Raw genomic sequence first — 53,227 nt, forward strand, 5'->3', positions numbered from 1 at the left:
ATTTGTTCTTAAGGTAGGGTGAATGTGCTTACGTGAGCGTAAAACAGCCCTTAGAGTGTCTGCTATGAGTTCGATGCCACCTAGTCAGCCATCCCTTGCGGATGCTTCACAGGACAAGCGCAAGAGTTTCATGACATGGCCCGTTTTCGCTTGGGGCCTGTGGGACTGGGGATCCGCAGCATTCAACGCTGTGATCACCACCTTCGTCTTCACCGTCTACCTCTCCAGCAGTTCGTTCGGAGACACGGCAAAGAACGAATCAGCAATTTCCTTGGGACTCACCATTGCAGGCTTCCTTATCGCAGCCCTCGCACCCGTCACCGGCCAGCGCAGTGACCGCGCCGGCAAAAACGTCTACTGGCTCGGCATCTATTCCCTCGTGGTCACCGCTGTTGCAGGCTCACTGTTTTTCATCAAACCCGACCCGGCATATCTCTGGCCCGGCATCATCCTGCTGGGTATCGGCAACGTCTTCTTCGAACTCGCTAGCGTGAACTACAACGGGCTCCTCTCGCGTCTGACCCCCAAAGATCGCATGGGCGCCGTCAGCGGTTTCGGCTGGGGCATGGGCTACCTCGGCGGCATTGTGCTGCTGGGTCTGCTGTTCGTTGGCTTCATCAACACGGACACCACCTGGTTTGGCACCTCCACAGAAAACGGCATGGGTGTACGCCAAGGCATGCTGGTGGCCGCAGCCTGGTTCGGCCTATCGGCCATCCCCGTCCTGTGGACCCAATCGGTCCGTCGAGCAGACGCCCGCGCCCGCCGCGACGGACTCGACGTTCCCGACCGCAGCGAAGCCCTCGCACAACCCCGCGAATCTCTCCTCGCCTCCTACAAGCGCCTGTGGCGAACCCTGGTAGCGCTGTTCAAAACCCACCCCGAAGTGGTCTGGTTCCTCGCCGCAGCAGCCATCTACCGTGACGGCCTGGCAGGCGTGTTCACCTACGGCGGCATCATCGCTCAAAACACCTTTGGCTTTACCCCCGGTGAAGTCATCATCTTTGCCATCGTCGCCAACGTGGTGGCTGGTGTTGTCACCATTGGCGCCGGTCATCTTGATGACCTTTTTGGTCCTAAGCGCGTGATTGTAGGCAGCCTTGTCATTCTCGTCATCTGCGGCATCCTCACCTTCATTCTTCACTCAGGCGGCAAACCCGTCTTCTGGATACTTGGCTTGCTCCTGAGCGCCTGTGTAGGCCCCGCTCAATCTGCTTCTCGTTCACTGCTGGCGCGTCTGATCCCTTACGGCCGTGAAGGTGAAATCTTCGGCCTTTACGCCACTACCGGTCGCGCTGTTTCTTTCGTTGCTCCTGCCATGTACGGCCTGAGCGTATGGATCGGCAAGCACGTCTCCGGCGCAGACGCCGGATACTGGGGCATCCTCGGCGTGGTTCTTGTCCTGGCAGTGGGCCTTGCTATGGTCGGTAAAATCCAGGACCCCAAGGGGCACATCACTGACCTGGGAGATGAGTCATGACTATTCCACCGCTCCTGCCTCAAGTCGGCATCGGTACCGACGTCCACGCCTTCGCAGACGCTGACACACCCACCCCCCTCTACCTCGCCTGCCTGCACTGGGACGGAGAACAAGGCCTCTCCGGTCACTCAGACGGAGACGCAGTAGCCCACGCCTGCGCTGATGCACTTTTTTCTGCATCTAATCTCGGTGACCTGGGCTCCAACTTTGGGGTGGCAGAACCAGAATGGGCCGGCGCAAGCGGTAGCACCCTCTTGGCTGAAGCGGCACGGCGCGTGCGGGAAGCAGGGTTCGAGATTGGCAATATCGCTGTTCAACTCGTGGCCCAGCGCCCGCGCGTGAGCGCACGCATGGACGAAGCGCGCCAAGCACTCACAGACGCCGCCGGCGCACCCGTCATGTTCAGCGCCACCACCACTGACCACCTCGGATTCGTCGGACGCAGTGAAGGAGTTATGGCCATTGCCACTGCTCTGGTTTACCGAGTCGACCAATAAGTACCTCTCTACTAAGCTGGCAGGTGAGGTGAAGTGCCTCATGCTAAGTGACGTCGGAAAGAAACAGGCTAGGTAATCCCTAGCCGCCCGCGATAGCCTGGGATAGTGAATACCCCTGATGAGCACGTAGCCCAGCCCACGTTACGTTTGTACGACTCTGCCCAGCGCGCCGTAGTGCCCCTGGCTCCCACCGTCACACCTGGAGTAGTCACCATCTACCTGTGTGGTGCCACCGTTCAGGGATCACCCCACATCGGACACATGCGCAGCGCCATCGCCTTCGACGTGCTACGCCGCTGGCTCACCCGTCAAGGCCAGCGCGTTATCATGGCCCGCAATGTTACCGACATTGATGACAAGATCCTTACCAAGTCCGCAGCCACTGAGCCCCCCACCCCGTGGTGGGCACATGCTCAGCACTTCGAGCGTGAATTTGCTGCTGCCTACGAGGCACTTGGCGTCATTCCTCCGACTGTTGAACCTCGCGCTACTGGGCACATCCCTGAGCAGATCGCTCTCATCGAGCGGCTCATGGAACGCGGCCACGCCTACGTCGGCAGCCCCGGAAACGTCTACTTCTCCGTCTCTTCCCTGCCTGACTACGGCTCACTGACCAACCAGCGCGTTAGCGACCTGGCCACCACAGAAGATGAAAGCCAGATCGACGCAGCAGTCGAAGCAGATAAGCGCGACCCCCGCGACTTCGCCCTGTGGAAAGCCGCCAAGCCTACCGAACCGGCAGACGCCGCATGGGAATCTCCCTGGGGGCGTGGCCGGCCAGGTTGGCACCTCGAATGCTCCGCCATGAGCCAGCGCTACCTGGGAGATACCTTCGACATTCACGGCGGCGGAATCGACCTGCGTTTCCCCCATCATGAAAACGAGCAAGCCCAATCCCACGGTGCCGGGTGGGGATTCGCCAACCACTGGGTCCACAACGCTTGGGTCACCATTAAGGGCGAAAAGATGAGTAAGTCCTTGGGCAACTCCCTTGTTGTCAGCGAACTGCTCACCCGATACCCCGCCTATGCATTGCGTGCAGCACTGGGAACCGTCCACCACCGCTCTACCGTGGAATTCTCCGACGAGACTCTCACTGAAGCGGCCGCCATGTTCGAGCGCTTCGCTGCCACACTGCTCCGTGCCCACGAAGTCCTTACTGCTTCCCTTGCACCTAACGCCCCTGAAGGCGTTGATGGCGTGGACGCACCTGAAGACTTTGTGCGCACCTACCCCCTGCCCGAGGACTTCTCTCACGCCATGGATGATGACCTTAACCTGGCCGGAGCACTCGCCCAGATCCACCAAACCATCAAGGCACTTAACGCCGAACTTGCCGGAGCCAACCCCGATGCGGGTCGCGTCTGGGACCTGGCACTGAGCGCACGCGCCATGCTTGAGATTCTTGGCCTAGATCCGCTGGCCCAGCCATGGCGAGCAACCGTCATGTCCGGCACGGGAGCAGACGGCCAGAACGGAGCCATGGACGCGCTGGGCAGCCTAGTCCAAGCCATGCTGGATGAACGCGCACAAGCACGACAAGACCGCGATTGGGCCCGTGCAGATGCACTGCGCGACCAGTTGACGCATGCTGGAGTGGTGGTTGAAGACAGCCCCACCGGAGCACGCTGGCACCTGGCTTAATACCGAATTCGAAACACATCACATCAGACTTAGCGCACTTCAGTGCCATTGACGAAAGAACACTATGCCCGGTAACGATAAAGTCCACGGCGCACTCCGCAAGCCTGGAAAAAAGAAGCGTCCCTTGAAGGGATCTGGCGGACAGAAGAAACACGGCTTGGAAGGCAAGGGGCCAACCCCTCGTGCTGAAGACCGCAAAGGACACCCTAAAGCACGAGCCAAGGCACGCGCTGAAGCACGCGCAGCTCAACCTACTCGAGCCAAGCAACTTGAAAAGATTAAAAACCGTTTCCAGGTGCCTCAGGATCATGAAATTGTTGCAGGCCGTAACGCTGTAGCTGAAGCGGCACGTGCAGGCGTGCCTATTCACCGAGTATTTATGGCGGTTTCCTCTGAGAATGACGATCGTCTCGGTGCTGTGGTTCGCCGTGCTGCACTTATGGGGGCACCAATTCTTGACGTATCCAAACTGGACCTCGAAGCACTCACTGATGGTGCTGTTCACCAAGGAGTGGCCATTGAGATTCCTGCCTACGAATACGCAGATGCTCAAGAACTGGCTGCACAGGCCCGCGCTCGCGGATCGCTGCCCCTGCTAGTTGCATTGGATCAGGTCACCGATCCCCACAACCTCGGTGCAGTTCTGCGAAGCGCAGGCGCATTCGACGCACATGGTGTGATTATCCCTGAGCGTCGTAGCGTGGGTGTGAATGCCACCGTCTGGAAGGTTAGTGCCGGAGCTGCGGCACGAGTGCCGGTGGCTCGCGAAACCAATCTGGTTCGTACTCTCGAGGCTCTGAAGAAAGATGGTTTCTTTGTGGTGGGCCTTGATGGTGAAGCAGATGAAAGTATTGATGGCCTCTCTCTTGCCAATGTGCCCTTGGTACTTGTCACTGGCGCCGAAGGTGCAGGTCTGTCTCGCCTGGTTCGCGAAACCTGTGACTTGATTGCTTCTATTGAGATTTCCCGCACCGTGGAATCCCTCAATGCGGCAGTGGCCACTGGCATCGCCCTGTATGAAGTCAGCCGACTTCGCCGTCAAGGAACTAAAGCCTGAGCATATAGTGTCGTGCAGGCCCTCATCACGGGGCCTGCACGGTCCCCCAACTGTCAACGATGACCGGGTGCCACCTTGTTTGCTGGTTGTTGCTAGCGGTGAGCACCGTTTCTTGAGGAAGATTTCATGACCCAGAAAACTCACACCCTGGACCTCAACGGCCGCGTGGCCTACGGCGCCGATTACAACCCTGAGCAATGGGATGAAGCGACCATCGCTCAGGATATTGAGTTAATGAAACAGGCCGGAGTCACCATGGTGACCCTCGGTGTTTTTTCCTGGGCCCTACTTGAACCCGAACGTGGCCACTACGACCTTGACTGGATCGTCAACCTTGTTGATCGACTCTGGGACAACGGCATTGCTGTGGATATGGCCAGCGCCACCGCCTCGCCACCCGCATGGCTTGGTCGTGCAGAACCCACCACCTTGGCAGTGAATGCACACGGTGTACGCATGGCTTGGGGGTCACGCCAGCACTACTGCCCGTCCTCACCGATCATGCGCCAAGCTTTCGCTGATATGGCCAAGGCTCTTGCTACCCGCCTAGCAGGACATCCCGGTGTGGCCATGTGGCACATTAATAATGAATACGGTTGTCACACCGCTGAATGCTTCTGTGAATCGTGTGAAAATAACTTCCGAATCTGGCTACTTGAACGCTACGGCAATCTCGAAACCATCAACCGCGTGTGGGGAACCGCCTTCTGGTCTCAAACACTGCATAGCGTGGAAGACATTATCGCCCCACGCCTGACCTCCACCTTCCCCTCACCTGCACGCGACCTAGACTGGAAGCGCTTCTCCTCGGACTCTCTTCTGGCCTGCTATCAGGCAGAAGAAGACGTGATCCGTGCCGCGCTCGCGGATGCTGGACGTACTCTCCCTGTCACCACCAATTTCATGGGTCTGTTCGAACCTGTGGACTATGTGGCCTGGGCAGAACACTGTGATCTCATCACCAACGACTGTTATCCCGACCCAGCAGACCCACGCGCACCCCAAATGATCGCCTTCACTGGTGACCTCATGCGTGGCCTGGGCAAAGGGCGCCCCTGGCTCCTGATGGAACAGGCCCCCAGTCAGGTTCAATGGCGCCTGCGCAATGCAGTTAAACGTCGCGGAGAATTCCTTCTCGGATCACTGGCCCACATGGCTCACGGAGCTGATGGCATTATGCAATTTCAGTGGCGCCAATCCGTGGCCGGTGCAGAAACTTTCCACTCTGGCATGGTGCCTCACTTCGGTCCTGACAGTGACACCTTCAAAGAAGTCGTTGAAACCGGCGCCGTACTCTCACGCCTTAGCGGAGTGCTCGGCCAACCGTTCAATGCACAGACAGCAGTCCTCGTGGACTGGGACTCTATGTGGCAATCTTCCAGCGCCATCGGCCCAGACAGTGCAGGTGGTGACGTGCTTGCCCCCTCACGTTCTACTGTGGCCCGCTCACTCACCCGTTGGCATGCCACATGCTTTGAAAATCGTTTGCCTGTTGATGTCCTCCCTGCCTCACGAATGGACGAAAGGGAAGGAAATGCAAAATCCGGTCAGTATGAGAGCATTCAGCACCGCGTCGTCGTTGTGCCAGAACTTAGTTATATTCGCCCTGGCGTAATCAACGGCTGTACCTCGGTTCTTGAGCGCGGCGGATGTGTTGTGGTTACCCCGCGTACTGGTGTGTTTACCGTTGACGGTCATGCGGTTCAAGGGGGATACCTCACTGATCGCCCTAACGGCGATAGTGGTTCCATGGCAGACTTGTGCGGTGTTCGTGTCATGGCTCAGGTGCCTGTGCTCGCTGAACCTAGTGAACCTTGGTCAGACCCTTCGCTACCAGACGCTGCATGTCAGCCCATTTGCTCCGAACTGACTCCCACATGGGGAAGTACCGACATTCCTCTCTCCACACAGGGGGCACTGGCTCGGGCTGCAGGTGAATCTGTTCTCATGGGTCACTCATGGACCGAGCAACTTGAGGTCCTCAGTCCTAATGACTTGGCATTTGCAGGGGGAGATGTCGAGGTGCTTGCCTCCTATGCCACCGGTCCTCTGGCTGGTCAGCCAGCCATTACTCACCGTCGCGTGGGAGAGGGACATGTTATCTACGTTGGTGTGGACCTGGGGGAGCAGGGCCGAAGTGCTGTTATGCGCTTGGCAGCGGCTTATGCAGGAGTCGTTTCCACTGGTGCGCAGATGACCGTCCCCGCAGGAGTGGAAGTCACTCAGCGTGGTTCATATCTTTTTGTCCTCAACTATTCAGATTCCATGAAGGAAATCGGTGGGATCGAAGGTTGGGACGCAGTGAGTGACTCGCAAGTTACTGGACACATGATTCTTGCTCCGCGCAGTGGCGCTGTCGTGAAACTTTCGGCGTGACACTACCCACGGAAGAGCAAACCCTGACACAATGGGGTCAGACTGACAAGTAAGGGAGGCCGTCATGGCTCAGGAATCTTCGCAGCGTTGGAATCGCACCGAAGGCGTAGTGATCGCACCTAACAGTGCACCTGAGGACGTGGCGCGTGAATTGGAAGAACGTCGAGTCGTTGCCCGACTTGAGTGGTTCCCCGATTCTCTGCACTTGCTCTCTCTCACTCTCATGACGGACTCGCAGGGCCGCGTAGCTGTTACGCCCCCGCAGCGCGGTGGTGTGGTAGCCGGCATGGATGTGAGTGAATTGACCCAGTCACTTGCCCGCGCCCTTGAGGGGAGTGTCGCCATTGGTCCTGCCTCTTACGATGCCATGCCCTCGCAGTCCGCTGTGACAGACCCTGGTGGGGATGATGCTGCGTTGTCACCAGAGTCCTACACTTCCCGGACTGTCGTGATCTCTCCGTTGAGTGCTTATACGGTTCCGTTGCAGGCCACTTTGCTTGAGCGGCCCCTGGCTGTGATGAATGCTCCTGATGCTGATCGTCGCGTTGTGATGTACACCGGGCCTGGGTATGACGTGGGGTGCTACGGTTGGGATGAAGAGGCTTTACCTGCGCTGATCGTGCGTGTTACCGATAAGGACATGTCCATTCGCGCCGTTCCAGCACCGCGTCATGGTGAGGGTGAAGTATTCGCCGATGGTGAGGATGAAGGCACCTACTCGTGGGGTATGCGCAGCCTTTACGTCTGGGGTGACGTTGATGATCCCGGCCCGGCACTGCGTAACCTTGTCGAGGAGTTTCTTACCGATCGTCAGGACGCGCAAGTTATTGCCTCTTGCATTGAAAATGTCGAATGGGGCGATGTGGCTCAAGCGATGGCCATGCCGGGTTTTGAAGGTTTGCGCGCATGTCTGAAGGTACTGCATTTGCCCGACGTGATTGCTGATGTGCTTAGTGGTGCTACTGCACCTGCTGATGTTCCCGGCATCGTGATCCATGAGCCTCGTGGCTTGTCTAACGCTGTGGGACGTAGTGTGGGCATGCTCCTGCAGGATCCTGATGCTCCCGGCTCGAGTTTCTGGCAGGCTTACATTCGTACTGCCACTGATCTTCCTTGGGTTGTGCGCCTGGCTACTGTTGTGGAGGCGGGTGTAGGTGGCGCCCTCCTTGGCTCTGCTATTCGACGTCGCTCCCGTTTCGGATCCTTGCCTGCAGGTCGCGTAGCGGCGGGCGTTGTGCTGTTGATTGACGCTGTGGCTGAATCGTCACTGGCGTCATGGACCCGTCGCCGCGAGTTGCGTCGCCGTGCAGAAGAAAATCTTGGGGGAGTGGCCGAAGAACTCGGCGCCTGAGGTTCTGAAGCCTTGAAGATAGCCTTTCTTGTTGGACCGTCACTGTCTAGATTGACGTAGTCTTCTTTTTCCTGAGGCTGCACTATTCATTCTCATGGTGGGTTCCTGACGCGAAAGTGTCAGGCACCCACCATTTTTTGTGGCGAATTTCGTATCAGGAATCTTGACGTATCGACGCGGTTTTCCAATGTTTTTGTGGGGTCGTTAGCGTTACTTATGTCAGAGAGTATTAACCTCATTATGTTCTAGTGTGCTATTGCGTTATATTGCGGTGTGGTGGCAGGGAACTCATCTCTATCACCATCCCCCTCCATGAAGGTCGCAACCAATAACTCAAGGAACACTTATGGCTACCCCCGGCTTCCCTGGGCTCGCTGGATCACAGATGAGCAAAGAAGAAAAATCTGCTCGCATCGCCGTGATGATTTTCCCCTTCATCATGCTTAGTGCATTTATTGGAGCATTCTTTTCACCTGCGACATTTGTTCCTCTCGCAGGTTATCTGACTCCTTTGCTTGCTGTGACCATGTTCGGTATGGGCATGACTCTTACCGTTCCTGATTTCACGATGATTGCTCGTCACCCCAAACCCGTCATTGTTGGTGTGGCAGCACAATACCTCGTGATGCCTCTTGTGGGATGGACTGTTGCTCATATCCTTCCCCTGCCTGCACCTGTGGCTGTGGGCATTATCCTCGTGGGATGCGTCCCAGGGGGCACCACCTCCAATGTGGTGACCTTCCTGGCTAAGGGCAATACCGCACTGAGCGTGTCCATGACTGCTTTCTCCACGATGCTCGCCCCCATCGTCACCCCCTTGCTGACCCTTCTTCTGGCAGGCACTTATATGCCTATTAATGCTCAGGCTATGGCCATCCAGATCGTCAAGATCGTCCTCCTGCCTGTCGGCTTGGGCCTGGCCCTCAACGTGTTCTTTAACTCCCTAACCAGCAAGGTCCAGCCCATCATGCCCTGGGTTTCCGTGGTAGCTATCGCTGGTGTTGTTGCCGCAGTGGTGGCCAAAAGCGCACCGCTCATTGAAACCGCAGGCTTCCTCACCTTCTTCGCTATTGCCCTGGAAAATGCCGTGGGCTATTCCCTGGGATACGCTGTGGCACGCGCCGTGGGCCTGACCCGCGCCGATCGCCGGACCCTGTCCATCGAGGTGGGCTTGCAGAACGCAGGCTTGGGCTCAACCCTCGCCATGACTCACTTGGGTGCCGCCGTGGCTATGCCCTGTGCAATCGCTACCTTCTGGCACACCATGACTGGTGCGGGATTGGCTATGTACTGGCGCCTGCGCGGCTACCCCCTTGGTGAAGATCCTTCCCTTGAAGCAGAACTGCTCTCCGTTACCGCTTCGGAATCGGAAGATGCAGTCACTGCATCCGCATCCTGACTGTAAACGGCTGATATGAACCTCACCTCCACACATCAATCCCGACGCCCTCGTATCTTTGCAGCAACCTTCGTCTCCGAAATTGCTGTGGGGGCACACGTCGGCGGTGTGGGCGCACTCATGGTGCTGCTCGCCAATGATTTCAACACTCCGGTGGCTACTTTCGCCATCCTGAGTTCCTTCCTTGGTGTAGGCATGGTGGTTTTTAGCCTTCTCTCTCGCTGGCTACTCCAAGCCACGGCGGGCACCATCCTCCGCCTGGCCGCCTACCTGGTGGTCTTTGGAGCAATCGGCCTGGCCTTCGCCCCATGGATTTGGCTCGTCATTGTGTGCGGTCTTCTCGTGGGATGCGGAACCTCGCTGGTCATCCTCATCGTGCCCGCCGTGCTTGCTGGTCCTCGCCGTGCCCGCGATATCGCTCTGGCCAACGGCGCCTCCTCAGCAGCATCCATCGCAGCACCACTGGTTTATGGCTTCTGCGATTCGCTACCCGGAGTTCCCGGACGCTGGGCCGCACTGATGCTGGCCCTCCCCGCCATGTACGTGCTAGCTACTATTCGTCACATTGATTTCGTCAACACCCCCTCAGCATTCGCCGAACGCTGGGAAGGGCGAAAAGGGCGAGCGCGCCGGAAAGACCTCTCTGACGCCTTTGGCCCCGTGAGCACAGTCCGAGCATTCGGTGGCGCAGAAAACGTTGCCGATGATGAACTCGCACGTGCCACTCTGGCTCATGGTGCTACCTCCGTTCATGTTCCTGATCTGGGTGATTATGACAGTGTCTCCGTGGGCGCGGTGACTGATGCTGCACCGTCAGTAATGGAAGACCACATCCATCCCAGTCACACACCCCAGGAACAGGTACTGACAGGACTAGCCGGGCGGCGTCACCTGCGTATTGCGCTGAATCTTCTGCGAGTTGCGCTTAGCCTTGTCACGGAGTTTTCCCTCTACGCCTGGGGGGTGGCGCGTTTGGTCGAGAACGGCGTGCCTACAGCAACGGCAGCAACTTTGGGGGCTGTATTTCCCCTCGGTATGGCAGCAGGGCGCTTGTCTGCTGGTCTGCTCATCCGCTGGCGTTATGTTTTCGTGGCCAGCATCGCCGCCTCCATTGTCGGTACGCTCATGATTGGCCTGGGCTTGCACTTGCCTCAGATTATTGCCGGTTTAGTAATTGCCGGCATGGGCAACGCCTTGCTCTACCCCATTACCGTGGATGACTTGGTGGCTATTGATGGGCTTTCGCCCAACCGTGCCGCAGCGCTGTGCTCCCTGGGCGGTGGCGTAACTGTATTCGTTATGCCTCTTATCCTTCCCCTCGTGGGGCACTATCTGAGTTTGGCGCACTCCTTGCTGCTACTTTGCCCCATCGCTCTTATCCTCTACTTCATCCCCACCGGTCGAAGTAGTGTTCATGACAATGATGAGTTCGTAGAGGAGATTACAGCCCGAGCATGAACATGCTCGCAAATGCATCAAGATGTTGACTGAAGCGTTGGGGGCGAGCGAATGCTCGGCCCCAACGCTTCATCTCCTATTACGATTTCTTCGTGAGAACATTGTCAGCACTGAATGGAGTGCGTGGCTTATTCCAGCGTTTATCTTCATTCCCCCACCACGGCATATGACCTACATAGCCGTCTGTCGGAGGCTCGTCACTGTCAGGATCAAAGCCCAGTTCACGTGGGGTCTCCTTGATGAAGTCGCACAGGAAGTATTTATCCTTATCGTCGAAGTGCTCGCGAACAATCGTGCGGAACTCGCCCATCTCAAAGTAGAGAGCATTCGTGAGTGGGTTACGACCCGTCGTTTTAATCTTGTACATCCAGTACATGAATAGAGCGATGTTAGAAATTAGTGCTGCCATGGAGCAGGCGATATTCGCTGCAGGGTTCATCGTGGCGAAGTTTGTCATTGATGACGGTGGCACCAAGATCTCGGGGAGCAGGTTATTCGCTGCAATCCAGAACATGAGGGTAAAGCACCGGAACCAAATCCACTGTCCCTTCGCCCAGGTGAATGCAGGGATTGTGCAAGCAAGCAGTAATGCCAGTGTGCAATACCAGGTGTAGTCAGCCAAAGAGTTGTAGAGAAAAGCATGGTTCCACAGGTCGTAGGCAATAACCCAGGGCCACACCATGTCCACCCAAATGAGACCACGAACCTTCTGTTTCCCTGGGGAAGTTACCATGATCTTGCCTAGACCAGTGATCGTGATGATGTTGAGTAGGCCAGCAAGGGCCGAGGCAATATTCCACCAACCGCCAATCGTGCGGAAACCTGTGGCAGGGTCAATACCCACATGGCCAGCAGCGAAGTTTGCTGCAACACCCTCATACCAGGCCTGTGAACCTACCTCGCCGGCTACGCCACGAGCTTCAGGTAGGCCAGCAATCATGTCAATACCGTTGTGGGTTTCATTGATATGGGCTAGGCAAGTCCAATCTGCACCACAGGCGTAATAGGTATCACCTTGGAAGAAAATCGTCAGGTCGCGGATATTGGCTTCCATAATGTTGGCGGTTAATCCAATCCATAAAGCCACGCCAAACCAGATGGCATAACGGTGGGCTTTTCGCGGGTTACGCTTGCCGTACACCAGAAGGAAACCGGTCATTGTTGCCGTGGCTACCATGATGGCGTACTTGCCGAAAGGGAACCAACCAACCATCGGTGTTCCGTGAATGGCGGCATACGGCATCATGAGAATGCCCCCAACAGTCCACAGGGCAAAGATCGTCCAGTTCCACCGTCGGTTGATCTCGGCAATGAGAATCTGGAGGCCAAAAACTAGTAGCCAGATCATATAGACCGTCGGGGTGCCAATCTCCCACAAGAACAGTGAATGCATCAGTGAACTCCTGTAGTGGTAGAGGTGCTAGATAACCAGCGCGGAATCATCACAAAGTCACCGATCAACGACGTTGTTAATCGGCGGAATACCGGCGTTTTCCGGTATCGATATTTTTCATGATTGGGACAAAAGTCGGCTGAATTCAGCCTAGGAGACATCGTAGGCTGGGTGGGTCCGTCGCGCACAGAGAGGTGCGCAGATGTCCTGTGATGAGACAAAGCAATGGTGCTTTTGTTCATCATGACAACGAGAAAGTGAGGAGAAATGACTCTTTCCTTGAAAGGTCTGGCTAAAACTGCTGGTGTGCTCGGAGCAGGGGTGCTGTCTGGCATGGTGGTTTTCTCCCAACTCACCGGAAAAGCTACTCCAGAAGAGCAAGCCTGGCACTACCCCTCAGATGACTTGGTTGACGCTAACTACAAGAATGCCTATTCATCCACCTACGCCGTTGACATTGATGCCCCTGCCTACGCCGTATACCGCATCTTCAAGCAAATCGGGTGCGATAAGTCTGGTTCCTTTTCTTCGGAGTTTCTCGAGCGTGTCTTCGCGCGCTTGCCTTTCTTCAACTCCTACGAGATCCAAGAAGAATTTCAGCAGCCGGACTCCCTTGTCCCTGGTGACGTGGCAGCATTTGATTTCCACGGCATGTCCATGGAATGGGCTGACGTGGTCCCTGGAAAGTACTTGTGTCAGTGGGTGGATACAAAGAACCCGCCTGCTGCTCCAGGCTCATACGCATTCCGTTACCCCACCATGAAACATTACGGTGTGGCCTGGTGCTTCTACATGGTCCCCCTCAAGGGTGGACGGACGCGTTTGATCAATCACTGGCGTATTGGTTTCGAGCCCGATACTGCCCTGCCAAAGGCCATCAACTGGCTCAACATTGAACTTATTGGCGGCTGCATGACGCACATGCAGAATCTCTACGTCAAGCGCGTAGCTGAGTTCAGCAAGAAGCAGCAGCACACCGGCAAGTTTATGCGCGGAGTACTGGGTGGCCGCTTCTTCAACTCCGGAACCCCAGCAGGGCGCTGGGATGGAACACCTCTATTTGAAGAGACTTACACCCAGTGGATGCGTTACGGTCGCCAGAATCCGGCAGTCGCCGAAATACGCCCTCCCGTTACTGACAATCCCGAATGGCCACCCACCGGCCCTGGAACTCCCTGGGCTGACATAGTGGACGATGAGTATTTCGAGGGTTGGAGTGAACCCGAATTCAGTTGGGAGGAGCAGATTCGCCAGAAGATGGAGAAAACTTACCTGCCTAACTGGGGTAAGGAAGGCAAGTAACTAACCAATGAAAGATAGAGGTGGTGGGGCAGGTGATCAAAGATCACCTGCCCCACCACCTCTATCTTTTGGATCCGTGAACTAATGCCTGAGTCAAGCATTTCAGATGTCCCTGGTTCTGCTGTTTGTTAGTACACGGCGTCGTATCCCAAATCATGAGGAGAAGCATTCAGGCGAGCAGCGATACGACGCTTATCATCCTCGCTAGCATGTTCGGCAACCATGCGCGCGTAGGAAGGGGTGTCGGAGTAGACCTCTTGGATGAAAGGATTACGTTTTTTCTTGATGATGCGCCACATGTGGTAACTGAACACTGCGATATTGGCGATTAAGGAGGCGGCAGCGAGAAGTGTCATCGCTGTGGGGTTATGTGCCGAGCGATGTGCGAACATGGAATCCTGCATGAAGTGTGGGAAGGTTAGCACTACAGCAGACCAGCAGGTTAGCGTGTAGGCGCGGTACTGGATCCAGGAACCTTTTCCGAAGGGGAGCAGGGCAGGGATGGTGCAGGCGGCTAGAAGAGCAATGCCCGAGTACCAGGCGCGGTCCGCCAGGCAGTTATAGACGTAGGAAAGGTTCCACAGGTCGTAGGCGATGATCCACCAGATGGTGAGGTCGCCCCAGATAATGGCTTTGGACTTACCTTTGGCTACGAAGATGCCGATCCAGCCTGAGATAGCAAGGAAGTTCAAGATGCCGGCAATGCCATTCATAATGTTCCAAGGTCCACCCCATGTCACCATGCCTTGAGAGGGGTCTACGCCGTGGATGGAGAAGCACTGGAAGTCACGGATGACCGCTTCGATAATGTTGACGGCCAGGATAAACGGTGGAATCAAGAGGTACCACTTGTTGTAGCGTAAGCGCGGAAAGTACTGCAGCGCCACCAAACACAAGGATCCTGCGAGGGCAGAGTATTGCTTAACGATGGGGAACCAGCCGGCAGAGTTCGTCCCTTCAGTGGAGTGTGGCCACCAGAAAACGGTGAGAAGTAATGGGATGACTATGAACACTGCTAGGACTACCCATTTGTTTCGTTGAGCTAGCCAAGCGACGGTAGTGAGCGCAACCGTGACCACAATGAGCATGAGGTAATCCCACCACTGACCCCGCTCGAAGAAGAATAGTGTCGGGTAATCTGGTGGAGTGATTGTCGCCAGTGAAGTGAACATCGTCGTTCCTTTTCAGAGCATCGCCGATTGACTAGCTGCGTGGATGCGTAAGGGGGGCTGCTTGTGGTGTGACAGATTGTGCAGGCCCTAAGTTTTCACGTGAAACGCTAGAAACTATTTTTCCTCGTCTCATCGTAGAGATGAGCTGACCTTGAACCCATTTGCTATGAAGTAAACGCTGTAGTGAACGCACGTGCACAATGGGAGAAGGGGCAAGAGTCATTGTCTTGCCCCTTCTTTGAGATGAGTATTTAGGTGTGGCTAGAAGGGATCAGTCAAGGTGATGTTTCTTCTTGGTGCCTGCCTTCCGTTCTTTCCAAGCGAAGGCTCCTACGCCTACACCGAGACCGACGATGGCCGCAATAATGGCAGGAATCCAGCCGGGACCGGAGATTCCATTGTTGTTTTGTTTGGATTCAGGAATGATTGCGTCGGGGGCATCACAGGGTTCATTGGTGAGTGCAAGTTGATCTCGCATGACGACCATTTGCTTCACCCCATCGGCGCCTTCATTGGCGGTGATGAGCACGTAGTCGCCATTAGTCATGGGGACTTCACCGGTGACAAACTCGCCGTTCTGGCTGTAGACCACACCAGGAAGGTCTTTGAGGATGATGACGTCATCGTCTACTCCGCAGAAGTCTCGGACCCAGCCTTGCATATCGATTGGGTTAGGCATTTTCCCTTCTTCCGCGGGAATGCCTTCCATGCTTGGAGTAGGGGCGATAGTGGCTGTTGGTGTGGGCGCTGGAGTCTCATCGGCAAACGCCGGAGTGCCGACGATGTTGAGAATCGCGCCGATCACTATAAAACCGGGGAGGATGAGTGCGGTGAGGATGCGTCCAATTCGTCTGTGAGAGACGGGTGTCATGATGTGTTCTTTCAACGTTATGTGTAGTGATTACTGTTCAAGATAAGAATAATAGGTATTGAAATTGAATATGAGGCAGGGCGCTTCCGCGAGTATTGCGGAAGCGCCCTGCCATTGACTTCACTGGGTTTCATTAGTGATGAACCTTAGTGAAGTGAGTGCTAATTCAGCTGTGGCGACGACGTGCGGTTAGAGCACCTGCACCGGCAACAGCTGCGACACCGGCAATGCCGAGGAGGGAGAGTGCGTCAGCGCCGGTCTGTGCGAGACCCTTCTTGCTGTCACTCTTCTTTGCTGGCTTCTTGGTGGACTCGGCCTTGGCCTCATCCTTTGCCTTGGAGTCGCCAGGCTTTGCTTCGTCAGCGGGAGCGGGGGCCTCGGTTGCTTCGTCAGCGGGAGCGGGGGCCTCGGTTGCTTCGTCAACGAGAACGGGGGCCTCGGTTGCTTCGTCAGCGGGAGCGGGGGCCTCGGTTGCTTCGTCAACGAGAACGGGGGCCTCGGTTGCTTCGTCAGCGGGAGCGGGGGCCTCGGTTGCTTCGTCAGCGGGAGCCTCAGGGGTGCTGCAGGCGAGTGCAATATCGGAGAGGGGGAACATTGCGGCGCGGGTGCCGTTTGCGAAGTAGAGTTTGTCTCCGTACTTGGGGTTGAGGAGCTTAGCGTTCTCAACGTCGATCACAACACCCATCCATGCATCACCCTCGGGGCGATCTACGGTGACGGGGAGTTCCTTCATTTTTTGAGCATTGGCGTTGATGAGTTTGCCTTCATCATTCAGGGTGCCGATGCCGTAGTGGAGAACGTCGATCATTTCGTCCTGGCGCACGTCCACGCTGATCTTCTCAACGCCGTTTACGCATACGCCTGTGACCTTGTAAGCAGGGTCAACGATGATTGCGTCAGCGGGCATGACATAGGAAGTCTTCACGACGGGAACCTTGACGGTTGCGCCGAGGTTGAGGGAAGCCTCGAGAACTTCGCCACCAACCTTCTCGATCTTTAGCTCGTACTGACCGGGATCGAAGTACTGGGTGTGCGCATCAGAGCCAGCCTTGGCGGTGTAGACGGTAGCAACTTCGCCGGTCGCTTTGTTGATTAAGGTGTAAACAACGTCGAAGTTCTTGGATGATTCGAAAGTGACGGGGTAGCGAACCTCACCCTTTTCGGACACCTTCTTGTCGGCAACCTTCACCATAGCCTTGACCTGAGCTTCGGTGGCTTCATCTGCAAAATCAGCGAAGGTAGGAAGGGCTTCTTCTTTGTAGACAGGCTGCTTAACGGTGCGGTCAACGTTAACGACGAACTCGCTCTGGGATGAAGCCTGACCTTCGCCACGGATCATCTTGACATTGAGGGCGGTGTTGGCGTCGAAGTAGAGAACTTTGTCGGCTGCGCCTGCTTCGAGGACGACGTCAGAGGCAACGCGGTTACCGTTGTTGTCAGTGATGATGTAGGTAACTTTGTGGTTCTGAAGTGCTTTGAAGGTGACAGCAACGCGCTGATCGCCTGAAGGGCCTGTCTGGGTGTTGCCGACGGAGACCATTGCTCCAGCGATGGCAGCTTCGTCGCCGGAGAGGCCTTCGATGACGGGGGCCTTCACGTCTTCTGTTACAGGGGTGACAACCTTCTCAGCCTCGTCACCGTAGGGGTTCTTGAGGTTGGGGTCAACGACAGGCTGAGTGGCGGCGGGGGTTTCTTCGGCGGGTGTTTCGGGGGCGGCAGGAGTTTCAGTTTCAACGGCGGGCTGTGCGCAGGAGAGGCTGACAGATTCAGGGCCGCTCCATTTGCCATCGTTCTGGACGTAAACGTCGACAGACATGTTGGTGGCCTCGCCAATGGTTACACTCTGGCCGCTGAGGCGCTCGCCATCGGGGGTAACAATGCCAAGGTTTTCACTACCGTTAACGGAGAAAACGGCGTTGCCGAGTGAATCACAGGAGTAGGTGTAATCGCCTGCAGCGCTTGCAGTAGGGACTACTGCGCCAGCGCAGAGAAGGGCGGCGGTGACAGCACTGACGCCCAGGCGCTTATTGAACTTGGTCATGAGGGGGCTCCACTTCATGATGAGTAATGGTTGCTTATCGCATCCAGTAGATAATCTGGCGCGAACTCTTAGAGCGTAGCAAAGGCAACTGTCATTAATCAGTGGTTTCAGAGAAATCTTTATCAAATTGTTATAGGGATTTTAGGCTTTAATTGCAGCAAAAGGTGCTGGTCGTGTGTTATTGGGAAACGTCTAGCATGGAATGAAAACTGACGCACCCTTCGGAGGGGGTTAAAAAGTTGTACTAATTCGATACATATATGTATCAATAAGGTTTGGGGGCGAGACGTAGCGAGATGGAGGGAGCAGTAATCTACCTTCGGAGGTGTAACGTCAGGATGAACGGGTTCGAATTGGGACATTCTGGGATTTGATCATCGGAGGTACTCTGTTCTCTCGTTTCGCTCTGGAGTTGCGTATCAGACTCGAACCGATGGCCTGCTGCTCATCACTCAGATCCACTGGGTGGAGGGGTGGAGAATATACGACGATATGGAGGATGGCGAGCATGAATGGTGACTTTGACGGGTCGCGACTCCGTCTCCTACGCAAAGCAATGGGCCTTGACAGCGCATGGGTCGCCGCGCGCTTCGCCGTTAATGAGCGCACAGTGAGGCGCTGGCAGGCGGGAACCAATCCGATTCCGCCAGACGTAGTAACGGGCTTCCAGCAGTTGGTTGAGAAATATAGCGAACTCATCGAGTCCATGATTGACGGCGTAGAAAAAGATGGCGTGCTGCTCGTTTTCTCCGGCTTGGAGGCTTCACAACTCGATGGGGATGCGATTCCCCTATCGATGTTCAATCGAGCAGCTCAGCAGGCAGCGATCTACTGTGAAGAAAACAAGATTCCATACGTCATCAAAGTTCGTACACTTTCTTAGACTGTATTTGAGGCTTGAATCAGCGTCTCACTTTCCTGCGTAATTATGGGGGAGTGCGGCGCTATTTTTGAGCGTCATGCCGATAGATTGTGGAAAAGTAAATGCGGAGTGGCGCGCGAAGCGTGGCGTGAATGATTGTGTCAGGGGCGTCTACGGGGTTTTTCGCTGTAAAACCAGGGTAAAGTTCGTTACCTTTTTTAGTGATCTGCCGGTAAGCAGTGGTGGGGGGGGGATGGGAAACTAATTCCCAATGGGGCTTCACTTTTGAGTCAGAATTTATCGTCGCCAGGTGTTGAGCATTGAGGGAGGGGAGTCGTGGAAGTTTGTTGTGTTTCCCTGAATTCGGGAGGACTTGTTACCTTGCCTTCGTTTGTGGTGGGGGAGGTTGTGAGAACATTTTGGGAACATCGCACGGCGAAACATGGGGTATTTGGGGGTAGTGCAGGGTAGGTAGCGCTCCCCGCCCACCAACCCGCAACATAGAGAAAACCCCTGCAATTCCTTGGAATCACAGGGATTTTATGCTGGAGCCGCGTATCGGACTCGAACCGATGACCTGCTGTTTACAAGACAGCTGCTCTACCAACTGAGCTAACACGGCATGTGCAAGTGCTTGCTGCACCGCACCATAGTGTGCCTTGTAATAAGGGTGCCGCGCAAACTGCGCGGTAGTGACTTACTTCAAGGAGTTGATTTTGTCGGTGATACCGGTAGGTGTATTGATCTCCGCTAAATCCACTTTCTGTCCATTGATGAGGAGGGAAGGGGTGCCAGTCAGTCCTATTTCTTGGAAATGCTTGGTGTTCTCAGTAGTCCAAGGCTGGTATGTGTTGGCTTCGATGGTAGGAGTAAATTCTGTGGATACTTCAGTAGGGACGCCCGCGTTCGTTGCAGCTTCAATAAGAGCTTGAATGGTCAAAGCTTGAGGATTTTGAGTCTTGACGGCATTTTCAAGGATAGCGAAAGCATTCTTGTGGAAATCCATGGCGTGCGCAGGATCTTTAACGAGAACTACGGCCAGTGCGTTATTCACTGCATCGGTCCAAGCGCTACCAAGAATCTTCACTGGGTGAAGAACGATAGTTGCTTGGCCGTTCGTCGCTAATTCAGCTAACTCGGCGCTGTGTAGAGTTTCGAACTCTGCGCAGTGCGGGCAGGCGTAATCAAAGTAGAGGTCAATAACGGGTGCATTTTCATTGACAGAGCCAGCGACAAGGTCCTTTCCGAAAGGGATCGCACCATTTTCTGTGGTATGGGGAGGGATGCCAGCAACTGTCGAAGGACTAACGGATGGAGTTTCTCCGGTAGGAGTAGCGCCATTCGAGGACTTCGAACCGAAGATGACCGCAGCGATGACCAATGCTGTAATAACGGTGGCAGCAACGATAATCAGGATGCTCTTTTTGCGAGCGGCACGAGCCTGTTCTTCGCGCATTGCTTTAGCCTTAGCGCGTGCAGCATCACGATTAGAGGCAGTAGACATACAAATTCTCCGGTTCTATTCTGATGAAACATCAGTTCTATCGGTAATGTCCTTTATTTTATAAGGAATAGGACAAAGGCTGAATCTTCTCCAGTGTGGAAAATGCCGTTGTTACATCGACAAGTCAAAAGGGGCAATACTTGACGATGGCATGTGTCCACTTATCAGCAGGCCCACGATGATTACGGTGCCGATGATGAGGGCTAATCCTTGGATTAGTCTCCAGGACTTTGTTGGGGCGCATAAGCCAATCATGCTTGCACTTGCGCGGCGGGTAGGGGCATTCCATGGAACGAGCCAGGCAACCATAAGGAACAGGGCAATCATCAGTCCACTAACGAAACGAGGTTGTACTCCTGCAGGAACTGCTTGGAGCCAGTTGGCTGATACGGTGATGATTCCACCAGTCAGAATCGACATCTTGCTCATTAGCATGACAATGAGTGCGGGAATGCATCCGGCGATAACAGCGCCTAAGCCAGCTAGGGCGGCTTGGATGAGATACCACGGTGTGGCAACGACCATCGCTGGGTTGTCAGCAAATGATGTGTTGCCTCGACGCAAGCGGCGTTGGCGTTTGGAATCCTGTGCGCGGCCAATGAGGCCAGCCATGACTATCCATATGCTGGCACCGGCAAGAGCCCAGATCGGGCGAATACTGCCAATTGTTACGAGGAGTAATCCCCAGGCAATTGTCATTAAGGGGTGCGGTGTGGGGGGAAGCGCCCACTGGGGAACTTCAGGAACTGTTGGGTGTTCCTGGTTAGTGGTTGAGGCATGTGCGGCATTGAATGTGGGCGGCAATGAATCAGAATCTGCTGGTGCCATATTCTGTGCATCCCACGGAACTGACACAGCAGGAGCCCATTGATTCTGTGCTTCTGATGCAGTTGGAGTTGGTGGCAGTGCTGTGCCGTACGAATTGGGTGTGGACTGTGGATGAGTCCATTCGCGCAATATGGTATGTCTGGGCTGAGTACCTTCGGCCTGTGTGGGGGAAGTATCAGAGTCTGTAGAGTGCTCAGAATTGAAACTGGATCCGTAGCGTGCGGTATAGCCGTATTGTTCGGGGGTTAGTGCAGTGGGCTCCGAGGCTGGGAGGGCAACTTCTAGGGCTTCTTCTCCTGTGCCGCCGCCGGCAATTTCGTCAATGACGGCAACGAGGTCAGTAATAGGGAGGCGGTCTTCAACTTCAGGTGCTAGTGCCAATGTGAAAGCACGAGCAAGATAAGGCCAATTCTCTTCTAAGTCTCCAAGTTCTGGAGTACCGCCATATACGCGGCGGAACACGGACTGCCAGGGGCCTGATCCGAAGGGGGCCTTGCCGGTCAGTGTGAAAAGAAGGACGCCGGCGCACGCATACCAGTCCACACTAGGGCTTGGCGTGCCTCCATCAAGCATTTCCGGTGGAATAAAACCGGGAGTGCCAGTGACCTGGCCGGTTTGGGTAAGACGCGCATCATCAGACACTTGGGCAATGCCGAAGTCAATAAGGACGGGGCCGTCATTGCTGAGCATCACGTTTGATGGCTTGAGATCGCGATGGATAACGTCAGCAGTGTGAACCGCCTTGAGGGCGCCGAGGAGACCATGCGCCAAATCTGCGTACTCAGTGCTTGCTTCGTTTAAGTCGTAAGGGCCGTCATGGTCCACTTCGTGTTGAAGAGTGGGGCCATCAACAAGTTCGGTAATAACGAATGACAGTTCATGCTCACTTGCCTCAATGTCGAGGATGCGAGCGACGCGAGCATCTTTCAAACGGGCAAGCACTCGAGCTTCACGGCGAAGGCGGCGCCGAGCTACAGGATCAGCAGCGATCTGTGGGTGAAGAATTTTCATGGCTACGCGTATGCCTTGAGCGTCGCGGGCTTCCCAGACCACGCCCATACCGCCACTGCCGAGGCGGCGAATTAACTCGTATCCACCCACAACCGTCCCGGCGCGGAGAGTAGAGACGGACTGTGGAGACATGGGTGGCGTTTGCGCCGGTGAGGGGCGTTCGGTCATAGGTTCACAGTACCGGTAACTACCCACATTGATAATTGGGTGACACACCTCACGAGGATCGTGACCACTTCGTGACCCCATGACCCTCATCACAGGGCTCTCGTATGGCAAGATTGGGCATAGCCAACCCTTCCGTTGGCCAGTGTCAATGCGGACACGCAATGACACCTTTCACTACGGATCGTCCGGCACGTACCTGCCGGTGAAGGGATAGCCACTCATGGCAACAGTGACCTTTGATCATGCAACGCGTATCTACCCGGGCAATGACCGCCCCTCTGTAGATCAGTTGAACCTTGAAATCGCAGACGGTGAGTTTCTGGTCCTTGTTGGCCCCTCTGGTTGCGGTAAGTCCACCTCATTGCGCATGCTTGCAGGTTTGGAAGATGTGAACTCCGGTCGTATCCTCATTGGCGATCGCGACGTCACTGACGTCCAGCCTAAGGACCGCGATATTGCAATGGTGTTCCAGAACTACGCTCTGTACCCTCATATGACCGTGGCCGATAATATGGGCTTCGCTCTGAAGATCGCTGGTACTCCCAAGGATGAGATTGCCCGCCGTGTTAAGGAAGCAGCCAAGATTCTGGGACTGACCGAATACCTTGATCGTAAGCCCAAGGCTCTCTCCGGTGGTCAGCGTCAGCGTGTAGCCATGGGCCGCGCTATTGTGCGTAAGCCCAAGGTCTTCCTCATGGACGAGCCTCTTTCTAACTTGGACGCAAAACTCCGTGTTCAGACCCGTACCCAGATTGCCTCCCTGCAGCGTTCCCTTGGCGTGACTACGGTGTACGTGACTCACGATCAGACTGAAGCTCTGACCATGGGTGACCGCATCGCAGTCCTCAAGGACGGCTTGCTCCAGCAAGTGGGTACTCCTCGCGAGATGTACGAGAAGCCCGCTAATGAGTTTGTTGCAGGTTTCATCGGCTCACCTGCAATGAACATGGGTACTTTCAATGTTGAAGGCAATGTTGCTACCCTCGGTGCCGCCAAGGTGGAACTGCCTCGCTTGGCCGTTGATGCTCTCACTCCCGAGGACAATGGCAAGGTCATTATCGGATTCCGTCCCGAAGCGCTCGACGTGGTCTCCTCCACCGATGAGAACTCCATCCCTGTGCGCTTGTCCTTTGTTGAAGAACTTGGGTCGGACGCATACGTTTATGGTGAACTCGTCGGCGCAGAAGGCGCCACCGAAAAACTTGGCTCTGGTGAAGACTCTAGCCAGTTGATCGTTCGCGTTCCTCCTCGTACCGCTCCCGATCCGGGCGAAATCATTTACGTCCGCATTCGCCCTGGTCAGGAGCACCTGTTCTCCGCAGCAACCGGCAAGCGTCTGCCTGCATGATCGCATAGCGTCATGCATCACATGGCGACTGCACCGAGTAGTTGAACAGCATGTTAGCCAGCCCCGATTCGCAAGCGAATCGGGGCTGGCCCCTGCATGCCTACCGCGCGTTCAAGACCGCGACCTGAAAGAATGTCCCCATGCCCCAATCCATGAAGATCACCGCGGCCACTATTGATCCCGCGTTGCTTGACCTTCCGTGGGAACTCCCTCTCGAGAACTGGCCCGCCGATGTTCTCGCTGCCCTCCCACGCGGCCTTTCGCGCCACATCGTGCGTTTCGTGAACCTCTCCGAACGCGTTATTGCCGTTAAAGAAATTGGCGAATCTGTCGCTTACCGCGAGTATGAACTTCTCCGTGACCTAGTGCGGCTAGGAGCGCCTTGCGTTACTCCCACCGCAGTGATTACAGGGCGAAGTGACCTTCAAGGTGAAGAACTCAACTCGATTCTCGTCACCGAACATCTGTCTTACTCTTTGCCCTATCGCGCACTTTTCAGTCAGTACATGCGTCCTGAAACTGCGACTCGTCTTATCGACGCACTTGCCGTTCTCCTTGTTCGTCTTCATCTCATTGGTTTCTACTGGGGTGACGTTTCTCTTTCCAATACCCTTTTCCGTCGTGACGCGGGAGCCTTTGCTGCCTACCTTGTGGATGCCGAAACTGGCGAACTTCACATTGAAGGTCTCACTGACGGTAAACGCGAGTACGACATTGATCTCGCGCGTACCAATATCATTGGTGAACTTATGGACCTCCAGGCCGGAGCGCTTCTCGAAAGTACTGTGGATACCATTGAAATTGGCGACCGTATCGTCAATCGTTACAACGAACTGTGGGATGTCCTTACTGCTGAAGAATCTTTTTCTGTTGATGAGCGCTGGCGCGTGGCTCACCGCATTAAGCAACTCAATGAACTGGGCTTCGACGTTGGTGAACTCACCATGGCTACTGACGCCGCAGGCACGCGGATGGTTATCCAGCCCAAAGTGGTTGATGCTGGTCATTATCACCGTCAGATCATGCGTCTGACTGGTCTTGACGTGGAAGAACGTCAGGGGCAGCGCATGCTTAACGATCTCGAGTCCTACCGCACTCTGATGGGGCGTAAGAACGACCCTATTGAGCAGGTGGCTCATGCATGGATGGCGGACGTATTTGAACCCACCCTTGATGCTGTCCCCATTGAATTACGTCGCAAACTCGAACCGGCAGAAATCTTTCACGAAGTTCTTGAACACCGCTGGTACATGTCTGAGCGTATGGGCTATGACGTGACTATGGAAGAAGCTGTTAAGGATTACGTTGACACGGTTCTCCCTCACCACTGGGATGAACAGAGTTATCTTTCTCTTGGTGACACCCAAGAAATGGACGCAATTTTCTCTGACGATGAAGCAGAGGTGCTCGAAGATGATCCCGACTTTGCTGCACTCGACGAAGAAAGCCTTAATCAGTTCGGCCTCAACCCCATGGGCTTTACTGCTGGTATGAAGTTCAAGGGTGAATAAAAACCTTGAAAGAATCATTTCCTTGTCTAAAGCAGCATGGCCTGATAGGACGAGGGCTGCGGGTCGGGCATAGCGGCGGGGCTGGTTATCTTTGCCCATTCAATTGGTTGTGCCCCTTGTTCAATAAGAAGAGCATTCACGGCGCTAAAGGGACGTGAGCCAAAAAATCCCCGGGAGGCAGACAGAGGCGAAGGGTGAGCGGAGGCGACAATCGGTGTCTGTTGAAGAAGCGAGGAAAGGGACTGCGCGCTGCGCCCCCACAGCACAGCCACTAACGGCAGGCCGCGGTCATTGAGAATGCGTACTACATCCTGCGTGACCTGTTGCCAACCCCAACGCTGATGGGAATTGGCATTGCCCACTTCTACGCTTAGTACAGTGTTCAGTAGCATCACTCCCTGTTCACTCCACTCACTCAAATCGCCCGATGTCGGGTAGTCGCCGCCCACATCGGCGACTAGTTCCTTATATATATTGGTCAGGCTTCGGGGTAGGGGGGTGGTGGGAGAGACCGAAAAACTTAGACCCACGGCGTCGCCCTCAGTAGGATAGGGGTCCTGGCCGAGAATGAGGACGCTCGTGAACTCAATTGGTTGAGACAGCGCTCGAAAAATATTGCTTGGACGAGGCGCTACGCGAACGCCCTGCGCTTCGGATTGGCATAGACGAGTAGCAAGTTCGGTGATGAGGGCGTCGTGAGTAGACAACGCCGATGCCCACGACGGATGCATCGCATCACGGCAATGGCGCACAAAGCAGTCAGGGACGTCTGAGTCGTGAACAGGGCACATCAGTATTTCACTCACCATAAGATCACTGTAGCGCGCCGTATCCACTCATTGGCCGTTCGCCGGTAGCCTGGAGAGGTGAAAACTTACGATTACCCCGAGGATGAATTCGACGTCTCTGACGCTACCGGCCCCATTCCGGTTGGTGTTCACCGTGCTCGTGTTCCCATGTGGCGCTCTTGGTTGCCACTCTTACTCATCCTCGTCATTGCTCCTGCTTTGGCATGGGGGGCAGTAAGTTTGCTTGGCAGTGCTAGCGATAACCCGGTGGCGAGTGCCTTAGGTAAGGGTACTGAGAGTGCTCAACCCGTTGAGAATCAGGGGAGCGAGCAGACTGCTGCTCCCACCGAAGAAGCCAGTGTTCAGGCCACGCCGAGTTCTCCTGCTGATGATGACATCGACAGCAATCAGGTGAATTTCTCTACTGGCATTACTATTCACAACGGCACTACCACCAATGGCCTGGCAACTCGCAGCGGTGACAAACTCAAACTCAAGGGATTTTCCTCAGTTGATGTGGTTCCCGGTGTTTATGAGATGGACTACCCATCTGATTCGACCGTTTTTTACGCATCCGAAAATGATAAGACCACTGCTGAAGTAGTGGCGCGATTACTGGGTATTGATCAAGTTATCGAAAGTGCTGATGAAGCGCAGTCCAATCCCATCGTGGTGGTATTGCGCGCAGAAACCGGTGAGTAAATGGAAAATTGAGTCGGTGTGACTCAATTTACCGCTTCGCCCAGGGCCGAGCATCTTGCACTCTGGCCCTGAGAGTGCCAACATTGCTATTAGCACTCAACCTATCCGAGTGACAGACATCGGTTAGAGGTGAGGGTTGGCGCTCTACGTGACCAGAACGTAGAGAAGCGAACTCGTCCGTCGCGGGCACCTCCTAGCCACAACCGCCAAATAGCGGAGGAACACATGCCTAAGATTATTGCTTTCAACGAGGAAGCTCGCCGTGGAATGGAGCGTGGACTCAACGCTCTGGCTGATACCGTCAAGGTGACTCTCGGACCTAAGGGTCGCAACGTCGTCCTTGACAAGAAGTGGGGCGCCCCCACCATCACTAACGACGGCGTGACCATCGCCAAGGAAATTGAACTCGAAGAACCCTTCGAGAAGATTGGCGCCGAGTTGGTCAAGGAAGTTGCTAAGAAGACTGATGATGTCGCAGGCGACGGCACCACCACCGCAACTGTTCTTGCCCAGGCTCTCGTGCGCGAAGGCCTTCGCAACGTTGCAGCAGGCGCTAACCCCATTGCCCTGCGTCGCGGCATCGACAAGGCTGTAGAAGCCGTTGTTGCCCAGCTCCTCAACGATGCGACCGAGATTGAGACTACCGAGCAGATCGCTGCTACCGCCTCCATCTCCGCCGCTGACCCCCAGATCGGTACCCTCATTGCTCAGGCTATGGAGCGCGTTGGTTCTGAGGGCGTCATTACCGTCGAAGAGTCCAACACCTTCGGCCTTGAACTTGATGTCACCGAGGGTATGCGCTTTGACAAGGGCTTCATCTCCCCGTACTTCGTCACCGATGCAGATCGCCAGGAAGCAGTCCTCGAAGACAGCTACGTCCTGCTCGTCGAATCCAAGATCACCAACGTTAAGGATCTCCTGCCTGTCCTCGAAAAGGTCATGCAGACCGGCAAGCCCCTGGCCATCATCGCCGAAGATGTTGAAGCAGAAGCACTGGCTACCCTCGTGGTCAACCGCCTGCGTGGCACCTTCCAGTCCGTGGCCGTTAAGGCTCCCGGATTCGGTGACCGCCGCAAGGCAATGCTCCAGGATATGGCTATCCTCACCGGTGGCACTGTGATCTCGGAGACCGTTGGCCTCAAGCTTGAAAACGCCACCCTTGAAGACCTTGGCCGTGCACGCAAGGTTGTTGTCACCAAGGATGACACCACCATCGTTGAGGGCGCAGGCGCCAAGGAAGCCATCGATGCTCGTGTCAGCCAGATCCGCGCTGAAATCGAGAAGTCCGATTCCGAGTACGACCGTGAGAAGCTCTCTGAGCGTCTTGCCAAGCTTGCCGGTGGCGTGGCTGTCATCAAGTCCGGCGCAGCTACCGAGGTTGAACTCAAGGAACGCAAGCACCGCATCGAAGACGCAGTGCGTAACGCTAAGGCAGCCGTTGAAGAAGGCATCGTTGCCGGCGGTGGCGTGGCCCTCATCCAGGCTGCCAAGGAAGCCCTCGAAACCGTCAACCTCGAAGGTGACGAAGCAACCGGCGTGAACATCGTCAAGGTTGCTGTTGAAGGCCCTCTTAAGCAGATTGCTGTTAACGCAGGCCTCGAAGGCGGCGTTGTTGTTGAGCGTGTCCGTAACCTCCCCGTGGGTGAAGGCCTCAATGCCGCTACCGGTGAATATGTCAACCTCCTCGAGGCTGGCATCGCCGACCCTGTTAAGGTCACTCGTTCCGCTCTGCAGAACGCAGCCTCCATTGCTGGCCTGTTCCTGACCACTGAAGCTGTGGTTGCTGACAAGCCCGAGCCTCCCGCCGCTCCCGCTGCCGGTGGCGCCGATGAAATGGGCGGTATGTACTGATTCAACGATCAGTGCGCATGAGTGAACTTGCACTATGCAGATGAACTTATGCCCATGAAATCTTTGGCGGTGGCCGCCATCCGTAAGGGTGGCGGCCACCGCCCTTTCTTGTCGATAGGGGAGAGGTCACCATTGGCGACATAGCGATAGGACCTAGGTCGCCGGTAGGCTTAAAAGGTGCGTGACTGGATGAAAAGCAAGAAAGCCGCTGTAATTGCGGGAGCAGGCGTGATCGTTCTGTGTGCTGGTGCAGGAACCGCAGCATATGGGCTTCACTACGATGACCGTGCTCTTCCTGGAACAAGCGTGCTTGGACAAGACGTCTCTGGAATGGACCGTCAAGCCCTCATCAACGATCTTCACCAGCGTGCTGACAAAGCTACGTTGGAAGTGAGCGTTGATGGGCCAAACCCGGCGACGTATACCGCAACACTTGCTGATCTAGGTATCACTCTGAACGCTGAAGCCACAGCAGAACAGATTCTCCAGCGCAGTGAATCTTGGCCGGACCGCTTCACCGCACTCATTAATGATGAAAGCATCATTCCCGTTATCACTCGCGATGATGCAGTCTTTACCGCCTATGTCGACCAACTTACCGCCGATGTTGCTGAGCCTATGCTCAATGCCAAAGTCACTTTGAACGACGAAAATATTTTTGTAGTTACTCCTGCACAAGCAGGCTATGAAGTGGACCCTTCCAAACTTAAGGCGGCTACTGATGCGTTGGTAAGCAATCTTAAGCCTGCGCAAGTCACCGTCAGCGTGAGTGAAAAAGAACCACGCGTTACCACTGAACAGGCACAAGAATTGGCAGATCAAGCTAACGCCACGCTTGATGCTACCTTCCAACTGTGGGACGGTATCGACAACTTTCCTGCAAATCGCCAAGTCAAAGCATCCTGGATTGTGATGCCCAGTGCTGCGGATATCGAAGCGGGATCGCCGGATAACCCCGCAACTTTCAGCGTTGATGATCAGGCTATTCGTCAATGGGTTAGTAGCACTGCTGCTGCTACCAATACTGAGACCGAGCAGGGTCTACGTACCGTTAACGGTAATGGTGAACAGGTGGCAGTTACTCGTTACGGTGCCATCGGTTGGACGGTTATTAATGCCCAGGATGTGGCAACTCAAGCAGTTGATGCATTTTCCAAAGGTGAAGATTTCACTGGTGATCTCGAATATGACGAGGCGCAAGCTTGGCAGGACCGTACTGTCCCTACCGGAGATGCCATTACTGCCTATTCGCCGGGACCTGGTGAAAAGTGGATTGATATTGATCTTGCTAACCACACCGTCGCCGCGTATCAAGGTCGTAGCCTGGTATGGGGGCCTGTCGGTATGGTGGCAGGTGCTCCTGCCACTCCTACTGTTCAAGGCGTATATTACGTGACCCGCCAGGTTGCCGATGACACAATGCGTGGCGAAAATGCTGACGGTACAACCTATGAAACTGCTAATGTTCCATGGGCAACCTACTTCTACTCTGGCTACGCCCTTCATGGTGCCTACTGGCGTGGAACCTTCGGCTATGACGCTGGCGCAGGAGGTTCACACGGATGCGTTAACCTTGCCCCCGAAGATGCTCACTGGATTTTTGACTGGGCAGTTCCCGGAACAACCGTCGTCTCCCACTCCTGACCTTACCCCTGAGGGTGCACATATCAGTGTGTCTTGTGGGGATGGGAAGTAAGTTAGGAAGTCTGGAACAGAGAAGAGTTTTGGGATTCGGCGTCGTCGTAACTGATGGCGGCTTGATCTAAGGCAGTGCTGATCGAATCGAGTACGTCTTGAACGTTGATCTGGGCGGCATGCCACTGAGTAGCACAATCTCCCATTGCTATTGATGCTTGACCACTCCAGGACGTTTGTAGATCAGTTAAATCCGCAGCCATCGCGTCAGCCTCGGCCTGAATTGTGGAAATGCGGGTGCGTGTGCGGCTGGCTGCATCAGTAATGAGGGCGGTGTCAACAGAAAAAACTGGCATGAGAACCTCCAAGAATGAGAATGTTTTCCCATCCTAGAAAGGAATCTTTTCCTAGCCGTATGCTGCTGTGAACAGACCTAGTGGGGAGACATCAATATATGGTTGTGGGGAAAGAAACCGATGCGCTGGCGCTTGTTATCTGGGTACGTCGCGTTTTTAATGCCTACCGGAGATGAGCAAGTTGGGAACTCACACGGTAGGTGAATGTTCCGCCAACGGTAGGAGGATACGAACGGTAGCGCCACCCCCGGGAGTGTTTTGCATCGAGACATGACCATGATGCATTTCAATAATTGTCGCGACGATAGCCAAACCAAGGCCGGAACCGCCGGTTTCACGGTTGCGTGACGAATCCGAGCGGTAGAAACGCTCGAAGACACGCTCCATATCGGCTGGGCTCACTCCCGGTCCGTGGTCGCGAATCTCGATAATGGCCATCTCTTTATCCTTGCCCAAAGCAATCTCCACGGGAGAATCTTCAGGTGTGTAACGCAAGATGTTACCGATGAGGTTAGTTAACACCTGGCTCAGGCGATCCTGATCGCCCATCACCGTAATGCTCGGAGCGTCGCTTACCCCATCAAGGGCAACTACCGCACTGTCACGATCTGGAGCAAGAACGCTTAAATCAATGAGAGCCTGGACAGCAAGCGCCGTCATATCCACCGGACGCATGGTGATGGTGTGCCCCTCATCCATGCGAGCCAAGCGAAGAAGATCTTCCACCAGACGGCCCATACGGGTTGCTTCAGCTTCAATGCGCCCCATCACTTCACCAGTGCGTTCTTCGGGAACGCCGCCCATGCGATATAACTCGCCGTAGCCACGCATCGTCGCCAGAGGAGTGCGCAACTCGTGAGAGGCATCGGAAACAAAGCGTTGCATACGCTGCTGAGCTACTTCACGAAGATCAAAGGCTTGCTCAATTTGCGCAAGCATGGAGTTAAGGGAACGCTGCAAACCGCCAACCTCTGTGGTCACGGGCTCGCTCACGTCAACACGAGCTGATAGGTCCCCGCTAGCGATACGACCAGCAACAGATTCGATGTTACGTAGAGGCTGTAGGTTCCGTTGTACTAGATAACTGGAAATAATCGCACCACTCATCACCACGGCCAGACCAGTCATTGCTACGACGAGACGAGTACGTTCCACTGTTTCCATGATGTCCGTCAGTGGCAGACCAATGACAACAGTGCCGATAGTCTTGCCGGTTCGAGAATCCATGATTTGACCGGTGATTACACGCCACTGATGGTGTGGAAGATTCGATGAAATCGTTCGAGGTCCCTGGGAAATATCTGTCAGATCCACTTCGCGCACATGGGGGAAACCATATTCGCCGGCAGTGCGATCAGAGAGGAACGTGTCAGTGTGACCGTCGAGATAATCGGCATGTACGTAGTAGGTAGAGAGCATCGTCTCGGACTCGCCACTCTTCAACTGTGGCAGAGTCTGATTACCAATGGCTTCGGCAGTTGTGGTCAACTGGGTATCAACCTGGCCGAGTAAATGTGTGTACAACATTGATGTGACCACGGCTGATGAAATCGCCAGACCTGCGGTCAACACCATTGTGGTCATTACCGTAAGGCGCGCAGTTAAGGGAAGACGTCGCCAGTGCCAATTCAGGCGAAGTTGGCGTTTGGGGAAAAGGATAGACATCGCTTACTGGGCCTTTGGCTGGCGAATCATGTATCCCACTCCGCGACGAGTCTGAATGAGAGGAGTGACTTCATTTCCATCAGTATCGGAAATCTGGTCAACTTTACGGCGCAAATAGGAAATGTATGATTCCACGATTGCTGCATCGCCATTCCAGTCATATTCCCATACGTGGTCAAGAATCTGAGCTTTGGACAGTACGCGACCAGCATTAAGCATGAGGTAGCGGAGTAGTTTGAATTCTGTGGGGCTCAGTTCAATGTCCTGACCTGCGCGGTGAACTTCGTGAGCGTCTTCATCCAGGATGAGATCAGCAACGCGAATCTTGCCGTCATCATTCTTCTGGGAACCTGGGTTGGTACGACGCAGGATGGCGCGAATGCGAGCAACAACTTCTTCCAGACCGAAAGGCTTGGTCACGTAGTCATCGCCACCGACGGTAAGGCCTTGGACTTTATCGGCCATGTCATCACGGGCGGTGAGGAACAAGATAGGGGTGGACATGCCGTTTTCATGCATGTGCCGTGCCACGGTGAAACCGTCAATGTCGGGAAGCATGACATCTAGAACCACAAGGTCTGGACGCTCCTCTTCCACTGCGTGGAGGGCATCACGTCCGTTCGCGGCAGCGGATACCTCAAAGCCTGCGAAGCGTAGGGATGAGGCGAGCAGATCTCGGATGTTGGGTTCATCGTCAACAACGAGGAGATGGGCTTCAGCCTGAGAAGTGCGTGATGATTCCATAAGAACAACAATGCGCGCCCAAACTGGAAGTTTGCTGGACGCGCACTGTGTGTTGTGTGGATCAAAATATTTAGATGAAGGAGGTCGGGTCGAACTCTTCCAAAGGAATAATACGAACTCGCGGCAGCGGGCTCGTGAATGCTGATACATCGGCTTCAAGATCGTAAATTTGCAGGCCCTGCGTCTCGAGAGCGGCTAACTGCCCGTTGAGAAATTCGCGGAAGCATAGTACGCCTACTTGGCAACCCACATTCAACAGGCGTTCAATCTGAGGAATGTAGTCGCCATCGTGGCTAGCGAGAAGAATCTGAGCCCAAGGACCGCGTTCAGCAATCGCATCAAGGGTGCGCTGAATACCGATATCAACAACTTTTTCTTCTAAGCCACCAGACAGCGGAATGGGACGGTAGTTCATTGCAAGAAGTGCCTGAACAAACCCCATTGGCATGTGGCCAGACGTGGCATTGAGGAAGAAAAGGGCATGAGAGCCAGTCTTTTCTTCGGTCATGCCATTGCAGTAGGACAGAACCCTGTCCCACCGGGGACGTTCGTCAGGTTCAGGGCGTCGACCAAGGACGCTCATTCCTAACGTTGCATCAATATTTTCTCCATCAACAAGGAGATAAGTGGGGCGACTCATGGAGCTCATGCTACCGGCAAAAGAAGAGGGAAGACACTTCCGTGAATAACCTTCCTCTTTATAGAAAATATGCTGTGAAAACTCTGAAAACTGTCGGATATTGTGGTGATGAGTAATGTCGGAAAGTTGCGTATTTTCTTGATGCCCTAACTGTTTATTGTGAAGTTGGGGCAGCCTAAGATTTTCGTAGAGATGGCTTACTCGGCCTTCGTCAGGGTCATGATTCCTGCGAGAAGCAAGTGTGACTGGCGTTAGAAACTGTGCTGTTGTAGCAGGTCTCTGTTGTCCTGTGTTTTATGTGAATGCCGGTGGGGGTGTGCGCTGTGATAGCGCACACCCCCACCGGAGCAGAAAGTACTCGTTTTGATGAGAGCGCTTAGCCGATACGGTGGGTTAGCCATATGTTGTCTAGCTGACCGTAGTTGCCGGCAGAGATGTTCTTTAGCCGCTCATCACCACTAATGAATGTGTCAGTAGGAGGATTCTTCAGTCCGGTCCTCTTGCTTGTCAGAGAGAGTTGCGAAGATCGCGTCTTCAGCGGAGGAATCGCCAGCAATCTGAGGTAATTCGGAGGAAGATTCTAACTGGACGCCATTGTGGGCACTCATCAACTGGGCTAGACGAGCATCAGCCTCAGATGCAGCGGAACTCATTTCCAACTCTGCGAACTGGGACTCCAATGAAGCGCCAGCAAGTTCTGCCTGTCCCTCAGCGTGAGCTTCAAGACGACGAACCTGGTCCTCGTAGCGAGCAAGTTCACTGGTGGGGTCCATGAGGTTAATGGAGCGAATAGCCCCTTGGACTTTCACCTGGGCCTCAGCGCTACGTTGACGAGCAACGAGTTGATCGCGCTTGGTTTTCAGGTCGGTTAGGCGGCTTTCCATCTGAGTCAAACCAGATTTGAGTTGCTCAACAACCTGACGCTGAGTCTCGATCATGGGTTCAGCATCTTTAGCGGCTTGCTCGGCAGCGATCTGCTTAGTCAGAGCAATCTTTGCTAGAGATTCAAATTTATCGGCACCTGCTAAGTCTCCTTCGTTGCGTAACTGTGTGGATTTCGCAACAGCGGCCTGAGCTTTAGCGCCCCAGTCTCGAGCTTCAGCGAGGTCAGCGTCATGATCTTTCTCAGCCAGGCGTAAGTTACCGATGGTCTGAGCAACGGCATCGCGGGCTTCAGCAATAGATGAGGTGTAATCCCGAACTAACTGATTCAACATCTTTTCGGGATCCTCTGCTCGATCGAGTAGAGCGTTGATGTTGGCGCGGGTAAGTTGAGAGATGCGCCCCAGGATGGACTGCTTCTCAGCCATGAATCATGCCTTTCGCACAGATAATAGATTGAGGTGAGGAGTAAACCGCACCATACTCTGAGTCTACGGGGGCACACCCCTTATGCCTACCTTATAGACTAGGGGTTGTGACTGAACTTCGTGAACGTGCTGGAAGCCTTCCTAATGCAGCGCAGCAACGCCTCGCTGCTAAAGATGCTGTGCTCTCGAGCCGGGACACCATTAACATGGCTGCGCGAGCATTGCGTGAAATTGCTGCCGATGATGCCGTTGGTGAACATGTGGCTAGTGCCAGTACACAACAGCGCGTTGTCACTCACTACTTTAAGTGTCTGATGCCTGGCTACCGAGGTTGGCGTTGGGCTGCGACTGTTGCTCGCGCCCCTCGTGCGCGGAAAGCAACCATCAGTGAGATGGAGCTTCTCCCAGGTGAAGAAGCTCTTCTCGCACCTGAATGGGTGCCCTGGTCAGAACGCCTTCAACCCGGTGATGTGTCTCGTTCTGATCGGTTGCCGTTTCGCGAACAAGATGAGCGTCTTGAACCTGGTTGGGAAGCAACAGGAGACCAGGCTGACGAAGTAGCGTTAGATGAGTTGGACTTAGGGCGTGCTCGCGTTCTTAGTGCCACTGGTGTCGCTCAAGCGGCCCAGCGTTGGTATGACGGTGATCATGGTCCTCGTGCTGACGGTGTCCGTAGCGCTCATGCCACCTGCTCTACCTGTGGATTCTTCATGCGGATGGCTGGATCGATGCGCACCCTGTTTGGTGTTTGTGCTAATGAATGGGCTCAAGATGACGGGCGTGTGGTCTCTGTGGATCATGGGTGTGGCGCTCACTCTGAAACCGATGTCCCCGATCAGGGGCCGGCATGGCCGGTAACGCCCTCCCATGTCGACGATTCTGCTGACATGGATCTTTCTTCATCGTCCTAGTTCCGCGCATTTTTCTGCACCAACTTGGTGTATTCGCGTCATCGTCAGGATGTAATAACGTAAACTGACACCAATAGGCGCTTAAGGTTTCACCTTTATTACATCGTCATGCCACAATCTGGGTACGTGAGCACACCCACTGCATCGGCAACGAGCCCCAGCGCGCTCGACCGTTTCTTCCACATTACTGAACGCGGGTCCACCCTTGGTCGTGAAGTCCGTGGCGGATTCGTCACTTTCTTCACCATGAGTTACATCCTGGTGCTGAACCCCCTGATCCTGTCCACTGTCCACGAAGGAATTACTCCTTTGGGCACGCCCGCTCAGATCGCCGCCGGTACGGCATTCATCGCCGGCATCATGACGATCATCATGGGCGTGGTTGCTAACTTCCCGATCGCACAGGCTGCAGGCCTTGGCATTAACGCCATGATTGCCTATTCCATTGTCGGCACCAAAGGTGTTACCTACGCTGATGCCATGGGCCTGGTGGTTATCGAAGGTGTCATTATCCTCATCTTGGTTCTGACTGGATTCCGCGAGGCTGTCTTCCGTGCTGTTCCCACCCAGCTCAAGACAGCCATTTCTGTTGGTATCGGTCTGTTCATTGCCCTTATCGGTCTGGTGGATGCCAAAGTTGTCCGTTCCGGCGGTACCCCCCTCGAACTGGGGCTCGGCGGTAGCCTCCAGGGTTGGCCTGTACTGGTGTTCTTCTTTGGACTTTTCCTCATCCTTATTCTCATGATCCGCAAGGTGAAGGGCGCTATCCTCATCGGCATCGTCGCTTCCACTATTCTGGCTGTGGTCATCGAGTCTGTCGCTCACCTTGGTGCGTTCAACGCCAATCCTGACTTTGGCGACATTAACCTCACCGGATGGTCACTATCTGTTCCTGCGCTGCATGGTTCCCCGCTGGCCACCCCCGACCTGGGCACCCTTGGCAAATTCTCCTTGCTGGGTAGCGTTGACAAACTCGGCGCTGTGAGCGTATTTCTTCTAGTCTTCTCTCTCATGCTTGCTGACTTCTTCGACACCATGGGTACGATGGTTGCCATTGGTGGTGAAGCAGGACTGCTTGACGAACAGGGCAATCCGCCTAAGACCCGCGAAATTCTCGTGGTTGACTCACTGGCTGCAATCGCCGGCGGTGTAGGCGGTGTTTCTTCTAACACTTCCTACATTGAATCTGCGGCAGGTGTGGGTGAAGGTGCACGTACCGGTTTTGCCAACATCATCACCGGCTTACTCTTCTTGGCTTCTATGTTCCTGGCTCCTTTAGTCAGCATGGTTCCTTACGAAGCGGCAACCCCTGCCCTTGTAGTGGTCGGCTTCCTCATGATGACTCAGGTGACTGAAATCGAGTGGAGCGCACCCGAAATTGCAATCCCCGCCTTCCTCACCATAGTTATGATGCCTTTCTCCTACTCCATCACGAACGGTATTGGTGCAGGTTTCGTGACCTACATTGTTCTGAGCATTGCCAGAGGAAAAGCCAAAAACATCCATCCGTTGATGTGGTTGACTGGCGCGTTGTTTGTTGTTTACTTCACCCTCGCTCCTATTAAGGCGATTTTCCACATTGGCTGATTTCAGAACAGTTATTTTCTGAATTCACTTTTTCGGTGACGCCGTGCTGGCACTTCCGGCACGGCGTCACCTACTTTTGTTTTACGGGAGTATCCGCACAGTGGATCCGTGTGGAAGATAAGAACGAGTCGCGATAACCTGCGACGGTGAGTACCACGTTCGATTCGTTGAAATATTTGAATTACCGGATCTGGTTCTTCGCTGCGATCGTGGCCAATACCGGAACGTGGATGCAGCGAGTGGCCCAGGATTGGCTTGTGCTGCGTATTCTTACGAATGATTCTGCTTCGGCTGTAGGTGTGACAACGGCACTCCAATTCGGCCCTTCGCTTCTCCTTGGTCCTCATGCTGGTTTGATTGCTGACCGCGTGGATACACGAAAGTTGTTGATCGCTACTCAGACGGCCATGGGCCTGATTGCCGCTTGTTTGACCGTTGATGTGCTTGCTGGTCATGCTCAGTTGTGGCACGTGTATTTGGCGGCGTTATTGAGCGGTGCTGTGGCCGCGTACGACTCTCCGGCACGCCAAATCTTTGTTGCTCGGATGGTTCCTCCATCGAACTTACCCAATGCTGTGGGGTTGAACGCTGCATCGTTTAACGTTGCTCGTCTCGTGGGGCCGGCGGCCGCCGGTGTGGTCATTGCTGCTTACGGTCCAGGATGGGTTTTTGGAGTTAATGCTCTAACCTTTGCTTTCCCTGCCACCGCTATGGCACTCATGCGTACCGATCGTTTCTACGACGTCCCTCGCGTTAAGCGGGCCAAGGGGCAGGTCCGTGAAGGTTTAGCTTATGTCCGTCATCGCAGTGATATCCGCGTCATTATCATCATTATTTCTTTGGTTTCTATGGTCACGCTTAACTATCAGGTGACGATGGTGGCCATGGTGCGTAGTGTCTTCCATTTGGAAGCTGGTGCTTACGGCATGATTTCCTCAGTTTTTGCCGTGGGTTCACTTACTGGTGCCCTTGTTGCGGCTCGGAGGAAGACGCCGCGTGTGCGGACCGTCATTATTGCTGCTTTTGGCCTGGGGGTTGCTTCTCTACTTATGGCAGTGATGCCTAGTTATTGGACATTTGCTATCGCAACTGTTCCTGTGGGGTTCATTGTTCTCACGCTACTGACTTCAGCAAATCAAACCGTCCAGATGAGTACAGACCCAGATATGCGTGGGCGCGTAATGAGTTTGTACATGATGTGTTTGCTTGGTGTGACTCCTATCGGAGCTCCGGGTATCGGTTGGGTTTGTGATACATGGGGGCCGCGGTGGGGGCTTTTGCTTGGGGCCTTGACTGCAATTGGAGTGTCCGCATGGGCAGCAATTTGGGCTCGTCGACACTGGAATGTTCACTTCGCATACTCGTCGAGTCGTCCTTTTATTACTTCGTATGGTCCGCGTGAGCGCGCGCAGTTCACTCAACTAGAGATTGATCATGCTGAGGGCAGCAACGCAGATTCTTAATCAAGTTTTACTGGAACTGGGACTAAAGGTCGCTAGTGTTTTCAATGAAGCATGACACCTGTCGGGCAATACGGCACAGTGCTCTTCACGAATTCATCTCAGTCGTTGTCTATTATCTGTCCATGTCACTTTGATGTTTTTCTGCCAGGTAGAGCGATCTGTCACTTATCCTTTGGTGAAACAAAACGCTGAGAACACGCCAATATCAATGAGTAGATAAAGAGTTTGTAGCGTTTTGGAGAGCCTTTTGTGAAGTGCTCGATGTGCCTATATGTGGATGGACTCATGATTGTGGTGGCTATTCTGAGAACGAGTACATCCTCATTTTTGCAACCATGACGTTGGGAGGCGCACCCTTATGAGCTCACTCATCGATACCACTGAGATGTACCTCAAGACGGTGTATGAACTTGAAGAAGATGGCGTGCCCCCACTTCGTGCTCGCATTGTTGAACGTCTGGGACACTCAGGGCCTACTGTCTCCCAGACGGTTTCTCGAATTGAGCGAGATGGTCTTCTGCGTGTCAAGGACGATCGAGAACTTGAACTTACTGATGAGGGATGGGAACTGGCCACCGAGGTTGTTCGCAAGCATCGCTTGGCAGAGCGTTTCCTTTTAGATGTGGTGGGGCTTGATATTCGCCTTGTCCATGATGAAGCATGCCGCTGGGAACACGTTATGGGGGCGGCTGTGGAAGAGAGATTAGAAGACTTGCTGGCTACTGCAAGTCAAGATCCTTTTGGTAATCCTATTCCTGTAGCAAGTAGTTCTCGCCCGAGTGTGACAGTTGATGAAATTTCAGTTGCCTCGTTGACTCCAGATCGTGGTGTTACAGCAGGTAAACTCACCCGCATTGGTGAACCTGTTCAAGCTGCAGCGCGTTATCTTGATGAACTTTGCGAAGCAGGAATCATGCCTGGTGAAGAAATCGCGATGGAACGGATACACCATACTGTGGATCTGATTAAAGGTGACAAGATGGTCACTATTCCTGACGAATTGGCAAAGCATCTCTTTGTTGAGAACGCTTCTTTGTCCAAAACCACGCGATAAACTCCGGTGAGTTGCGGCCTGTTTTTTCGGGTGTGTGCTAACGCATGGCAATTGACGTGACCTTATCGTGACAATTTCGAGATGATCTAGTAATCTTCATCGTGCAGCGCAGGGTTCTCCCTGCTACGCGACGTCTCCTTCAGTCAGTACCTGCCGGGGAGGCGGATAAACCAAAACCCTGTTGGGCAGGTATCGAAAGTCGTGGGAAACCGCGGCTTGTCGTATGACTGCCAGGAGATATGCATGACCACCAAAACCGCAGCTCGGCACCGTAAGGCTTCACGACCGGTGACCCCGCTGACTAACGCGCTTCCTACCAGCAAGCGCGGTATGGCCATTGCCGCGTCCTCTGGATTGGCGTTAACCGTTATCGCTTCCGGTGCAACCGCAGCCGGCACTGCTACTCAGGTTGGCGATTCTGCTGGCTCACTGAAAGACACTGGTCTTGCGGTGATCGCTGATGGCGCTCGCGAAGCTGTAGCAACTAATGCTGTGCTGAGTGTCCCCACTGACACCCAGTGGGACGCTGATGTACCCACCGTTGAGGCTCAGGCTCCCGTTGGTGAGGTTGCCCAGTCTGAACCTGAGGCACAGTCATCTGAAGGACAAACGACCGCTGGGCAGGGAGTTCAGGCTGATGGTTCTTCCGTCGCCTCTGCTTCCGTTGCAGCACCTGCACCCGCTGGTTCTTCCGCCGTGGCTATTGCATCCCAGTTTGTTGGCTACCCCTATGTCTGGGGTGCAGCCTCCCCGGGTGTTGGATTCGATTGCTCTGGCCTCGTCTCCTATGTCTACGGCCAGATGGGCATCGCTCTTCCTCACTCTTCCGGTGGTATCTACGGGTCTGGTACCGTCATCTCTGCCTCCGAGGCTCAGCCTGGCGACGTGGTGTGGTGGCCTGGTCACGTGGGCATTTATGCCGGCAATGGCATGATGGTTGACGCAGTGGATGAGTCCTCTGGCGTTATGTACCACTCTGTTTACGGTGGAGCCACTTTCCTGCGATTCTGAGAATTTACTGACTGCCACTTGTGGTAATCGCATGAATCGTATTGACGAGCCTGCATAGTGATCACGTTGTCATCTTTTTGTGACAATTACGTGATGGCCATGTAGGCTCGTTTCAGTTTTGTTTTTCGTTCATCAATGCACCTGCTCAGGAGACTCCCCATGGCAATGGCTAATACCGCCAAACACCGTAAGGCTGCCCGTCCTGTGACCGTTCTGTCTGCTCATGGCGGCAACGTTCGCCAGTATGCATTCGCTGCCGCAGCTTCCTCTGTGGCTGTTGGCGTTGTTGCATCAGTTGCGGGTGCGGCAGTCCCTACCCAGATTGGCGACTCCGCGGGTTCTCTCAAGGAAAACAATCTCGCAGTCCTTACCGCAGGAGCTCGTGAAGCAGTGACCGTGAACACTGCACTTACTGTTCCTCAGGACATTACTTGGCAAGCCTCACTTGATGAGGTTATTGCTTCCGCTCCCGAACTTGAGCAGCAAGTTCAGGATGATGCAGGTCAGCAGGTAAGTGCGTCAGAGTCTTCTGATAATGAGCAGGGTGTTAATACTCCGGCTGAAACACAGGTTGCTCATTCCTATGTGGCGCCTGCGCCAGCAGCAGGTGGTATCGCTGCTATTGCTTCTCAGTATCTGGGTACCCCCTATGTTTGGGGAGGTACTACTCCTGCAGGTTTCGACTGCTCTGGATTTGTTCAGTACGTTTATGGTCAGGCAGGTATCTCCCTTCCCCGTACCACTTACGGACAAGGTGCATCTGGTGTCACGGTTTCCATGTCCGAAGCACAGCCTGGTGACATTGTCTACTGGGGGTATCACGTTGGTATCTACATGGGGGGTGGCATGATGATTGATGCCGGAACCGAATCCACTGGGGTCGTCTACCGTGAGATTTTTGATTCACCCTCTTTCATTCGGGTGAGTTGACCACGGCGGTTCTCCAAGTAGGGCAGAATAGGGTGTGTACCCGCACACTGTCGTGCAGAAATGGAGAACATCATGGCATCCGATGTTGTAATCCTCGTTGGTGTTGACGGCTCAGATGAGTCATTCGGTGCAGTTGAATGGGCTCTTGCACGCGCCCAACGCACCGGAGCACGTGTCCATCTCGTTTGTGCATACTCATTGCCGAGTTTCACCGCAGCCGCATTAGACGGTGGATATGCCGCAGTTGATGATGCGGCGATACGTCAAGGAGCCCAAGCCGTTCTTGACACGGCCATGAAACGCGCCGAAGGTCGTGGTATTGAGGTTACCTCCTCCCTTGAAGCAGGAGACCCAGCAGGGGTTCTCGTTGATCTGTCTGCCCATGTTGATCTTCTTGTTGTTGGAACTCGTGGTGGCGGTGGATTCGCTGGTCGCCTTCTTGGAACGGTTTCCCTTGCCGTTCCTGCTCACGCTCACTGTCCCACTGTGGTAGTTCCTCGCCACACAGGAGGAACCGCTTTTACTCCTGTCGAACGTATTGTTGTGGGCGTTGACGGCTCGGATTCCGCACGTAATGCACTGAACTGGGCTCTTGGAGAGCGTCGTCTGTGGGACGCGGAACTGACCGCAGTTGCAGCTGTTCCCTTTGCCAGTGGAGCCGGCGCATTGGCATGGCTTCCTGCTGCTGTGGACCGTGACATTGTGATTTCAGATGTTCGTGCGGGACTTGAACGTGCAGTGAATGAAGCCATTAAACCTGAAGATGATGGAAAAGTGGCTTATCACGCATTGGATGGAAACGCGGCTGAACTCATGGTGGAATTCTCCACTGCTGTTGATCTAGTCATTGTGGGGTCTCGTGGCCGCGGTGGATTCTCTGGTCTACTTCTAGGCTCTACGTCCCAAGCGGTTCTTGCCCATGCTTCATGCCCGGTTATGGTGGTTCCTTCACGGTGCCGCGAAGAGGAGCCTCGTGGTCGAATGACACAGCCTTGGGGAAGGCGATAACATCTGCTCGGTGCCAACGCTGATAGGCTAGGCACCCCAAGCCCTCGTAGCTCAGGGGATAGAGCACCGCTCTCCTAAAGCGGGTGTCGTTGGTTCGAATCCAATCGGGGGCACGAATTCAGTGCATGCTTACTCGCGTGCCTGCACCGCTCACTTCGACATGGTCGATATGGTGGAGTAATGACGCCTTTCTTCTTTCGTGGTCGATCCCGTAGTTCCGCCGAATCGGGCGAAACTCTGCCCGCACACGACGAAGAGAACACCACCTCGCCCCTTGATGACTTCAACTTAGGTGCTGATAAAGCCCCCCAAAGCCCCTCTGAGATGGTCATGGCTGATGACATTACTGAGGCCAATACGTCGCAACGTGATGATGACAATGACATCTTTGCTGAGGAAATGGACGAAACTTTAGGCGACGACAGCCATGACAGTGGTCGTGAGCATCGTGTCGCGAGCGTGGGAGGTGACAATCATTCTGAATCTTGCGGAAGTGAACTCGAAGAAGCCAGTGAATCTGAACGTGATGATAAAAGTTCTCTCGAGCATCCTCAGGATGTCGACGATGCAGAAAAAACTCATTCATCTCTACGCGGCGGCGCTCTAGAAGATACTCCCGTCACGGAGTCAGAAGAACAGCGTCCCCCAATGGATGTACTTCTTGATCAATGGCGCAGTGAACTACGAGCCATGGCAAATACCCATGACAGTGCAGACATCACCATGCCCGCAAGCGTCGTGGACTTTACCGCTGCACACCCTTCCGGTCTTGCACAGTTGTATGCAGGACGAACCACGCACATCTCCAGTTTAGTCCGTGAGCAATCAGCACTGGCGCGCGTTCGTGCACAGGTTCGCGATCTGGTGCAGCAAACTTCAGCACTTTCCCGTCAGTTCGGGATCGCACCTCTCCATCTTGCCCTCGGCGTGGCCTCCTGGAGTGAAAACCATAATGGGCGCACGCGCATGGTCACTGCTCCTGTTCTTCTTCGCCCCGTGCGTCTAAGCGCTTCAACGGTGGACTCAGCCCTTACGCTTGAACGTTCCATCGACGTGAACCCCGTTCTCACCAGGGCATTACAGTCTTACGGTTGTACGGAAGACATCACCGCCATCGCCCGCAATTGTCTGACAAGCGACGCATTTACGCCTCGTGTGGCACTTACAGCCATCAGTGCGCTTGGACAAACTTATATTCCCGGATTTGAACTCCACGAGCGTCTTGTCGTGGGTGCTTTCATCCACCCCGGAAATGCCTTGGTTGAGGATCTCGATGCTACCGAAGAGCGAATACGCCAGTCGGCCATCGTTGCTGCTCTCGCCGGAGATCTCCAAGCCCAGCGTGCTCTGAACGTTAACCTTCCGACTCCGGTCTTTAATGATCGAGCCCCTGAAGCAGAGCGTGGAGTTGGTGACTTAGATTCCAGCCAACTTAACGCGATTGACGCTGTGGGGAGTGGAGCCAGCATCCTTATTGATACCCCTCCCGGTAGTGACATCGCTGGAACTGTTGCTGCCATCGCAGCAGACGCCGCGGCGTCGGGACGAAGCGTGATGTATGTCAGTGCGGCCAGTGCTGATTCCCACGCAGTTGCTCAGCAACTGTCTGAGGCCGGACTGAGCGAGTTTGTTATCGACCTTACTGATGACGCTACCTGGCGTCAGACTCTCGTAGATGGCATCGGCACTTCCTTGGGGGCGCAAGTTCCCGAACTCGATGAGCAAGCCATTATGCACGAACGCGAGCAACTCGTTTCCGTTCGTGACAAACTTGCCCGTTACATTGATGCCCTCCACCGTAACCGCGAGCCATGGGGGGTGAGTGCTTACGAGGCCCTCCAGCACCTGGCTGATCTGACCTCAGGTAGCGAAAAGGTCCGCACCACAGCACGACTGGATGATTCGCGCCTGGATCGTTTGGACTCCACCACTCTTGCTCACGCACGTACTTTGCTTCACCGGGCCCACAGTCTGGGACTATGCGATGAGCAAGTTGATGCTAGTGCATGGGTTGGGGCGGCTCTTGACGATGTCGACCAGGCAACTGACGTTCTGGCAACTGTTCATCGCCTCAGCCATCAGACTTTGCCCCGAGTGAACGAACACATTGAGTTTGCTGTTGACGTCATGGGGATCGATCACCCGGAAAGTTTGGAACGTTGGGGAGAAATCATTGGCGTCCTTATTGGTGTACGCCAAGCACTCGACATCTTCATCCCGGATGTATTCGAACGTTCCGCAGCGGACATGATTATCGCAACCGCTACCAAACAATGGCGCCTCGATCACAGCGTTGACATGACTTCCTCCACGCGGCGGCGTTTTGTTAAACAGGCCCGTGATTACGTGCGTCCTGGTCGCGCCATTGATAACCTCCATCAAGAACTTGTTACTGTGCAGATGCTGCGCCAACAGTGGATTGCTCTTGCAGGTGAAGGATCATGGCCCCACGTTCCTGCCACCATCGACGTCGATGAAATGGCCCGCGTTGTTGGTATAGCTATCGACGAATGCACGGAACTCAATGCCACCATTGGAACAGGCGCGGGTAAAGAGGATCTTACCCAAATGCCTCTGCGTGACTTGATGTGCCTGATGGAAATTCTCGAACGAGATGAGGACTCTGCCCATCTCATTCCTGAGCGCAGGCAAGTCATGGAGGAGATCACCACTCTTGGCATGGTGGAGTTCCTCAACGATCTTCGTTCCCAGCATATTGATGTGGATCACTTTGATGTTGAACTGACTTTCTCATGGTGGTCGTCAGTGCTTGCTCACGCGTTGACTCATGATCCCGATATGGGGGGCTTAGATGCACAAGCCCTGACCACTCTCGCTACTTCTGTTCGTCACCTTGATGCTCAACATGTGGGAAGCCTCCAGGGGCCCGTCGCTGTAGCCCTTGCACAACGTGTACGTAATGCTGTGGACAATGACAAGGAGCAAGCGCGCTCTTTGTATCTGGCTCTGCATCAAGACATGAGCGGAGACCTGGCAGGAATTATTCACCGTCACCCTGTTGCCTGGTTGGCCCGCCCCATGTGGATTGTGCCGCCTACGCTTGTGCCTCATGTGGTCACGCCCCAGAGCATGATTGACGTGGTGATTGTGGACTCCAGTGCGCCTGTCCCGGTTAGCCAAGTGGCAAGTGCTTTTGTCCGTGGTGAGCAGGTTGTGGTGATTGGTGATCCACGCCGTTCCCCCGAGGCACTTGCTGCTCAAGTAGCCCAGTTCATGCCTACGGTCACTCTATCCACGGCGCGCAATACTCTTGATAGTGAAATTGCAGGTTTTCTTGCTGCCCACGGATATGAAGGGATCGTTGATGCTATTCCTTCCCCTCCCGGGGGGCACAAGCTTTTGCTGCACCTCGTTGATGGCCGTGGGATGCCGGCACCGGGAATGACGGCGGTAGAAACTGTTCGTGCTGAAGTTGATGCAGTGGTCGATTTGGTTATTGATCATGCTCTGACCGCGCCGGAACGCTCCTTGGCTGTTATTGCCCTCAATGAACGTCATGCTGAAGAAATTCGTCACGCAGTGTCTACCGCGTTAACAGATTCTCCTGCCACTGAATCATTCTTTGCGGCCGGTCGACACGAACCGTTCGTGGTTGTTGATTTGACTGCTGCTCGAGCTATCCGTCGTGATCACGTGATCGTTGCCGTGGGTTACGCCAAGACTCCTCATGGCCGTACCATCCACTCTTTTGGTTCTGTTTCTACCCCTGAGGGGCTCGTGGGATTGGTTGAGACTCTATGCGCTTCACGCGGAGTGACTGATGTAGTCTCCTGTTTGAACGCTGATGACATCGATCCTGATCGTCTTCATACCCCCGGCTCACGACTTCTCCGCGAAATGCTTCGCCGAGCAGATGGTGGCATAGGCGGTGACATGAGTGAGGACCGTGCACCAGACCGTCTTTTGGTGGACTTGGCTGAACGCCTGTGGCGCTTGGGGTTGACCGTTGTTCCTCGTTACGGCGTGGATGGGGGAGTGCGTATTCCTTTAGCCATTGGTCACCCCGATTATCCGGGTGAACTGATGGTAGCCGTCCTGACTGATGATGAGGCGTATGTTGCCGAGCCGTCTTTACGTATCCGTGACCGTCACTGGGTTGAACGTCTGATTAACCGTGGTTGGCGAGTAGTGATGGCATTCTCTGCGGCCGTTTTCGTTGACCCGGATGAATCTGCGCGTGTTATTCGTGATGAAGTCTTGGAACTTGTCCAGGCCCGCCGCGATGCTGATGCTGCTTCTGCGCTTGAGGCCTCACAGATACCCCATTGGGATGAGAGCGCGGATGCTCCCACATCTCAGGGTGAGCGTCCTCAACTGAGTGTGGTTCCTGGTGGGCTGGCTGTTGCCTCTGTTGGTCAGGGGGCGCGCGCTGAACGTCCTGCGATTGCTCAGGGGCTACCGCTTCAGGCATATAGTGATGATCAACTCGATGAACTTGTTGCATGGATACGCTCGGACGGTATTGAACGTACCGAAGAAGAACAGGTCGATGAATTACGCCAGGCATTGGCACTGACTCGTCGCGGCAGTGGTATCGACGCTGTTCTTCACCATGCGGTCAGGCGCTGCAGTGCTCAAACTTCGGAGCAGTAGATGCCTGAAGAAGTTGTTTCGCCACAAGTTATGCCTAAGAAGAAGCACCGGCGCGTTGTTGCTCTCAGTACGGTTGATCGGCGGCGTGCGCAGCAGGGCCTGCCACCCGTTGATGCTGTGGATTCGTCGCGGCCAGTAACAGATGTTCCGGGCGGAGATGTGTTTAGTGGCGGCGATGACTTCGATGTCATGGACCGTAAGAGCGATCTTGCTGACAAGCAGTCCAGAGAACGGCAACTCCTTGCCGATGTTCCTCCTCACTGGTCATAGATATCTTCTTGGATGTATTTTGCCTGTTTGGTCGCGATGGCGCTTATCGGATCAATTCTTTGAACTGCTGTTATGACGCATAACGCTAGACATAAAAATGTGTGTGCCCCGCTCTATTAAAGAGACGGGGCACACACGTGCTATACGATGGCTAATTCAATCCTGAGAAAGATGACGCCTATGTGTGAGAGTCGTGAGATCACTTAGAAGCGAGCAGGTCACGGATCTCGCCGAGAAGTTCGGTCTCAGTGGGGGCGGCAACTTCTTCAACAGCCTTGCGTGCGCGCATCTTGTTCATGGGGACAACCATGAAGAAGTAGACGGCGGCGGCAACGAGAAGGAAGTTAATGGCTGCTGTCACGATGGTGCCGGGGTAGATGTAATCGGCGGCATCGGTGGGGTTGGACAGAAGGGAGAACTTGCCGACATCATCAAAGTTGGGGGAACCGATGAGCTGGCCGATGATGGCCATGAGAACTTCGGTAACCTTGTCAACGATCGGTTTGAATGCAGCACCCATGATGAATGCGATGGCAAGGTCGATAACGTTACCTTGAGAGATGAATTCCTTGAAACCTTTAAGCATGGTGAACCTTTCGAGATGCGTATCAAGGGCAGATTTATCCCTGGGCACGCCGTTGAGGATTTTGCAGGCGGCATTCGATGAAATAAATCGAGTGTCAGGACGCACTCACCATAATGCTGAGTGAGCCAATTGAGGCCGCTCTGTAAACAAGACTAGCGTCTGAAACTGAAACAGCAAGGGATATGAGTGTGACGTTAGTCTTGCTTATTGATGGAAGTGATTTTTCACTCTCTGGTTTATCAACAGAAACTATCCGCGCGTGATGGGTAAGAAGACCATAATCCCCGTCATTTTCTTCAGGGAGTGGTCCACTAATATCAACGAAAAGTCCGGGCTGCGCTAATTGCGCACCTCCATCGACATGAACGGAAATAAGTCGTTCGCCGGGGAGAAGGTCTGCCGCGGGGTTCGCGGAAGTCATTGATGACGTCAATACTGTTCCACGTGGCAAACCTATACGAATTTGTTGGCCAATGATGGATTCATCAGCCAGCCCCGAGGCTGGCAATGAGTTTGGTTCTACTTGCTTGAGAGTGAGATCGTCAGGGCTCAGGGTTTGCCCAGCTTCAACATCATGGCGAAGTACCCATACGTGTGTGCCGCGATGTGGCACGAGCATCATGAGTATTCCGGCGGTAACTAGAGTGATACAGATGCCTGCTAGTAATGCTCGCCATTTCCAAACCCAGCCGTAAATTGTTCTTCGTCGAGTATGTCGAGGAGGGGGTGTTTGCTGGAGAGAGGTGGGTGGCAGGGGGAGTGTGCGTTTAGCCGATGTAGCGACACGGATCTGGGGCCGATGAAGAAACGACAGATGAGGCATGCCTTTACTGTTGTGCAAAACTATCCCGTTCTCCTTTAATTATGTGTTGACTTGTGGAGTCGCCGTCAATATGTCGAGTTGTGGGGAAAACTAATTTGTTTTGTCGGGAATCAGATATGGCACTGAGCCTTACGTTCCTTTTTGGCGTGGAAGTTAAGTTAGAGAAGATGCTGGCTTCACTGCAGAACTAAAGACGGAGCCTTCGATAAGGAAGAACTCGTGCTCCGTAACCACTGCGTCAATAGGCTGATCATGATGCTGAATAGGAAGGTCCTGGTTAACTAACTCATCGGCATACACCATGGCGAACACTTCGGCATTCGGGTTGCGTAGAGGTAAAACACGGTCATACCAACCGCCCCCCTGGCCAAGACGATGACCGTGACGGTCCACAGCAAGTGCAGGAACGATGATGGTACCTGCCTCAGCAATAGCCTCAGCTTCAAGGGCTTCGCCGCTAGGCTCCGGTGGGCGGCCCGGAGCTCGTTCACTGAGGTCTGCAATGCCACGAAAGTATCCCCATGAGCGAGATAGTCCTGGGCCGAGCACAGGAAGAAGAACGCGCCGCTGTTCGGCTTCAAGTTGTTCAAGAAGGAGGCGTGTGCATGGCTCATTGCCTACAGAAACGTAACATGCAACTGTGTCTGCACTGCCAATAGCTAACAGCGCATGTTCGGCGAAGTGGTGACACCGCTCATTGTGGCCATGAGATGGGTGCGGCTGACGGGCGCGATGAGAACGCAAGACTGAGCGCAGACGTTCCTTTGCATCATCATGTGTAAGCCATCCCGTATCTGGCAGAGATCGATATTGGCGTGTCATACCTCTAGTGTGCCAGGTTGATAGCCATAGATGTGCTGGTTGGGGACCTCTCCCCGTACTCTTCACTTTCGGCAGATCTGGGGAGAAGGAGGGGGCTGAATTGTGTTTAACGACGTTGTGCCTGCAGCGTGGGTAAGTGCACCGTATGTGAACTGTCGATAGAGTGCCACCGAGGGCTTTGCTCGATCTATCCCCCAGGGAAGGACCAATATGAGGACTGTCGCCGAGCACCTGGCTGCGTGTCTGGATATCGCTCAGGCTGCTCCGCCACTCGACGTGGCCCTACCTGACGCCGTGGGGTGTGTACTTGCTCAAGACGTGGTGGCCAGCATTGATATGCCCTCTGTGGATTGCGCCAATGTTGACGGTTATGCCGTGCGCGGCGCAGATCTGGAGGGGGCTTGTCCTGATCGTCCCGTCATTCTTGATGTGATTGACGCCGTTCGTGCCGGTGACGTGCGCACCACCAGTCTCATTCCAGGATCTGCCGTGCTGATTGATTCTGGTGCACCTCTGCCTATCGGTGCGGATACCGTTGTTCCCTGGCAGCATACTGACCGTGGGCAGGCTAAAGTACGCATAAGTGAAGTAGTTCCTGTGGGGCAGGAAGTGCGGCCTCGTGGTCATGACGTGAAACAAGGCGAGACTGTTCTTGCACAGGGTTCCCGTGTGGGTGCGCGTCAGGTTGCGTTGATTGCTGCGGTGGGATTGAACCGTGTTTCAGTCCACCCAGCGCCGCGTGTCGTTATTGTCTCTATTGGTGACGAACTTATTGAACCGGGTAGTCAGCGTGAACCTGGCAGTGTTTTTGATGCTAACGGCCACGCACTGGCGACAGCTGTTTCTGATGCTGGCGGTCGAGCTTTCCGTGTGGCTGCAGTTCCAGATGAGCATCAGGCGCTCACACAGACGCTTGAGGATCAATTAGTTCGTGCTGATGTCATTATCACGACCGGGGGCCTTAGCGTTGGTCAGGGTGACACGGTGAAGGACGTCCTTACTCCTTTGGGTACCGTACGCTTTGATTCGGTATCTATGTGGCCTGGTCGCCAATTGGGCGTGGGTACCATTGATGAGGAAACTCCGGTGTTCTGCTTGCCTGGTGACCCTGTGGCTGCGCAGATTGCTTTCGAGACGTTTGTTCGTCCGGTGCTGCGCCAGATTGCTGGCTGGTCTGACCTTCACCGCCCTTCAATTCCTGCATCCGTCACTAAGGGGTGGCATTCTCCGTTAGGTAAGCGTGAGTTTGTTCCCGTTCACGTCACGGGTTCTCCGACTAAGGGCTATCGGGCAGAGCCGTGCAGTGAATCTGGGGTGACTCGTGTATCTGCTCTGGCCAAGGCTAATGCGATTGCTGTAGTTCCTGAAGATGTGGTGACCGTGGTGTCTGGAGATCGCCTGCACTGTCTTTTATTGGACGCCTAATATCTTCCCGTGCCTTTTTGAGGGCTGGTGTGGAGAAGTATTCTCACTCATGAAATGTGGCCTGTGTGGCTCATGTGAAAACTGTGTTCTGACACTTTGGTATTACCCGCCAACACGCCGTCTGGCTTTCCTTGGCGATTCACTCACACTGCGTATCTTGAACCTGTGGGAATCGAGATGTGGTTATTACTAGCGCCAGTCACCCTTCTCACGTTGTACGTGCTTCCTTTGCTGGTCTCACGTCGAGAAATGATGGCTCGTTCGCATAGCGAAGACCGTTTTTCTAAACACCTGCGCATTATCAATACGCACCATCGTTCATCATGCTCGATGCATTCCTGTGAAGCTCACGAGCGAGGTCAAGTTTTTCCACGGCAACCGGAGGTCAGGGGTATGAAGAAGACAAACCCCAGAGTAGTGACGGCAACGCGCGCCGCTCACGATCTTGAGCGTGCTCTTCAACGTCACGCTGCCGCCCAGGATGCTCGTGGTAAGGCAAGCCGTAAGCGTGTGCTTGTCTGTGCGGTGGTTACAGGTATTGCCGCCGGTGCTTGGATCTCCGTAGGTGTTGGCCTGGTTGGTTGGGCAATCGCCTTGATTCCTACTGTGGTCGCGGCTCTTGCTATCGCTGCTCATGTCCGTGCCACTAGCGTGTGTAAGTCTATGGAGAAGCGCGAAAATCAGCGCATTGCCCGACTACGTGCAGAACTCGATCGTACTCGCAGACGCCGTGGTGTCGCATCTGCTCAGTCTTCCCGTTCTACTACGGTGACTGGAAGTCGCGATTCTCTCGCATCCAGTAAGTTCGCCGGGCATAGTGGCGCATCTATTGATGTGGATGGTCCTTTCTGCGATGAGGCACCTCGTGAAAAGACTGACGACGATGAACTTCTAGGATCTGTCCTTGAGGAAACTCTGGCTGTTAATGAAGTATCTGATGTTGTTGAGTGCTTAACCCGGACTTCTTCAGTGAGTACTCCACCGCAGGCATGGGTTCCTGTTCAGGTTCCTCCTCCTACCTACACTCTGGCGGGTCGAGCTCCAAAAAGGCAGGTGCGTCAGTGGGATGAACCTGTTTATGACAGTGCTGCTGTTCCGATGCGTCCTACTGTTGTGCGTCCTGCTTTTGAGGCTGACGTTGATCAAGAGTTCCATCCCATTGACTTAGATGCGGTGATTGAGCGTCGCCGAGCAGCAGGGGCATGAGATACAACGAGGCTTAGTTGAACAACGCCGCGGGCTGATTTAGAATTTTTAAGCAGTCCTTTGGGGCTATGGCGCAGTTGGTAGCGCGTCTCGTTCGCAATGAGAAGGTCAGGGGTTCGAATCCCCTTAGCTCCACGATTTAGAATGGCGGTCCAGAGAATTCTGGGCCGCCATTCTTGATGTTTCGGTAGCGCCGCGTCGCTGTGTGGGGCATCACGTGATTTCAAGTTGACGATCCCAGAGTGCTTCTGACTAATATATTCCTCGCTGCCGCGGACGAATGAAAGTTCTGAAGCGGGCGAAACAATCGTTAATAGTGGATTACATTCAAGAAATTTCATGAATGAAATTTGAGAAAAGCGGTCAGGCTCACAGTCAGACAATTTGACTCAGAAAAAATAATCCACATAAGATTAGCGAGTTGCTTCCGGCGGGGAAGCAAGAGTTGAAACTCTTGTGAAACGGTCGGTGGGCATGTTGTTTGAGAACTCGATAGTGTGTCAAGTTTATTTATGCCATGAGCATGCATGACTTGTTGTTGTGTGTGTTTATT

Annotated in this window: 41 protein-coding genes and 3 tRNA genes; 28 read left to right on the top strand and 16 right to left on the bottom strand. The window is 54.4% G+C overall.

Annotation, left to right across the window (positions count from 1 at the left end; translation table 11 throughout):
- The first annotated feature begins 73 nt into the window (after positions 1-73).
- The 8 genes from A9753_RS03150 (at position 74) to A9753_RS03185 (ending at position 11,262) form a co-directional block, all read left to right on the top strand.
- A complete protein-coding gene (locus A9753_RS03150) occupies positions 74-1,480 on the top strand; it encodes an MFS transporter (RefSeq protein ID WP_067780005.1) in 1,407 nt (468 codons plus the stop codon).
- On the top strand, positions 1,477-1,977 hold the full coding sequence (ispF, locus tag A9753_RS03155; RefSeq protein WP_067780008.1) for a 2-C-methyl-D-erythritol 2,4-cyclodiphosphate synthase: 501 nt from the start codon (positions 1,477-1,479) through the stop codon (positions 1,975-1,977). The genes A9753_RS03150 and ispF overlap by 4 nt, the downstream gene beginning before the upstream one ends.
- Before the next feature lie 105 nt (positions 1,978-2,082).
- A complete protein-coding gene (gene cysS / locus A9753_RS03160) occupies positions 2,083-3,621 on the top strand; it encodes a cysteine--tRNA ligase (protein ID WP_067780012.1) in 1,539 nt (512 codons plus the stop codon).
- A 64-nt stretch (positions 3,622-3,685) separates the two neighbouring features.
- The gene (gene rlmB / locus A9753_RS03165; protein ID WP_067780015.1) at positions 3,686-4,678 is read left to right on the top strand and encodes a 23S rRNA (guanosine(2251)-2'-O)-methyltransferase RlmB; all 993 of its coding nucleotides are present in this window, start codon (positions 3,686-3,688) and stop codon (positions 4,676-4,678) included.
- A gap of 126 nt (positions 4,679-4,804) precedes the next feature.
- A complete protein-coding gene (locus A9753_RS03170; RefSeq protein ID WP_067780018.1) occupies positions 4,805-7,054 on the top strand; it encodes a beta-galactosidase in 2,250 nt (749 codons plus the stop codon).
- A gap of 64 nt (positions 7,055-7,118) precedes the next feature.
- On the top strand, positions 7,119-8,405 hold the full coding sequence (locus A9753_RS03175; protein ID WP_067780021.1) for a hypothetical protein: 1,287 nt from the start codon (positions 7,119-7,121) through the stop codon (positions 8,403-8,405).
- A gap of 346 nt (positions 8,406-8,751) precedes the next feature.
- Positions 8,752-9,804, top strand: coding sequence for a bile acid:sodium symporter family protein (locus A9753_RS03180; protein ID WP_083090227.1), 1,053 nt, complete (start codon positions 8,752-8,754; stop codon positions 9,802-9,804).
- A 15-nt stretch (positions 9,805-9,819) separates the two neighbouring features.
- Positions 9,820-11,262 (top strand): MFS transporter, encoded by a 1,443-nt coding sequence (locus A9753_RS03185; RefSeq protein ID WP_067780023.1) that lies wholly within the window; start codon positions 9,820-9,822, stop codon positions 11,260-11,262.
- Between the two features lie 79 nt (positions 11,263-11,341).
- Here the strand turns inward: A9753_RS03185 and A9753_RS03190 are convergent, their stop codons facing one another.
- Positions 11,342-12,655, bottom strand: coding sequence for a DUF5692 family protein (locus tag A9753_RS03190; protein WP_067780026.1), 1,314 nt, complete (start codon positions 12,653-12,655; stop codon positions 11,342-11,344).
- Between the two features lie 267 nt (positions 12,656-12,922).
- Here A9753_RS03190 and A9753_RS03195 point away from each other — a divergent pair, with 267 nt between their 5' ends.
- Positions 12,923-13,957, top strand: a complete 1,035-nt coding sequence (locus A9753_RS03195; protein WP_067780029.1) for a hypothetical protein — start codon at positions 12,923-12,925, stop codon at positions 13,955-13,957.
- Between the two features lie 128 nt (positions 13,958-14,085).
- Here the strand turns inward: A9753_RS03195 and A9753_RS03200 are convergent, their stop codons facing one another.
- The 3 genes from A9753_RS03200 to A9753_RS09515 form a co-directional block, all read right to left on the bottom strand.
- Entirely contained in the window at positions 14,086-15,129 is a 1,044-nt protein-coding gene (locus tag A9753_RS03200) for a DUF5692 family protein (protein WP_067780032.1), read from the bottom strand.
- Positions 15,130-15,400: 271 nt separating this feature from the next.
- On the bottom strand, positions 15,401-16,000 hold the full coding sequence (locus A9753_RS03205; protein ID WP_067780035.1) for a hypothetical protein: 600 nt from the start codon (positions 15,998-16,000) through the stop codon (positions 15,401-15,403).
- A 166-nt stretch (positions 16,001-16,166) separates the two neighbouring features.
- Positions 16,167-18,041 carry an LPXTG cell wall anchor domain-containing protein gene (locus A9753_RS09515; RefSeq protein ID WP_067780038.1) on the bottom strand — a complete coding sequence of 625 codons (1,875 nt, stop codon included), beginning with the start codon at positions 18,039-18,041 and terminating at the stop codon, positions 16,167-16,169.
- Between the two features lie 508 nt (positions 18,042-18,549).
- On the opposite strand from A9753_RS09515, the gene A9753_RS03215 reads away from it, so the two are divergent.
- Positions 18,550-18,924: an Aca2/YdiL-like domain-containing protein gene (locus A9753_RS03215; protein WP_067780041.1), complete on the top strand. Its 375-nt coding sequence runs from the start codon at positions 18,550-18,552 to the stop codon at positions 18,922-18,924.
- A 525-nt stretch (positions 18,925-19,449) separates the two neighbouring features.
- On the opposite strand, the gene A9753_RS03220 is transcribed toward A9753_RS03215, so the two are convergent.
- The 3 genes from A9753_RS03220 to A9753_RS03230 all read right to left on the bottom strand — a co-directional run bounded on the left by A9753_RS03220 (position 19,450) and on the right by A9753_RS03230 (position 22,378).
- Positions 19,450-19,525: transfer RNA gene (locus A9753_RS03220), tRNA-Thr, on the bottom strand.
- 75 nt (positions 19,526-19,600) lie between these two features.
- Positions 19,601-20,407: a DsbA family protein gene (locus tag A9753_RS03225; protein ID WP_067780044.1), complete on the bottom strand. Its 807-nt coding sequence runs from the start codon at positions 20,405-20,407 to the stop codon at positions 19,601-19,603.
- Between the two features lie 111 nt (positions 20,408-20,518).
- Positions 20,519-22,378 (bottom strand): serine/threonine protein kinase, encoded by a 1,860-nt coding sequence (locus tag A9753_RS03230; RefSeq protein ID WP_089024723.1) that lies wholly within the window; start codon positions 22,376-22,378, stop codon positions 20,519-20,521.
- A gap of 256 nt (positions 22,379-22,634) precedes the next feature.
- Between A9753_RS03230 and A9753_RS03235 the strand changes: the two genes are divergently transcribed.
- Together A9753_RS03235 and A9753_RS03240 are read left to right on the top strand one after the other, a co-directional pair.
- Positions 22,635-23,762 (top strand): ABC transporter ATP-binding protein, encoded by a 1,128-nt coding sequence (locus A9753_RS03235; RefSeq protein WP_067780050.1) that lies wholly within the window; start codon positions 22,635-22,637, stop codon positions 23,760-23,762.
- A gap of 140 nt (positions 23,763-23,902) precedes the next feature.
- The gene (locus tag A9753_RS03240) at positions 23,903-25,273 is read left to right on the top strand and encodes a DUF4032 domain-containing protein (RefSeq protein ID WP_067780053.1); all 1,371 of its coding nucleotides are present in this window, start codon (positions 23,903-23,905) and stop codon (positions 25,271-25,273) included.
- Positions 25,274-25,299: 26 nt separating this feature from the next.
- On the opposite strand, the gene A9753_RS03245 is transcribed toward A9753_RS03240, so the two are convergent.
- Complete coding sequence (locus A9753_RS03245) at positions 25,300-26,004, bottom strand: uracil-DNA glycosylase (protein ID WP_089024724.1); 705 nt, start codon at positions 26,002-26,004, stop codon at positions 25,300-25,302.
- A 135-nt stretch (positions 26,005-26,139) separates the two neighbouring features.
- Between A9753_RS03245 and A9753_RS03250 the strand changes: the two genes are divergently transcribed.
- The 3 genes from A9753_RS03250 to A9753_RS03260 all read left to right on the top strand — a co-directional run bounded on the left by A9753_RS03250 (position 26,140) and on the right by A9753_RS03260 (position 30,258).
- Positions 26,140-26,763: a LytR C-terminal domain-containing protein gene (locus tag A9753_RS03250; protein ID WP_067780059.1), complete on the top strand. Its 624-nt coding sequence runs from the start codon at positions 26,140-26,142 to the stop codon at positions 26,761-26,763.
- A gap of 225 nt (positions 26,764-26,988) precedes the next feature.
- On the top strand, positions 26,989-28,614 hold the full coding sequence (groL, locus tag A9753_RS03255) for a chaperonin GroEL (RefSeq protein ID WP_067780062.1): 1,626 nt from the start codon (positions 26,989-26,991) through the stop codon (positions 28,612-28,614).
- 189 nt (positions 28,615-28,803) lie between these two features.
- Positions 28,804-30,258, top strand: coding sequence for a L,D-transpeptidase family protein (locus A9753_RS03260; protein WP_083090228.1), 1,455 nt, complete (start codon positions 28,804-28,806; stop codon positions 30,256-30,258).
- 53 nt (positions 30,259-30,311) lie between these two features.
- On the opposite strand, the gene A9753_RS03265 is transcribed toward A9753_RS03260, so the two are convergent.
- The 5 genes from A9753_RS03265 to A9753_RS03285 all read right to left on the bottom strand — a co-directional run bounded on the left by A9753_RS03265 (position 30,312) and on the right by A9753_RS03285 (position 34,964).
- Complete coding sequence (locus A9753_RS03265; protein ID WP_067780065.1) at positions 30,312-30,605, bottom strand: WXG100 family type VII secretion target; 294 nt, start codon at positions 30,603-30,605, stop codon at positions 30,312-30,314.
- A gap of 189 nt (positions 30,606-30,794) precedes the next feature.
- Positions 30,795-32,270: a sensor histidine kinase gene (locus A9753_RS03270; RefSeq protein ID WP_067780068.1), complete on the bottom strand. Its 1,476-nt coding sequence runs from the start codon at positions 32,268-32,270 to the stop codon at positions 30,795-30,797.
- 3 nt (positions 32,271-32,273) lie between these two features.
- Positions 32,274-33,014 carry a response regulator transcription factor gene (locus A9753_RS03275; RefSeq protein ID WP_067780071.1) on the bottom strand — a complete coding sequence of 247 codons (741 nt, stop codon included), beginning with the start codon at positions 33,012-33,014 and terminating at the stop codon, positions 32,274-32,276.
- A 70-nt stretch (positions 33,015-33,084) separates the two neighbouring features.
- Positions 33,085-33,654, bottom strand: a complete 570-nt coding sequence (locus A9753_RS03280) for an NYN domain-containing protein (protein WP_067780074.1) — start codon at positions 33,652-33,654, stop codon at positions 33,085-33,087.
- A 470-nt stretch (positions 33,655-34,124) separates the two neighbouring features.
- Positions 34,125-34,964 carry a PspA/IM30 family protein gene (locus A9753_RS03285; RefSeq protein WP_067780079.1) on the bottom strand — a complete coding sequence of 280 codons (840 nt, stop codon included), beginning with the start codon at positions 34,962-34,964 and terminating at the stop codon, positions 34,125-34,127.
- Positions 34,965-35,071: 107 nt separating this feature from the next.
- On the opposite strand from A9753_RS03285, the gene A9753_RS03290 reads away from it, so the two are divergent.
- From A9753_RS03290 to A9753_RS03335, 10 genes are all read left to right on the top strand, one after another.
- Entirely contained in the window at positions 35,072-35,875 is an 804-nt protein-coding gene (locus A9753_RS03290; RefSeq protein WP_067780082.1) for a DUF3027 domain-containing protein, read from the top strand.
- Positions 35,876-35,983: 108 nt separating this feature from the next.
- Entirely contained in the window at positions 35,984-37,462 is a 1,479-nt protein-coding gene (locus A9753_RS03295; protein WP_089024706.1) for an NCS2 family permease, read from the top strand.
- Positions 37,463-37,608: 146 nt separating this feature from the next.
- A complete protein-coding gene (locus A9753_RS03300) occupies positions 37,609-38,925 on the top strand; it encodes an MFS transporter (RefSeq protein ID WP_067780086.1) in 1,317 nt (438 codons plus the stop codon).
- A gap of 358 nt (positions 38,926-39,283) precedes the next feature.
- A complete protein-coding gene (locus A9753_RS03305; protein ID WP_067780089.1) occupies positions 39,284-39,979 on the top strand; it encodes a metal-dependent transcriptional regulator in 696 nt (231 codons plus the stop codon).
- A 243-nt stretch (positions 39,980-40,222) separates the two neighbouring features.
- On the top strand, positions 40,223-40,990 hold the full coding sequence (locus tag A9753_RS03310) for a C40 family peptidase (RefSeq protein WP_067780093.1): 768 nt from the start codon (positions 40,223-40,225) through the stop codon (positions 40,988-40,990).
- A gap of 159 nt (positions 40,991-41,149) precedes the next feature.
- The gene (locus tag A9753_RS03315) at positions 41,150-41,920 is read left to right on the top strand and encodes a C40 family peptidase (RefSeq protein WP_067780096.1); all 771 of its coding nucleotides are present in this window, start codon (positions 41,150-41,152) and stop codon (positions 41,918-41,920) included.
- Between the two features lie 72 nt (positions 41,921-41,992).
- Positions 41,993-42,928, top strand: a complete 936-nt coding sequence (locus A9753_RS03320) for a universal stress protein (protein WP_067780099.1) — start codon at positions 41,993-41,995, stop codon at positions 42,926-42,928.
- A 40-nt stretch (positions 42,929-42,968) separates the two neighbouring features.
- Positions 42,969-43,041: transfer RNA gene (locus tag A9753_RS03325), tRNA-Arg, on the top strand.
- Between the two features lie 67 nt (positions 43,042-43,108).
- Positions 43,109-47,542 carry a DUF4011 domain-containing protein gene (locus tag A9753_RS03330; protein WP_245637336.1) on the top strand — a complete coding sequence of 1,478 codons (4,434 nt, stop codon included), beginning with the start codon at positions 43,109-43,111 and terminating at the stop codon, positions 47,540-47,542.
- Positions 47,543-47,812: a hypothetical protein gene (locus A9753_RS03335; protein WP_067780102.1), complete on the top strand. Its 270-nt coding sequence runs from the start codon at positions 47,543-47,545 to the stop codon at positions 47,810-47,812.
- 199 nt (positions 47,813-48,011) lie between these two features.
- Here A9753_RS03335 and mscL read toward each other — a convergent pair whose 3' ends face one another.
- The 3 genes from mscL to A9753_RS03350 all read right to left on the bottom strand — a co-directional run bounded on the left by mscL (position 48,012) and on the right by A9753_RS03350 (position 50,043).
- Positions 48,012-48,398 carry a large conductance mechanosensitive channel protein MscL gene (gene mscL / locus A9753_RS03340; RefSeq protein ID WP_067780105.1) on the bottom strand — a complete coding sequence of 129 codons (387 nt, stop codon included), beginning with the start codon at positions 48,396-48,398 and terminating at the stop codon, positions 48,012-48,014.
- Between the two features lie 94 nt (positions 48,399-48,492).
- Positions 48,493-49,020 (bottom strand): SAF domain-containing protein, encoded by a 528-nt coding sequence (locus tag A9753_RS03345; protein ID WP_067780110.1) that lies wholly within the window; start codon positions 49,018-49,020, stop codon positions 48,493-48,495.
- Between the two features lie 354 nt (positions 49,021-49,374).
- On the bottom strand, positions 49,375-50,043 hold the full coding sequence (locus tag A9753_RS03350) for a 5-formyltetrahydrofolate cyclo-ligase (protein WP_067780113.1): 669 nt from the start codon (positions 50,041-50,043) through the stop codon (positions 49,375-49,377).
- 210 nt (positions 50,044-50,253) lie between these two features.
- On the opposite strand from A9753_RS03350, the gene A9753_RS03355 reads away from it, so the two are divergent.
- The 3 genes from A9753_RS03355 to A9753_RS03365 all read left to right on the top strand — a co-directional run bounded on the left by A9753_RS03355 (position 50,254) and on the right by A9753_RS03365 (position 52,809).
- Positions 50,254-51,468, top strand: a complete 1,215-nt coding sequence (locus A9753_RS03355; protein WP_067780118.1) for a molybdopterin molybdotransferase MoeA — start codon at positions 50,254-50,256, stop codon at positions 51,466-51,468.
- 393 nt (positions 51,469-51,861) lie between these two features.
- Entirely contained in the window at positions 51,862-52,674 is an 813-nt protein-coding gene (locus tag A9753_RS03360) for a hypothetical protein (protein ID WP_141673278.1), read from the top strand.
- A 62-nt stretch (positions 52,675-52,736) separates the two neighbouring features.
- A tRNA-Ala gene (locus A9753_RS03365) sits at positions 52,737-52,809 on the top strand.
- Positions 52,810-53,227: the final 418 nt, after the last annotated feature.

The sequence above is a fragment of the Actinomyces vulturis genome, from assembly GCF_001687305.1.
In the GTDB taxonomy this organism is placed as follows: Bacteria; Actinomycetota; Actinomycetes; order Actinomycetales; family Actinomycetaceae; genus Actinomyces; species Actinomyces vulturis.

Coding starts and splice junctions, on each gene's coding strand:
- A9753_RS03310 (WP_067780093.1), top strand. CDS start 40,223: ATGACCACCAAAACCGCAGCTCGGCACCGTAAGGCTTCACGACCGGTG.
- A9753_RS03190 (WP_067780026.1), bottom strand. CDS start 12,655: ATGCATTCACTGTTCTTGTGGGAGATTGGCACCCCGACGGTCTATATG.
- A9753_RS03245 (WP_089024724.1), bottom strand. CDS start 26,004: ATGCATCCGTCGTGGGCATCGGCGTTGTCTACTCACGACGCCCTCATC.
- A9753_RS03305 (WP_067780089.1), top strand. CDS start 39,284: ATGAGCTCACTCATCGATACCACTGAGATGTACCTCAAGACGGTGTAT.
- A9753_RS03230 (WP_089024723.1), bottom strand. CDS start 22,378: ATGTCTCCACAGTCCGTCTCTACTCTCCGCGCCGGGACGGTTGTGGGT.
- A9753_RS03215 (WP_067780041.1), top strand. CDS start 18,550: ATGAATGGTGACTTTGACGGGTCGCGACTCCGTCTCCTACGCAAAGCA.
- A9753_RS03170 (WP_067780018.1), top strand. CDS start 4,805: ATGACCCAGAAAACTCACACCCTGGACCTCAACGGCCGCGTGGCCTAC.
- rlmB (WP_067780015.1), top strand. CDS start 3,686: ATGCCCGGTAACGATAAAGTCCACGGCGCACTCCGCAAGCCTGGAAAA.
- A9753_RS03270 (WP_067780068.1), bottom strand. CDS start 32,270: ATGTCTATCCTTTTCCCCAAACGCCAACTTCGCCTGAATTGGCACTGG.
- A9753_RS03235 (WP_067780050.1), top strand. CDS start 22,635: ATGGCAACAGTGACCTTTGATCATGCAACGCGTATCTACCCGGGCAAT.
- A9753_RS03315 (WP_067780096.1), top strand. CDS start 41,150: ATGGCAATGGCTAATACCGCCAAACACCGTAAGGCTGCCCGTCCTGTG.
- A9753_RS03320 (WP_067780099.1), top strand. CDS start 41,993: ATGGCATCCGATGTTGTAATCCTCGTTGGTGTTGACGGCTCAGATGAG.
- A9753_RS03335 (WP_067780102.1), top strand. CDS start 47,543: ATGCCTGAAGAAGTTGTTTCGCCACAAGTTATGCCTAAGAAGAAGCAC.
- groL (WP_067780062.1), top strand. CDS start 26,989: ATGCCTAAGATTATTGCTTTCAACGAGGAAGCTCGCCGTGGAATGGAG.
- A9753_RS03285 (WP_067780079.1), bottom strand. CDS start 34,964: ATGGCTGAGAAGCAGTCCATCCTGGGGCGCATCTCTCAACTTACCCGC.
- A9753_RS03280 (WP_067780074.1), bottom strand. CDS start 33,654: ATGAGTCGCCCCACTTATCTCCTTGTTGATGGAGAAAATATTGATGCA.
- A9753_RS09515 (WP_067780038.1), bottom strand. CDS start 18,041: ATGACCAAGTTCAATAAGCGCCTGGGCGTCAGTGCTGTCACCGCCGCC.
- A9753_RS03360 (WP_141673278.1), top strand. CDS start 51,862: ATGAAGAAGACAAACCCCAGAGTAGTGACGGCAACGCGCGCCGCTCAC.
- A9753_RS03205 (WP_067780035.1), bottom strand. CDS start 16,000: ATGACACCCGTCTCTCACAGACGAATTGGACGCATCCTCACCGCACTC.
- A9753_RS03295 (WP_089024706.1), top strand. CDS start 35,984: ATGCCACAATCTGGGTACGTGAGCACACCCACTGCATCGGCAACGAGC.
- A9753_RS03350 (WP_067780113.1), bottom strand. CDS start 50,043: ATGACACGCCAATATCGATCTCTGCCAGATACGGGATGGCTTACACAT.
- A9753_RS03260 (WP_083090228.1), top strand. CDS start 28,804: ATGAAAAGCAAGAAAGCCGCTGTAATTGCGGGAGCAGGCGTGATCGTT.
- A9753_RS03330 (WP_245637336.1), top strand. CDS start 43,109: ATGACGCCTTTCTTCTTTCGTGGTCGATCCCGTAGTTCCGCCGAATCG.
- A9753_RS03175 (WP_067780021.1), top strand. CDS start 7,119: ATGGCTCAGGAATCTTCGCAGCGTTGGAATCGCACCGAAGGCGTAGTG.
- A9753_RS03240 (WP_067780053.1), top strand. CDS start 23,903: ATGCCCCAATCCATGAAGATCACCGCGGCCACTATTGATCCCGCGTTG.
- A9753_RS03185 (WP_067780023.1), top strand. CDS start 9,820: ATGAACCTCACCTCCACACATCAATCCCGACGCCCTCGTATCTTTGCA.
- A9753_RS03275 (WP_067780071.1), bottom strand. CDS start 33,014: ATGGAATCATCACGCACTTCTCAGGCTGAAGCCCATCTCCTCGTTGTT.
- A9753_RS03345 (WP_067780110.1), bottom strand. CDS start 49,020: ATGATGCTCGTGCCACATCGCGGCACACACGTATGGGTACTTCGCCAT.
- ispF (WP_067780008.1), top strand. CDS start 1,477: ATGACTATTCCACCGCTCCTGCCTCAAGTCGGCATCGGTACCGACGTC.
- A9753_RS03195 (WP_067780029.1), top strand. CDS start 12,923: ATGACTCTTTCCTTGAAAGGTCTGGCTAAAACTGCTGGTGTGCTCGGA.
- A9753_RS03225 (WP_067780044.1), bottom strand. CDS start 20,407: ATGTCTACTGCCTCTAATCGTGATGCTGCACGCGCTAAGGCTAAAGCA.
- A9753_RS03355 (WP_067780118.1), top strand. CDS start 50,254: ATGAGGACTGTCGCCGAGCACCTGGCTGCGTGTCTGGATATCGCTCAG.
- A9753_RS03200 (WP_067780032.1), bottom strand. CDS start 15,129: ATGTTCACTTCACTGGCGACAATCACTCCACCAGATTACCCGACACTA.
- A9753_RS03265 (WP_067780065.1), bottom strand. CDS start 30,605: ATGCCAGTTTTTTCTGTTGACACCGCCCTCATTACTGATGCAGCCAGC.
- mscL (WP_067780105.1), bottom strand. CDS start 48,398: ATGCTTAAAGGTTTCAAGGAATTCATCTCTCAAGGTAACGTTATCGAC.
- A9753_RS03180 (WP_083090227.1), top strand. CDS start 8,752: ATGGCTACCCCCGGCTTCCCTGGGCTCGCTGGATCACAGATGAGCAAA.
- A9753_RS03150 (WP_067780005.1), top strand. CDS start 74: ATGCCACCTAGTCAGCCATCCCTTGCGGATGCTTCACAGGACAAGCGC.